Here is a 57,671-nt window from a genome sequence, read left to right on the forward strand (position 1 = left end):
TGAGGCCCCTTCACGAACAGAGCGATGAAGAGTTGACCACTTAGACGACGAAAAGTTTTGTCCCGCGGCCATTTACCCTCTTATAACAAAGCACAGACAATAAAAAACCCCCTGCCCGAGAGCAGAGGGTTGGAATGACGAAACGATGAAGGTTTTATCGGCCGACAATACCGCGCGCGATCACTTCTTTCATGATTTCTGATGACCCGGCGTAGATCGTCTGAATTCGGGCGTCTACGTAAAAACGTGAAATCGGATATTCCATGGTATAACCATAGCCTCCGAACAATTGCAGACACTCATTCACTGCACGTAATTGCATTTCCGTCGTCGCCAATTTCAAAAGCGCGGCATCCGCCACTTCCAGCTTACCGTGACGAAACAGCTCAATATCCTTTTCCAACAGGGCTTTACACAGCTCGATCTCCGTCTTCACTTCTGCCAGCTTGAAACGAGTGTTTTGGAATTTGCTAATGGATTGACCAAACGCCTGACGCTCCTGAGTGTAGGCCGCCGCTAAATCCATCGCACCCACGGCAGAGGCGACAGCCTGTGTGGCACAACCCAGACGCTCGCGGGGTAGTTCTTCCATCATATACACAAAGCCTTTACCCTCTTCACCCAACAAGGCATCAGCCGGAATGCGCATATCACTAAAGAACAACTCCGCCGTATCACTGGAATGCTGCCCGATCTTCTCGATCTTTTTACCGGTGGAATAACCGGGCAAAGCGGTGTCGACCAAAAACAGAGAAATACCTTTTGCGCCGGCTTTGGGGTCCGTTTTGGCGCAGACGATGACCAAATCAGCGTGGATACCGTTGGTTATAAAAACCTTAGAACCATTCAAAATGTAATGATCACCCTCTTTGACCGCTGTAGTGCGCAGCGCTGCCAGGTCGCTGCCGGCATTGGGCTCAGTCATACCGATTGCGGCAACCGCTTCACCGGTGATCATTTTGGGCAGCCACTTGGCTTTCTGTTCCTCGGTACCGATATTGTTGATATAGGGCGCAACAATATTGGCGTGAATGTTATAACCGGTACCTAAGCCACCGTAGCCCAAGCGAGACATTTCCCACTGGATTAGTTGCACGACATCAAAGCTGGCTCCGGCGGAGCCGTATTCTTCCGGCATATCCACACAAAGCAGGCCCGCTTGCCCCATGGTGTTCCACACTTCACGAGGCATGATGTGGTTTTTTTCCCACTCTTCGAAATGGGGCTCGATTTCCTGCTGCAGAAAACGCAGCACCATATCGCGAAACAGTTCTAGTTCATCGTTATCAACAGTCATATTAGGCCTCGGAATTGGAGTGGGTGAAGTGCGGAATTCTGACCCATAGCCACAGCTTTAACAATGATGGATCATGTCATTCAGTTAGCATTTTCGGACACAGTCATTGTAATTGCCGGTAAAACCACGCAAAATAGCCCGATTATAGCGCCTCAAATTACCCATTTCGGACATTCAACCGCCATCAGCAAGCTGCAGGAACAACCATACCCAGGCCCCCACGAGCATACGGGAAATCACACCGTATCTACTTATTTTGCCCGAGCTTATCTGCGCAACGGTGAGCGCATGGGGCTGAATAAAACCGAACTGCTGCTATACGCTGCTATTCCCGAGCAATATTTAGACCAGGGCGAAAACCGTCTTGCCCCGTATCAGTTAGCACGACTGCTGCACAAGGTTATGGTCGACGCCGACGATGAATTTATGGGGCTGGCCAGACAACGATGCCGCTTCGGGGTATTTACTCTGCTGGCGGAACATCTGATCACCTGCGACACCCTGGGCCAGGCTTTGGAAGAAAGTCAGCGCTTTTATCGGCTGGTCACCGGGGCGGTTGAATTCCGCTTGCGGCGGGAGCAGCATTTGACCCATTTTAGCCTGACCCTGACGGCACCGGAAAAGGATCCGGATTCGGTATTGATGGAATTACTGATGCTGGTCTGGCACCGCTTTCCTTCCTGGCTAATCGGGGAAGTCATTCCTTTACAGGCGGTGCACCTCACTCTGCCGGTACCCGTTCACAGCCAGGAATACCGGCTCCTTTTTCCCTGCATCAGTCATTTTGGTCAAAAGCACAACGCCTTGGTTTTACCAAGCGAATATCTGGACTACCCCATTCACCGCAATGAAGAAGATCTGAAGCAATATCTGGCCAAGGTTCCGCTTGTGTGGTTTCGCAAGCAGAATTTTGTGGAACTGCAAACACAGCGGGTACTGCAGATTCTTAAGCAATCAGACGATCTGCAACACCTGAGCCTGGAGGCCATTGCCGCCCAGTTGTATATGACCTCGCGCACTCTGCGCCGCAAACTGGTAGCGGAAGGAGCCCAGTTTCAAGGACTGAAAGACAGTGTGCGGCGTGAGCGGGCGATCTATTGGTTAAGTCAGGATGCGACCATTAAAGAGGTCGCATTAAGAACCGGTTATACCGAAACGGCCTCCTTTATCCGCGCCTTTCGTAACTGGACCGGATTTTCACCGGGGCAATATAAAAAAGGACTTTCACCGGGCCACCATTAGTAACCTATCAGAACGGAACAATACCCGTAAATTGTAAGAATTCATAATATCTGGCCCCGCCCACACCGCGTTAACTGGCCATACGGCAACGGCACATTTAGAATGAGGCCAATTACAACACCCTCCAACAAGAAAAGTTCAAAGGAATTAACATGGTTGTTCAACCCCGGGTTAAAGGTTTCATCTGCACTACTGCGCACCCAGTCGGTTGCGAAGCGAACGTCAAATCCCAGATCGAATTCGTTAAATCCCAAGGTGAGATTGAAGGTGCTGCCAAACGCGTATTGGTGATCGGTTCTTCCACCGGCTATGGACTGGCCTCCCGCATTACCGCAGCTTTTGCCGGCGGCGCCAGCACCATCGGGGTGTTTTTTGAGAAAGCGGCCGCGGGCAAACGAACCGCTTCCGCAGGCTGGTATAACGCAGCCGCGTTCCAATCCGCCGCTGATGCAGCCGGCTTGTATTCCAAAAATATCAACGGCGATGCGTTTTCACACGAAATCAAACGCCAGACCATTGACCTGATCAAACAGGATCTGGGTCAAATCGATCTGCTGGTCTATAGCTTGGCCTCTCCCCGCCGCCAGCACCCTGACACCGGCGTGCTACACGCATCCACATTGAAACCTATTGGCAAACCCGTTTCCCAGACCGGCTTGGATACGGATCGTGAAATTATTAAACCGTTTACCCTGGAGCCCGCCAGCCAGGAAGAAATTGATAACACCATCGCCGTGATGGGTGGCAACGACTGGGAATTATGGATCGACGCATTGAGCAACGCCGGCGTGTTAAGTGAATCCTGCAAAACCACGGCGTACACTTACGTAGGCGAACAGGTGACTCGTGATATCTATTGGGACGGCACCATCGGGGCAGCAAAGAAAGATCTGGACCGTGCCGCAGGGGGCATGCGTGACAAGGGCATTGATTCCAGGGTCTCGGTGCTGAAAGCCGTGGTCACACAATCCAGCTCAGCAATTCCGGTCATGCCGCTGTATCTGGCCCTGCTGTTCAAAATAATGAAGGCCAATGGCACCCATGAGGGCTGCATCGGACAAACCTATCGTTTATTCAATGAGTGCCTGTATAACCCATCCCCAAGGCTGGATGACGACGGGCGCTTTCGAGTGGATGAGAAAGAAGTCATTCCTGAAGTGCAAAAACAAATCGAATCAATCTGGCCCCAGGTCACCACCGAGAATCTGAATGAGGTAAGTGACTTCAAAGGGTTCCGCACTGAGTTTATGCAACTTTTCGGCTTTAATGTTGAAGGCGTGGATTATGATGCCGACATTAATGTTGATGTGCCGATCAACCAGCTCCAACCCGCCTGAATGTGGTTTTAAACAACAGACCCAACTGGGCAGGCAACAGGCCGGTTTGCGATCGCAAACCGGCCTGTTGCTATTTAACCGCCACCAACAAGGTCGAACGCTTGGCTTGGTAGTAATTTTTCAAACGATCCAGCAGTGGCCTACTGGTTACCGAACAGTGATAGAGAAAACAGCTACCATAAATCCGGAAGCGCTCTGCCAGTGAATAACGAATTACCCGACGCCGGTATAAATACAAACTCACGTTGCCCCATATGCGCCACCAGTCTACTGGATGCATGCCCTTGCCCCACTTGGTTGTAAGGTCGGTCATCACTAACACTTTCATATTCAGGTTGCGGTATTTGGGCTGCACAAAATTAAATTCCGTTTCCTGAAAACCAATCGACTTGTACAATTCCGCCAAATACTTATCGCTGCTGATCACAATGTGGTTACGACCGAACATCATTGCATTTTTATATATGTGCTCGAATAAACCATGCAGGATATCGGTGTCACGATAACCTTTATCCAGGCACAGCGCCGCCACCTCAAAGCAATGCTGATAAGAGGGTAATTGCGCAAACTGCTCTTGCGGCAACAACACTTCCAGCTCCATAGGTTGCGAACCACCATTACTGAAAATCATGGTTGCTGTACCAATCGCAGTGCCCTGATGGTAGACCACCAGAATCCGGCTGTAACGATCAAAGAAGTAAGACAGGGATTTCAGCGGAGCGTCCGGTTTCACTTTTCTGACCGCGGCATAGTTACGCCGACGCAATAACAATATATCTTCATATTCCTGTTGCGTTTCTACGAACTTGTATTGCACCAATTCTTTAACGTAATAGGATCGAAATCCGGAACGGCGCAAATCTCTTGGGGTTTTTTTCAAATAATGAAAGCAATACTGGCTGATTTCCTGTTCCGTTTTCTCGGTTAGCCGGTTTAACTTTACAAAACAGCGCAATCGGTTGTTTGATGTGAATGTCACATCCGAAACAACCCCTTCGACAATCTGCGATTTTTCCGACAAACCCAGCCGGCACACCAAACGCATCCCGCTTAACAACACGCAGCCTGCGTCAATATTAGTCAGATAAAAACCCTGGGCTGACAGACTTTCAATATCAAAGTAATGATTCTGTTTGTAAAAAAACGGATGTGTAAACTGGCCGCGAATAACATCACTGCCGACCAGTTCTATCGGTGTCAGCACGCCATGACCTTTCGAACAGGCATGATCAATGACAGCAGAAATTTTTAAGCCGTCATCGCAAACTTGCTGATCAATAATAATGCCACTGATACGGTATTGCACTCCGATCAACGGACTTACTTTCAATGTCACTTGATCGGTGAGTTTAACTCTTGCCAGATTTTCTTTCGAAATCAGCATCGCAAAACCCAGGCTCGAAATATCGAGTAGCGTTATTTTTATGTTAAGCGACCCCGATTCTAGTGTCGCCTTTACCCCATGATTTCCATTCAACTGTTGCCGAACAAGACGGCGCCCTTCCCTAGATGAAAACGATACAGGAGTTTCCATGCAGGCATTCACACTTAGCTAATTAAAAGAATAAATTGATTTCCGATGTTCGAATCCTAAAAACAAAAAAGGATTCCCCTCAAACATTCGGAAAGCACAATCTAATGAAAAACCAGACGAAAACCAAACGTTATTTGGTTAATTAATGAAATCAATTTGACGACCTGGTTATACATTCTTCTATCCCGTTCACAGTTGATTCACATTAACGCTTTTTGTATTTCAATTAGAAATAATTGTACGATCGTTTTAGCATACAAAGGCTAAATCGCTGACATTTGTTGTCGTCAAGGGCGTTAAAATCTGACTTTTTTTGACTCTGTATGCGCTTATAACTGCCAATAAACAACCACCATGAAACGAAGAGCAGGAACGTGACGCTCTGGGTGACTACTACCGCAATCGCAGTCAGCAAATCTCCTGCCAGGAACGGTAACAACACCACTGGACGCCTTTGAGTATACACCGCATATTCAGCTGTACACCCAACTAACCTGTTATCCGTTGCATTGCTTCGGCTATCGATCGGAATTCGGTTCACCTTACGCCCGTAGCGATGAATGGCCAGCGCAACAACAGGTCAGCGGTCAAAAGAACCTCAGGGCAAGGCGCCTATAACCGCTACCGTTGCGCGTCCGGCAGACTATCGCCTCTCGCGTGAGGAGGTTAAGCGAGCGGTCCGGGCCGATCGCGCAATTAGGTGAGATCTACTTGATTAGACCGTCCTTTAACATCTGCTGGAAATGTTCAACGAAGGTCTGCTCTAACGGCCGGTAGCTCAGCCCTAAACGCGTCTGGCTGCGGCTATTGTCGAATTTCAACGGATGACCGACATTTTGCTCAACAAAGCGCGGCGTGACACTGGAATCCAACACACTGCCGAACCATTTCACCACAAACTTCGGCAGCTCCATCACCGGAAACCGATAGCCTTTGGGATAATGTTTTTTTAGTATATTTGCGATTTCCAGCATGGTCGGCTCACCATTGGACACAATATGGCGACCTTGTGCATCACTGCGAAAGGCGGCTTCCACGTGCGCCTGGGCCACATCCCGCACATCGACCCATCCTAAACGCATCTTCGGCACGCCCGGCCAAAGCTTACCTGTGCCCATGCTGCGCAAGGTATCAATGCTGGTGGAGCGACTGGTTTTGTTCAACGCAGGGCCACCCACCATGCTCGGGTTAATCGTCACCAGATGCCAGCGATCCTGCGCGTTGTATATATTCCAGGCTTCCTTTTCCGCCAGAAATTTTGAATACGAATAAGGCTGGTGATGTTCACTGCTGCTTTTATTCCAATCCGTCTCGTCAAACCGGTCGCGGGCAATGTCTTTCAGATCAGCATTGTCGCCGAAAACCGCAGCCACACTGCTGGTTAATACCACCCGTTTCACACTGATTGTACGGTTAACTGCTTCCAGAACGTGACGGGTGCCCTCCACCGCCGGACGGATCAACGCTTCGTTGGCGTCTTTAAAGCCACGCACAACGAAGGGCGATGCGGTGTGCATCACCACTTCACAGCCGGCCATCGCTTCGTCGAAGCTAGCCGGGTCCAACAAATCCGCTTTAAATAGTTTCAGGGTGCCGGCTGGAGCCTGCGCCGCGATATCCCGCAACGGCTGTACTGACTTGGCCTTGTCCGGGTCTCTCACCGTGCCATATACAGTGCATCCCTGATCCAACAGTAATTTGATAATCCAATTAGCAATATAACCTGAGGCTCCGGTTACCAGAATGGGTTTGGTTTTATCAATAATCTGTTCCATAGCGGCTCCTTTATCCATCCTGGATGGATTGAGTAAAAATCTTGGGCTTAACTGAACCGCGCCAACATAAGCCATCGGGCTTTAAGATACAATGGTCCCGCAGCCACCTTGGTTGCCTATACTGTTACGCTTGCTCTCTTCCAGGACTTATTGTTGTGCGCCGATCCACCATTCTGATCACTGCTTTATTCAGCTTCTCATTGATCTTTCACGGGTATATCGGGTTTCGTTTGATACCCGATTTAAGTGCAGTTCCCGTTATCACTTTCCTAGCCGCTGCCACCCTGCTCTCGGCGGCGTTGCTGGTACCACTCGCTTTAATCCGAACACAGGCACCGGATAGCAACTTGAACCGAACCCTTGTCTGGAGCGGATTTATCGCCATGGGCTGGGTCTCAACCCTGTTTGTAGCGACACTGCTGCGGGATTTGTTTCTACTGTTGTTGCTCCTGGTAACGTGGGTGGCCAACCCCCTATGGATATCACCACAACTGCCGCTGTGGAGTGCCTGGCTGGTCATTACAGGCAGCGCTCTGGTCACCCTGATCGGACTGGCCAATGTGCTCTCCGGGCCGACGCTGCAGAAAGTGGATGTAGCGATCGAAAACCTGCCCCCGGCGTTACACGGATTCCGTATCGTCCAGATCACCGATATTCATGTGGGCCCGACCATTAAGAAAACGTTTCTACAAAAAGTAGTGCAGATAGTGAATCTTCAGCAAGCCGACGTCGTCGCGATTACCGGCGACCTGGTAGATGGCCGCGTACAACATCTAGGGGACGAGGTAACACCGTTGCAACAACTGAAGTCGGCTTATGGCACTTATTTTGTCACCGGCAACCATGAATATTATTCCAATGCCAACCAGTGGATTGAGCACTTGCGTGCTTTGGGTATTCGCATTTTATTAAATGAGCATGTGGTCCTGGTGAAAGACGATGCCAAACTGGTTCTCGCTGGAATCACCGATTATTCTGCCCACCAATTTGACGAAAACCAGCGCAGCAATCCCCACGCTGCACTGCTCAATGCCCCGCCCGACGCCGGAGCCCGAATACTGCTGGCTCATCAGCCCCGCAGTATTTTTCAGGCACTCGATGCCGGTTATCATTTGCAACTGTCCGGCCACACGCACGGCGGACAATTCTGGCCCTGGAATCTGTTTGTGCCCTTGCAACAACCGTTTACCGCCGGCCTGCACTGGCATCAAAGCATGTGGATTTACACCAGTCGCGGCACCGGCTATTGGGGGCCGCCAAAACGTTTTGCTGCTCCGGCGGAAATAACGCTGATTCGATTGATAGAGAAGTAATATGCCCGCCGCTCCTGCACCTACCTATGCCCAGATTACGGTATTGGCCATCCCCATTATCATCGCTAATAGCGCGACGCCGCTATTGGGGCTGGCGGACACCGCCGTCATCGGCAACCTTGCCGGCACCGCAGAACTGGGCGCGGTCGCATTAGGCTCGCTGCTATTTAATTTTATCTATTGGGGTTTTGGTTTTCTGCGTATGAGCACCACTGGGTTTGTGGCACAGGCCAGTGGACAAAACGATCCGGGAGAAGTTATAGCCGTTACCAGTCGCGCCTTGTTGTTGGCTGTTTTGATCGGTGCCGTACTGCTCATACTACAATGGCCACTGGTCACTCTTGGATTATCCCTTTTGGGTGCCAGCGACGAAGTCGAACAGATAACCCATTCCTATTTCCAAATCCGCATCTGGGGTGCACCTGCGATCCTGAGTCTGTATGTACTGATGGGATACCTGATTGGCCAGGGCTTGAGTCGGCTGCTGTTGATCGTGCAGTTATTTCTTAACGGCATTAACATCGCCCTGGACATTCTGTTTGCGGGCTATTTGCATTGGGGAGCTGAAGGCATCGCCGCCGGCACCGCTATTGCCGAGTGGTTAACCCTGATCGTGGCCTTGACGTTGGTCTACCGCCACTATCGTCTTCACTTCGGTATACCTTTGCAGAACCTGTCACGCAGTTCACTTTGGAATATGAGCAAAATCCGCAGCACCCTGAGCGCCAACTCTAATTTAATGGTGCGCACCCTGTTTCTGCTATTGAGTTTTGCCGTGTTCGCGGACCAGGGTGCGCGCTTCGGCAATACGACCCTGGCCGCCAACCACATCCTATTGCAATTCATTTCGTTCAGCGCTTTTTTTCTGGATGGTTTTGCCTTTGTCACGGAATCTCTGGTAGGAAAGGCAGCCGGTCGTCGCCAACAAACGGCCTTCGATCTTGCCGTGAAACGTTCAACCCTGCTCGCAGCCGTCACGGCCATGGGATTAGCCGCCGGCATTGCCGTTACCGGGCATGCGTTGATAGACCGGCTTACGGATATTGAATCCATACGGACAACCGCAAAAGCCTATCTGCCCTTTGTTGTCGTTTATGTACTGCTGTCGTTTGCTGCATTTCAACTTGACGGTATCTTTATCGGCACTACCAGCACCACGGCGTTACGTAACGCATCGGTCCTGGCCACCCTTGGCTTTTTGTTGTTGAGTTCTTTGCTGATACCGCCGATGGCCAATCAGGGGTTATGGATTGCCTTCACCGGCTTTGTCGTGCTGAGAGCGCTTTTTCTGGGATGCTATATGCCATCACTACGACGGCAGCTCGCATTAAACGACGGACCCTAATGGGATTTAGCCGACACTGCATCCGCTAACCGGCACGCTTCATTAGCCAGTCATCAAATAGCGTCAGCGACATTGGCTTAGCCAAATAGTAACCTTGCACCCGGTCGCACCCTAATCGAGTCACAGTGCCAAGGGTATTTTCGTTTTCTACCCCTTCGGCAACCGTCTGGATCTGTAACGCACGGGCCAACTTCACTGTATTTTCCACGATCCGATAATCACTGGTATTACGCTGCATTTGTCCGATAAAACTACGGTCTATTTTCAATTCCTGAATCGGCATACGGCTTAAATACGCTAGCGAGGAATAACCGGTACCGTAGTCATCCAAAGCCACCCGACAGCCTGTGGACGCTAATTGGTTCAGGTTACTGATCACCGCCTCCATATCATCACTCATCGACGTTTCGGTCACTTCGAAAATAACGTCGTTCAGACTGATCAACTGGGCTTCTGCACAGGTCACAACAAAAGACACAATCCTGGGGTCCATCAGGTTCTGCACAGACAAATTAATACTGAGGCTGATCATGACGCCTTTTTCGTGCAGCCTGCGCAGTAATGAAAAAGCCTCTTCCACGATGAATTTGGTCAGCTCTGCCATCAGGCCCGCTTCTTCAGCCACCTCTATAAATTCATCGGGAGCCACCACGCCGAACGTTTCACTATTCCAGCGCGCTAACACCTCCGCACCGCAAAGAGCACCGGTGACACACTCAAACTGAGGCTGGATATGAATTTCGAGTTCACGATTCTTTATCGCTTGCGCCAACGCACCCACCAGTGCCAGGCGACGGCGACCAAACGTATCGACTTCCGAACTGTAGATGCTCAAATACTCATAGGCCCGCAATCCGTAGTCCCGTGCAGCGCATGCATGCTGGATTAACAAGTCTGCCCTATCACCGTGCTTGGGGTACAAAGCAATACCACAATAGGCTTTTAACCTGAGGGAAATGCCGCCTACACCGAGCAGGCTTTCATTGATCTGCAATATTCTTTCAGCAAAGTCGTTAATCGAACGAAACTCCTTGCCGGTTTTACTGAGTAACATCAAACTCCCGAACTCCATTACCGCCAGATGGCTACCGCTGGACTCCTCTATCGAAATCGATTGAATGTCGTTACTCAACTCCTCGTTCAGTTTGGTTACAATCTCTCCGAACAGCCCCTCTGCCAAGCGTCGTCCCATGGACGAAGAGATCTCTTTTAGTTGAGGGAAATACAAAACCAGAAGCGCAAACGAATCACAATCACTGTGATGATCGATCAATTGATTAATGCGATTACTGAGCATGGAATCGTTCGGCATTTTGGTTGTCGGATCATGTAACGCTTGTTGCAGGGCGTGGTCCTGAACCTGCACCATGGCGTTTTGCGCCAACTCCATTTTCTCCATCGCGATCAATTTATGCTTACGCTCTTCTTTAATTCTGTGGGCCAGGGCAAATGAAAGCAGTAACGCCTCCAGCATCGAACCCACCTGAACCGCGTGATTGGTAATTCTGGATGGCGGTAAAAAACCGAAGACGTTAACGACATAGAGCACTGCGCCAATGCCGAACACGGTCGTCGCCAAAACGAAATACCGAGCGATTGGTACTCCGGCCATCAGTGCGCTCACCCCCGCCACCAAAATAATTATGATTCCGCTGAACGAAATAATACTGGCCAGTAAGGCTCCCGTATTGGGCGCAAATAACACATAAAATGCCACCAGCAGTGACAGCCCGGCTTGCACCAACATGGCGTTATAGATCATCGGCTTGATATTACTTTTATGCAGAAAGAATATCGAGAAGGCCAACAACCAAAGTCCGGTCAGGCTCGCGGAAACGGGTAAGACATAGCGGGTATACTCCGGATCACGCCACAGGTACTGCTCACCCAAACCCGAGATTGCCAACATGATGACCAAGATGCTACCGAGCGCCATCACGTAAAAGCAATAAGCCAGATCCCGCATCGATAGAAACAAAAAGCAATTGTAAATCATTAGCGCGGCGATCACGCCGAAGTACACACCCCAGAACAGGATTTCAATCGTTTGTCGTTGTATCAGATAGCTTTGGGACCATATCTCCAGTGGAATCTGTAACGACGTAGACGACCACACCTTTATATAGATATTGACACTACCGGATACGTCCTGGGGCAAGGCAAAATTAATATTGTGGGATTGCAGCGAGGCAGCATCATCACGGGCACTATTCAGATCGGAATACCAAAGCAACCGCTGCTTGTCATTTGAAACTATGTAAATTTCCGCATTTTGCAATAAAGGATAAGGTATGACGAGATACCAGCGACTCTTTTGATCCGCAGATAAAGTCAACGGAAAGTGCACCCAAACAGGAGAATTGGTAAAACCAAAATTCAAAACATCGCCATCGGTATTTTTTATCCAGCTCGCGTCAGTCTTAATGCTTTCGATCGACTCGCCCCCCGTTGAATCGAGGTAATAGCCGACATATGAATTAAGGTTGTAGCTGGAATAGTCGCTTTCTATGGTTAAAGCAGACTCGGCACTATAAACGTGCGATGCCCACATGCTGATCAGAGAATAGACAAGCAGCGCGAAAAACGATCTTCTTATGACCAAATAGAATGTAGCTATCAATTTATTCTGCCTATTCTTTTTGACGAATAGAAATTCTGAGCCAGACTTCCTAATACATCTTTATATTATAGGTGCATATCCAAAATGAGCACGCTGCATGGAGAGTATCGTCGGCATGATCGTACAGGAATTAAAACATCCGTGTCTTTAGATCTTGCTGATTCCGAGCTGTCAACTAAAACAAGGGACGTTTCGGTAAGTGGACTATCGCTTCGCAAACCGGCCAATTTTTCGGTTGAACCCGGAAAAGTTGTTAATTTGTCTTTCTCTAACATGCCAAACATTAACGTGCCTGCAAAAATAGTACGCGTGTCCGACAAACAGGTCAGTCTGGAGTTCGACCATTTTCGTTTCAGCACAGGGGATATAGAGGGCATCATCAACACCTCGCCCTGGCATCAAAGACTCCGGGTCAAGCTAAAGCGAACATTTTGGAAAACCACCCGCTACACCGCAACCATGATGACGAATACCATCGCGCGCACGCTACTCATCAAAGCCATCAAACCCAGTTTTCTTTTTGCCGTGTATGGCAATGAAAAGGACACCAGCACTTACTATAGCCCTGCCATGTCCAATTTTATGCCGGATATATTAATCGGTGGCCTCATTAAAAACCGCAACCGCCGCGGCTTGCTGGTTGCTTCCAAGTTTTACGAGCAAGAGCTGGTGGAGAGCCCTGAAAAAGTAAACGCTTATATGCATCAACTGCAGCGTAGTTTTCCGGGCATCAACACCATTGCGCTGGTTGGACGACTGCCCAACTTCGTCATGAAAAGCGGGATAGAAATAGAGCCACCCTATGTGGATGGCTCCATGGGCACCCGCTACATGATCTGGGATGTTGCCTGCCAGATGCGCGGCTTCGCCGAATACCGAAACGAAACGGTCATCGCTGTTCTGGGTGGAGCCGGACGAATCGGTAATCGTGTGTGTGAGGATCTGACCAGAGAGTTCAATACGGTATTGGCTTTTGATCCGCGCTACAGTCACGATGAAGAAATTAATACCCCCATGGGTAAAATAATCAAAACCAGTGACGTAACCCACCTCGCTTCGTGCAAGCTCTATATCGCCCTTATGCATCACGGTGATGTAATCCGGGACTTTCAACATCATATTCCCACCGGAGCCTTGGTGGCGGACGATACTCACCCCTGCATCAGCCTTGAGGTACGTGAGCAAATGTCCGGACTGGGCATTAAGACCCTGAAGATAGTGCTCGCTCATGAAGACTTCTCAATGTGGCCACGCATGCCCGGCTGGAATAACCGGGCCATTCCCGGATGCTTAGTGGAGGCCTTGGTGCTACTGGAACAAGAAGATACCGACGTCACTGACTTTGACGCGTTCAGCAAAACCGCTCTGAAAATCGGTTTCAAGGGGCAATTGATCAAACCGCTGGATGAATAGGCTATTTCAAGTTCAAAGTGATTAATCTACCATGTACTTCCACACGATCAATGAAATGCAGGAAGTTATATGGCCACCAAAAATCGCCTGTCGAATCAAAAAAGTAAAATTACAGTTCGCAACGCAACGCCCCAGGATGCCCTGGAGATCTGCGATTTAAGTACCCGCGTATACAAAAATACCGGTATGTACGGCTATTCGGAGGGGGCCATCACCGGGCAGATCAACCATTTCCCGGATGGCCAGTTCGTTATCACCATTGATAAAAAAATCGTAGGCTACTGCGCTACTTTCCGAATCAGTGAAGAAATCGCCTTAAAGAATCATAATTGGACTGAAATTACCGGAAATGGCTATGCTTCCCGCCATCAACCCGACGGTGACTGGCTGTATGGCATGGAAGTCGCCGTTGATCCGGACTATCGTGGCTACCGTCTGGGACAAAGACTTTACAACGAGCGCAAACAATTGTGCGAGACCCTTGGTCTCAAAGGCATCGTGTTTGGTGGCCGCTTGCCATCCCTTTCCACCCGAATCAAGCGCTTCGGTACGGTCGAAAATTACGTTGAAAGTGTAATTCAGAAAAAACAGCGTGATCAGGTGCTTTCGTTTCAGCTACACAACGGATTCGAAGTCATTGGTATTCTTCCTGAGTATCTCAATGCCGACCATCAGTCTATGGGCTATGCCGTTCATTTAATGTGGCGCAACCCGAAAGTTCCAGCAGAAGATTCCAATAACAACAAGAAAAAATATGGCGGCAGAGTACCGGACTCCATCCGTATCGGAACCGTGCAATATCTTCAGCGCCGGGTTCGCTCATTTGAAGAATTCCTGAAGTTCGTTGAATATTTTGTCGATGTGGTCGCCGATTACAAAGGGGATTTCGTGGTTTTCCCAGAGATGTTCGCCTTACAGCTGCTCTCCATCGAGGATCAGGCCCTTTCCCCAATAGAATCCATTGAAGCACTGACCAAGTACACGCCCCAGTTCAAAGAAGCTCTGCGGGACATGTCCATTCGGTACAACATCAATATTATCGGGGGCTCGCATCCTACCATCATGCCGAACGGCCGGGTGGAGAACATTGCGTATATCTTTTTGCGCGATGGCTCCATTCACGAACAACCTAAAATACACCCGACACCGAACGAAGTGTACTGGTGGAATATTGAAGGAGGGAACACACTCAAAGCCATTGAAACCGATTGCGGGCCTATTGGTGTGCTGGTTTGCTATGATTCCGAGTTTCCTGAACTGACACGCCATTTGACCGATCAGGGCATATCCATTCTTTTTGTACCGTTCTGTACTGACGAACGCCAGAGCTACCTGCGGGTACGGTATTGCTGCCAGGCCAGAGCAGTAGAAAACCAGATATACGTGGTTATGTCAGGCAATGTCGGCAACCTGCCGAACGTGAACAACATGGATATTCAGTACGCCCAAAGCTGTATACTGACGCCCTGCGATTTTCCTTTTGCCCGGGATGGTATTGCTGCTGACACCACCCCCAATGTTGAGATGGTCGCATTTGCCGACTTGAGACCGGAAACACTGATGATGGCTCGCAATAACGGCACTGTTAAAAACCTTATGGACCGGCGTCACGACCTTTACAATATTAACTGGCGTGGCAAATAAGATCCGGCTTTAAATGCCGCTGGAGAAAAGAGCGCAGCCCAAAGCAGCCTGTTATTCAGGTTGCTTTTTTAGCATCACCAGCCGAAACCCTGCGATATCACGAATGTTTTTAAAACGGTTGGCAGAACGGGCAAACGCTTCAGGAAATTTCCAGCTTGATCCCCGCAACACCCGATAGTCACCCTGCGCAGGACCGGCGGGGTCGCGCACATTGGCGAGGTCATATTCCTCGTACCAATCTGAACACATCTCCCACACGTTGCCATGCATATCGTAAACCCCCCAGGGGTTTGGCTTGAAACTGGCAACCGGGCTGGGCCCTTGATGTTTCGCCCCCTGCCTGCAAAAACCAAATGGCATTGACGCATCATAGGCGGCATTGCTTTCCCCCAAACACGAGCCAGTGGAAAACGCGGTGTTGGAGCCCGCCTTTGCAACGTACTCCCACTCAGCCTCAGTGGGCAGCCGATACAAATAGGTGCCATCCCTGGCATTGAGCTTTTCGATAAACTTGTCCACCCAGGCCGGTTTAAGGCGATCTACCGGACAACTGTCACCGCAAGCAGGAAAGCTGGATGGATCACCTTCCATTAACGCCTTCCACTGTTTGCGCGTCACTTCTGTGGTCTGGATATAAAACCCGTTACTGATCTCAACCTGATGGTGCAACTCATCTGCTTCATGCCCCCTTTCCTTTGCTGCGCTTCCCATCCAGAATGAGCCTGGAGGTATGTACACAAATTCCATGTGCAAGGCGTTCACGATATTCGGAGTCGGCTCGGCCTGCGAGTTATGACAAACCCAGCAGACCAAAAATACCATTATATTGAAAGCGAATTTCATAGAATGCGAAAACCGGTAGCAGCATGACGAATGCCGGCCACCGGCAGTCTTTTTACTCTGTTGCGATTATAGCGCTTGCTCGATCAAGTCCGCCAACACACGGGAACCGGCGGCAGTCGGGTGAATCCCGTCTAAGGTGATGTAGCTGCGCTCGTTACCACGGAAAGCGTCTCGCGAATCAATAAATTTAACACCCATCGAAGGATAATTCGCTATTTTATATTCCATGGAAAAATCGTTTAGGGCATTGTTTCCACTGCTGGCGGTTGTGGAGTAATAGCCAAGATACACAATCTCATCGATACCGTCCGCGTGCATGTCCTCAACCAGGCCAGCCATTGTTTCTTCAACTGCGAACAACACTTCCTGACACGCCGGCGTTGGGCCAGTGCCACAATCTGCGCCGTCACCTAACAAGAAGTCATTGCCCCCACCGTTCATGATAACGGTCTCAATACCACTTTTTGACGCTCTGTCGTATTGACTTGGCACTGCATAACGGCTGCTACACAAAATATTGCCGCCGTTCATCTGACAACCACTGCGTGCATGGGTATCAATGTTTTCGTTCAGACTGTCTTCGAGGAAAGAATGTATATCGCCGGACAACGCGAAAATGGAATCACCAACAATCATTTTGGTGGTTGATCCGCCACTGCCGCCGCCAATATCGATAGCGGACGCATTAAACGCAAAGACAGCACTTGCCGATAACACGGCCAATTTACAAAAGTCCATGGAATTTTTTATGCTCATTTCTTTTTTCCTCGTAGCACTTTTCAAAGGTATTTTTTGTCAGGAAGACCAGGCAAAAGAACAGTAATCAATCACTTGATAATTGTCGCAAAATATTGCGACAGTTTACCCGTTAGGCCGACACGAATGACCTGTTAGCCTTACCTGATACAATCACCGAAGAAACAGCTGACACGACGGCTGCAGCGAGTATGAACCCCATAACAACCGAGCACAGATAAGGATGCCGGCTAAACCAGCTGCCGCCGTCCTGTTTGGAATAAGGCATCGACACCAAATACCCTCCACCTTTATGGTATTCGCCTTCATAAAAGAAGCTTCCGTCGGGTAACACTACAGTTGAGGGGCCATTATTGAGGGCATGGATGAGCGGCAGGCGGTTTTCAACCGCACGCAGCGCGCCGGAATGAACATGCTGATAGGGCTGAATAGTTTCACCGAACCACCCATTGCTTGATAGTGTTATCAGGATATAACCCCTGGCATCATCAGGTACGGCGTTCGCGACAAACTCGGGGAACATCACCTCATAACAGATCAGGGGGATCAGGCTGAATTTCTCAGTCTGATATTGCACTCGCCCCGGTCCGGACTCTATTTCCTGGGTAAAATCTCCGAAGAACTGTTCAGCCAGCGCTTTTAATTCAGGGAAATCCCGCGCCAACGGCACGTATTCACCGAACGCCACGCGCTTCATTTTATAGTAGGTTGGCTGGGGTTCACCCGCAGCATTAAGAAACGCCGCGCCATTGCGCAGGATTGACTCTCCTCTCAGATTGGTCTGCTTTTTCTCCATATCCTGAAACAATAGCGGCGTCTTCAATTGCGCGACACTGCCGCGAATCATATCCGCCACACCGGGCTCGTCAAAATAGCGCTTATACCGAGCTTCAGGCCAGACGACCAGCTCTGCACCATTTGCAACCAAGCGTTCTGTCATATCCATTTCCGCCGGGTAAGCCCGGCTATAACCGGGGAACACTTTAGCCCGTCCCGATTCGGGTTTTTCATTCGGCTGCACCAGCCCCACTTGCAGGTGGTCCCATCCGGCGATGGTGTCGCGCCAATAATGCAGCGCCCACGCGCTATACACAAACCAACCCAGAATCAAGCAGCCGGCAGCGCCGTAAATTAGCTTGGTCCTGCCGGTGGAGCGTTGCCCGTCACGCTCAAATAGCGCACTAAACAGCATATAGTTGACCATAGCAATCAGCACATCCAGCCCGCTGACACCCACCACATCTATCGCCTGCAAAGCCAACGTAAAGCGGCTTTGGCTTTCACCCAACTGGCAGGAAAACAGCATCGGGAAATAACCGTAAAAGCACGCAGTAATCACTGAAAACAAAATCAGGGGATGGAATCGGGAATGCAGGCTCAGCCAACGGAACAGCATCGCGATCAGGGCGACCAGCTGCGCACTATAAACCCAAAAAACGATACCCAGTAAAAAGCTCTTGCCGAACGGATAACGCTTAATCAGCACTATAAAATCAACCACCCAGTACGCTGCAAACACATAGCAACTCAGGCCTGCTAAAAAGCCGAACACGTAGCTTTCTTTACATGAGGCATTTTTTAACGCCCACAATAGGGGTACAAAAGCGAACCAGGTCAACATGTAAAGTTGCGAGTCAAAAAATCCGGCACCCAGTAATAAGCCGGATACAATGGACAATACGCATTTAAAGGAAAGTGAAGACGTCATTGCTCGCTAACCGGCTCCGGCGGGTTCCTCGCCGGACTCCTTAAAGCTTTTCTTTAATTTATCGAGCGCCGCTTTTTTCTGCACTTCGGTTAACCCTTCATCGCGCATAATGCGCTGCCGCTCAAAAAGATAATTGGCAAACACCTGCTGACGCCCGAACAATTTACTGGCGTTGGCTTCACCGAAATGCTGTATCCGCAGAGTCTCGGTTTGTGCAAATTTCTCTTTCGATGACAGCTCACTTGCATGCTGAAATTGCTGTTCGTGGAGCGATTTTAAGGCCTCGGTATAATGATAGTATTGCATTAGCAAATCAGGCAGATTCACGGTTTCATTCGGGGGGCAGTTCTTACCCGCAAGAAATTCAATACGCTGTAAAACGTTCTCATCCGGTTGCTGGGGAAAGCGCTCCACAGCCCGACGCAAAACACCCTCAACGTTATCTGAAACCTGTTTCAAACCCGCTGAATCACAATCGAGATGCAGAAGTTCTTTCTCGATTTTTTCGTAATCGAACTGCCAGGCCATGGGATCAATCGCAGGTAGCGGTTCAGCTACGTCCGGTACCGGATCCGACCAGGGTCGAAAGTGCTTTTCACCGCTATTACGATCGGGATCTGAAAACACCCAGGCGACCCCCAGTATCAGCAAAGACCAACCTATACCCTGAGCGAATAAATTCATTTTTTGAATTCTTACCGCAGACGGTGCGAAAGGCTATACCCCACCCAGATTCATATGGGAAATCCGCTCCAGCTCCTGTTGGGTAAAATGGGATCGTGCCAATCGCTGCACCTGTTGTTTAATATCTTGCTGCGACAAACCGGAGTTAATAATTGACTGCTTTTCCTGTTTGAATGTGCTGTAACGGGACGCCCAGTTTTCAATACCATACTGAGCACCTTCGTATTGTTCACGCAGCTCTTCCTGCCGTGCGGCGCGCTCTTCGTCGGATATCGTTTTATCCTTTGCCATAACCATACTTTCCATCATATACCGGGCACTGGCATCCTCCGCGGTGAAAAGTTTATCTGCAACTTCTTTGCCCATATACAATTCCTGCAAAGCGGCTTGCTCGTCCAGCAACGCCCTATGGTCGACCTCGCCTCCGGAAGAGGCCATCAACTCATACATTTCTTTTTTTGCACGCAGATAATCGTTGAAATTCCCGACAATAGTGGCGACCTGCTCCCCCGCTGCACCCGCCAAGCCCATGCGGATTAAACGCTGCAATTCTGTCATTGCGTCGTCATCCAGCAACACACTGCCGGAGCGGAACACTTCATTAAGTGCATTCAGTGCATCCGGGTTAACGACCACATCACCGTACTGGTCAATTTTGACTGTCTTCAATCCGTTTTGAATGCTTTGAATATCGAAAGTCACGTTCAGCTGAGGCTGATCCTCCGCGACTTCACCCACACCTTTTGGGTCCGCCAGGTTTTCCTCAAAGGGTTCCCATTGCCATACATCATCTACGGTTTTGCCGTTATCGGACAGTTTTTCATTATCCCGTTGCGCAACGTCATTCAAAACGACCGTCTCCTCACTGGCCTGACCGGCGGTATCACCTTCAGGTACTAACCAGACAACGGCAATCAATGCCACCAGACAAACAGAAGCAACAAGAATTACGGGTTTTGACGTTAAATTACTCATAGGACAACTCGTGATTTATTTTGTTATTGAGATCATTGTTATGCATTTGTGATCTTAAATGAAAGCGTTTAGTTCCAAACGCAATCCCGAGAAAAAGAATAACGTCCATTTTACGCTCTCCGGTAGCCGTCTGAAACTCCCATTCGCTAAATGAAACAACACCTGCCTGCCAATTGACGGCCAAATACAGTCTAAAAGAGGTCAAACCTAGCCATTTCATAACAATCCTGATTCCCCCACCGTGTAATGATCGGTTCCGAGTTTGCAGTGTTAACTCAGGTTGAAGAGCTGGTAACTGCAATCCGGAACACCCCAATTACCTCCGGTTTTACCCACGGCTCTACCCGCTACTTCCTCCAATAAAAAAGATAATTTCTAAAACAATAAAACTAATATGCTAGAAGGTAGATATATGAAAAAGGTTCGTTTTAACACCGCTGCGGCGGTCTTCACATCAGCACTATTATCATCCCAGGTGTTTGCCATAACCGACGACCCGGTTGATCCCGTTGATCCGGTTGATCCGCCCAGCAGCGGAACCGTACGCGGGCCGGATCCCACGCTAAGTGCACTGGAATCCACCCGTAGTGGCCCCTACTCCGTACGCACTGAAAACGTTTCTAATTTATCGGCCAGCGGATTTGGTGGCGGCACCATCCATTACCCGACGAATGCCGGCGAAAATATGGGCGCGATAGCCGTGATCCCCGGCTACGTTTCCTATGAAAGCTCAATTGAATGGTGGGGACCACGCCTTGCCTCCTGGGGATTTGTGGTCATTACGATTGATACCAACACCATTTATGACCAGCCCGATAGCCGCGCCGATCAACTCAGTGCGGCACTGGATCACCTGATTGACGAAAGCGGAAGCAGCAGCAGCCCTATTTCCGGATTGGTTGATGCAAGCAGGCTGGGCGTCATTGGCTGGTCAATGGGTGGAGGCGGAACTTTGAAGTTGGCCACAGAGCGAAACCTGAAAGCCATTATTCCTCAGGCACCCTGGTACAGTGGTTTCAATTCGTTTGACCGGATTACCACCCCCACCATGATCATCGCCTGCGAATCAGACGCAATTGCACCGGTCGGCCAGCATGCCTCCCCGTTCTATAATGATATTCCAAACTCGACTGCGAAAGCCTTCCTGGAAATCAACGGTGGGTCACACTACTGTGCTAACTCCGGCTATTCGGATGAAGATATTTTGGGTAAATACGGCATTTCGTGGATGAAACGATTTATGGATAACGACACCCGTTACAGCCAGTTTCTGTGCGGTCCAAATCATGAATCTGATCGCAGCATTTCGGAATATCGCGATACCTGTAACTATTAATTGAGTTAGAACTTATAAGTCAGGCTAACCATAAAAGGGCTGCTTTAGCAGTCCTTTTATGTACCTCTATACCGGATTGTGAACCACTTCAATTGACATCAAGGTTTACACCTCCGCGGCCATTTCAAACTGTTTTTCCTAAGTCGATTCTTTTGTATTCCCCTACATTCAGGCGGGCCAAAGTACACAAGGAACAGGACAAACCAAGCTCTTAGCAGACCCGCTGGAGCGGGCTTTCATTCATTATATTGACAGGTGTTGCTGAAAGCATTCACTTCAACTCCGCATTGAGTCAGTCATTTCACCCCTGACGGAGTCATTCCTAAAAAAGTAACAAGCAGAAAAAAAATAAAGGACATCAACATGAAAAAGAAACTGTTAGCCACCACCACTACCCTACTTGCATCTGCGATGCTGTCTGCTTCAGTCTTTGCATTGACGGATCCTCCGGTGGACCCCGTAGACCCGGTTGACCCCACAGACCCGCCAAGTAGCGATAATGTACGCGGACCTGATCCGACTGAAAGCGCACTGGAATCCACCCGAGGCGGTCCCTATTCGGTCCGCACGCAAAATGTATCCAGCTTATCCGCTCGTGGCTTCGGCGGCGGCACCATTCACTATCCGACTAATGCCGGCACGAATATGGGCGCCATTGCAGTAGTTCCCGGCTTCGTATCCTATGAAAACTCGATCGAGTGGTGGGGTTCACGCCTGGCCTCGTGGGGATTCGTGGTGATCACCATCGACACCAATACAACGGTCGATCAGCCCGATAGCCGCGCCGATCAGCTGAGTGCGGCACTGGATCTTCTGGTTTCAGAAAGCAACTCCGGTAGCAGTGCGATTTCCGGCTTGGTGGATCCGAGCCGCCTGGGCGCTATTGGCTGGTCCATGGGTGGTGGTGGCTCTTTGAAGCTGGCCACAGAGCGCAACCTGAAAGCGATCATCCCCCAAGCTCCCTGGTACACCGGGTCCAGCACTTTCCGCCGCCTCACCACACCAACGATGATCATCGCGTGCGAAGCGGACGTCGTTGCACCGGTCGGGCAACACGCATCACCATTCTACAACGCCATTCCAGACTCCACACCAAAAGCGTTTCTGGAAATCAACGGTGGCTCTCACTTCTGTGCTAACTCCGGCTATTCCGACGAAGATCTCTTGGGCAAGTACGGCATTGCCTGGATGAAGCGCTTTATGGATGACGATACCCGTTATAGCCAGTTCCTTTGTGGCCCGAACCATGAATCGAACCGCAACATCTCTGAATACCGGGATACCTGCAACTATTAATTAGTTGCTTGTACTTTCTTTCAGAAGCAAAAAGGGGCTGAATCATCAGCCCCTTTTTTTCATTCGCTTAAATTAACGCGTTCACGTTATTTTTCTACAAATGCCCGCTCGATTACGTAGTGCCCTTGCTCTCCGTGACGGGATTCCTTAAACCCTTTCGCATCCAGAATGCGGCAGGTGTCTTTTAACATACCCGGGCTACCGCAAAGCATAAACCGATCGTGCTGCAGATTGATTTCAGGCAACCCGACATCAGCATAAAGCTGTCCACTTTCCATTAAATCCGTGAGCCGGCCCTGATTACGGAACGCCTCTCGGGTCACAGTAGGATAGTAAATTAGTTTTTCCCGCACCTGATCTCCAAAGAATTCGTTACCCGGTAAATCTTCATTGATAAATTTCTCATACGCCAGATCCTTTTTGTAGCGCACGCCATGGGTCAGAATAATCTTGTCGTAATGCTCATACACTTCCGGATCTTTAATGATACTCATAAATGGAGCCAGTCCGGTGCCGGTACTCAACAAATACAGATTCCGGCCCGGTAATAGGTGATCCACAACCAGCGTACCGGTAGGCTTGGTGCTGACAAACACTTCATCACCGACTTTTAAGTGCTGTAATTTGGAAGTAAGCGGTCCGTCCTGAACTTTTATGCTGAAAAATTCCAGCTCTTCTTCGTAATTAGCACTCGCGATACTGTAAGCCCGCAGCAACGGTCGACCTTCGTTTTCCAGACCAATCATGGTGAAGTGCCCGTTCTTGAAACGGAAACCGGGATCACGACTGGTGGTGAAACTAAATAGACTATCCGTCCAATGGTGTACGCTGGTGACCCGCTCTGTGATTAAGTTTGCCATTGCCTCTACTCCCGATCCTGAACAATTGCGCCTACTATAGACTTAACGCCACATATAGGTAAAATGACTTAATCAGATATAATTAATCGGCATTTCCGATATGAAGTTTACACTGCGTCAACTCCAGGTCTTCTTGGCCACCGCCCATTTTGAGAATATTTCCAAGGCTGCCAATAGCTTATCAATGTCGCAATCCGCTGCCAGCAGTTCGCTAGCTGACCTGGAGAATCAATTCGATATCAAATTATTTGATCGAAAGGGAAAAAAGTTGCAATTAAATGCTCTCGGCTATGCCTTACGGCCTCAGGCCGAAGCCCTGATTCAACGAGCGGAAGAGCTTGACCAGGCCTTGCACCAGCATTCCGCAAGCGGACATTTGAAAGTCGGGGCAACACTTACCATTGGTAACTATCTTGCCATTCACATCATGAGCCGATTTCTGCAGGAAAATCCCCACGCCAAGGTGGAACTCGACGTCGCCAACACCTCCAAAATCGCGCAGAAGGTACGCAACTTCGAACTTGATCTTGGGTTAATAGAAGGCGAATTAGTCGATGACGAGCTTGAGGTCATCCCCTGGATGGAAGACGAGCTGGTGGTGTTCTGCTCTCCCCAACACCCCCTGGCCGGCAGTAGCGCACTGAGCGACAAGCAGATATTGTCAGCCAACTGGATTCTCAGGGAAGCCGGTTCGGGAACCCGGCAAACGTTCGATTGGGCCATGCACGGCATACTGTCTCAGCTCACCATCCAGCTGGAACTGCAACACACGGAAGCGATAAAACGGGCGGTGGAAGCTGGCCTGGGAATCGGCTGCTTATCGAGAGTGGCATTGGAGGACGCCTTCCGGCGCGGCAGCTTGATCCCGCTGCACCTGCCACGACGCAATCTGAAGCGCCATTTCTATTTCATTCTGCACAAACAGAAGTACCGCAATGCCGGTATTCACCAATGGCTGAATCTATGCAAAGCACTGTTTCACTAGGCCCCATTTCCTGCAATCTCTTTACCCCTTTTTAACAGTGCTTTGACCTTATACATTTCCTCATCGGCCAATTTAATCCAGTGATTGGCTCCCTGTACATCACTACCGTCCAGCGAACAGGCACCACAAGCGAAACCGATGGTGACCCACTCCTTCCCATCCATTTCCACCTGCGGCAAGGTAGCCTGCAATTTGGAAATGAAATGTGTGGCTTTGTCCGCGTTGGTTTCGCGCAATAAGACCAGGAATTCGTCGCCGGCGTAACGATAAAATCCATCGGTTTCACGGATGTTAGAGCGCATGAAGCGGGCGAATTCAATTAATAATTGGTCGCCTCCTTCATGGCCAAAGCGATCATTTACTGACTTGAACTCGTTTAGATCGATGAATATCAGTGTAGAGTCGCTGCCATAACGCCGATGTAATGCAATGCACTCTTCAAAATCCGTCAATGCATATTGCCGCCTCACAGCCATGGTCAGCGGATCAAATTTTGCTAATTGCTCCAGGTGTCGATTGGTCTTCTCCAGCTTTTCAATCGCAACCTTTTCGCTGGTGACATCCCGCGCCAGCCCCACAAGATATAAAATCGCACCGTTTGCGCCTCGCACCGGATTGCCTTCGTCGTGAATGTGATGCACTTTGCCGTCAGAAGCCTTAATCCGATATTCTACATCCCAATTGCCATGGCGGTGATTATCGAGTTCTTTGATCACCCTAGGCTTATCTTCTTCCACAATCGCATCAAGAAACGCCGCCGGTTTGCTTTTCAAACTTTCAACCGGGATACCCCATAGCTTTTCAAAATATTCGCTGGCAAATAGGACTTTTTCCATTCCTGGGGTCGCCATCCACACCACACCTTTCACGTGGTTGGCAATCGTTTTGAATTTCGCTTCCGATTCCAGCAGATCCGCTTCAAATTGTTTGCGCTGGGAAATGTCCTCAATAATGCTGATCAGGTACTCCGGCTTACCCAGGCTATCCCGGTACAAAGTGGTGGTCAGGTTCGACCAAATGATCTCTCCATTCTTATGTTGGTAACGTTTTTCCATGCGGAAATGGTCAGAGTCATTGCTCTGAAAACGCCCCATCACATATTTACTCACATCAACATCTTCTTTATAGGTCACATCGGTAATATGCTTCGATTCCAGCTCGTAACGTGAGTAGCCAAAAATCTCCTCCATCTTTTTGTTCACTTTCAGAAATCGGCCTTCCAACGACACCTGAGCAATACCAATGGGGGCCATTTCGAACGTCGCCCGAAAACGTTGTTCGATTTGCTCGGCTTTAAGCCGCAGATGGGTCACGTTAGACACATCGAGCAGATTCGCTACCGCAAACTTCTGACCTTCTACTTCGTATAGACCAACCTGCACTTCAACTTCTTTTTTCACCCCGTTCGGCGTCTGCAGCAATACCGGATTCACCCTGGTCCGGCTAGCCTGAGAGCGGAAAAATGCATCTCGCTTTGAGATATCCGCCAAGTCAATTTCAGGCGGAATAAAGTCGTCAATACTGCGACCGATCAATTGTTCCTTGGCGGTTTCGAATATGCTCTCCGAACCCCGGTTAGCAACCACAATCTCGCCATTTTCTGATACCACCAGTATCGGATTCGGAGCAGCATCCAGCAGTTTCTGCTTCGATGCAAGCTGATCTATTTCTTTACGGGAAATCCAGGAACGGGCTGCGATATACCAGCCGATAAGGCATAACACGATGGCGACCAGCATGGTGGCCATCGCCACCGTCAGAAGCTGGTTACGGACGTCACTTTGATCCCGTTTAATCTGATGGAGCAAGCGGGCAGCATTGGTTTGTAACTGGCTGATCAGTTGAGACAAGGCTTCCGATGCAGCACGATCATCAACCCGAACGCGCTTGTCAATTTCGCTAACCCCCAAGCCCTGACTGCGATACTGCCTCACAAGCTCCAGGTTAGCTTCATATTCGTAAACTGTGTCTTGTATTTGTTCGAAAAACGCCTGCAGAACAGGATCGGTATCGCGGTTTAAACCGGATTTCAGTAACCGGTCCAAACGCTGAAAACTGGCTGCTGTCGCTTGGTAATATTCTTCATCACCACGCAGCAGATAGTTTTTAAAATTATGGATAAAACCGTTGTACCCTAGCTCTCTGATAACATGGGAGATCAGCATCTGGGAATCCAATGCCTGCCCCAAATCATCAGATAGGGCATCATATTCTTCGTCAAGATTGCTCATCAGAGAAATCAAGCCCAGCAAAAGAACACTCAGCACCACAGATATTAATATGTTTCTACCGAAGTTCACGAATCGATTCTTCCATCAGCGCCTGAAGCACGAAACTGCTAAATTGTATCTTAAGGTATGGTAAGAAGCACCTTGATACTACTTGAATTATTGGCCTTCTGCAGCGCAGCAAGTTCAACGTATCCGATCATATTCGGATTGGAGGCGATGAACTCAAGCACTTCCGAATCTCCGGTAACGGCAAACGGTGGTTGCCCTCTTCCGGTAAAAATCAGACGAGACCAATAAGAATTTAATTGCGAAACCGACTTACGCACCACTTTATCGTAGAACTGCTGCCGGACATCCCCGTCACCATCCTGGTCTAACGGCACGACCTTGGTGCCGTCCGGCAAGCGTTGGCTTTTCCCGAGAAATATGTCAGCCACTTCGTTCGACGAGATGCTTTCAACTCCGTTGTTACTATTCACTATGATTACCAGCTCCGGATTTGCAGCGAACGCTGAGCGGACACCAAAAACCACAACTGCAATCAACACCCCTGTTAGATACGTTTTCATACGAATTACCTCAGTTAAGCCTCATTGACCCCACACTGTTTTCTACAACAATTATTAAGCCGAGTTTCCGACTCGCGGACTTGCCGGGGTGTCACCATGGACTACCACACGGTTGCGCCCGCTCTGTTTGGCCTGGAACAAACAGCGATCCGCCCTTTCAAATACATCGAATACCGAATCACTACGCTCAGCTTGTTGTGCCACGCCAATGCTCACAGTGAACGTCAACTCCTGTCCCTGAAAGTCAAAACGCTCTTTACTCCAGGCGCTACAAATACGATCTGCTATGATTTTTCCACACTCCAGTTCTGCCGACACCAGCAAAACACAGAGCTCTTCGCCGCCGATTCGCCCCACAATATCCTCTTCACGCACAGCTAATCTGGTGGTAATTGCCATGCGTTTTAGCAAATTGTCACTGAAGTCATGGCCATATCGATCGTTAATACTGAGGAAGGAATCGATATCCAACATAAGAAGCACGAAGGGTTGTCCATAACGCAAAGCACGCCGGGATTCTTTTTGAGCATTTTCGAAAAAACTGCGTCGATTCAGCAAACCGGTCAAGGAATCCAATGTTGCCAATCGCTCCAACTCCTGTTGAATCAACTTGCGTTCGGAGATGTTCGCGATGGAAAGAAATACAGACTGCGAGCCACCGAAGTCCATTTTGTTCGCTGCAACCAGCGCCCAGAATGAATTACCGGCTCCGTCTTTCATCACCAGCTCGGTTTCCAGCAAATCGTTTTGATGTTCCAGCAATTCCAGTAATTCGGTTCGGCCTTCAGGTTCATTCCATAGCGCTCGCGTATCCAGCTCGGAAAAATCGGTGTACTGTTCTAAACCGAACAAATCACTCGCTCCCTGGTTGGAGTACAAAACAGGATAGTTATTTCCTGATTCTAATATCAAAATCGGATAAGGAACCGCGTCCAGAATCGAATGCAGTTTCTGCTCATTTTTCTGTAACGCCATCTCGATCAACTTGCGATCAGTAATATCCTGTAAAGTGCCGGTCTCCCTAACCGGGCTCTGACCTTTATCCACAAACACCTGCCCGGCCAGGCGCAGGTATTTCTCACGTCCATCCGGACACAACACCCGGTGGTCGCACTGATAACTGCCACCCTTAAAATAAGCCGACGCAATGGTTTCAGTGACGAGATCCACATCATCCGGATGCACCAACCGTTCATAATGTTGCAAAATGTCAGAATTCCGGGGTACACCTAATAGCGCTAGCGCTTCCGCAGACCAGAACGTCTCCCCAGTTTCAAAATCACGCTCCCAACTACCGATACGCGCGATACTTTGCGCTTCTTTCAGACGTACGGTCATTTTCTCGAACTGCCGCTCCCTGGCTTCCAACTGTCGGCGCGCGGCCAGATAAAACCAGACAGCAGCACAGAAACCCAGCAACAATAAACTGCCAACGAGCCAGACCAATAAGGAATAGCTATTGGCCGCGGGCTCCCCATATTCATATAAAATTTCGATATTGCTCTGAGCGCGAACACCAAAACACACCAGCACACTGATGCCGGGGATCAGTGTGTGTAGAATTACGTGCAAAATCGGCTTTAAGCAGCCTGCAACCGCGATCCCGGGGAAAAAACGCAAATAACGCTCCTTGATTGCATCTGGACATGAGTTCCGGTGTTACCTCAGTATAGACAAGGCTGCGGGAGAACGACGGGGAGAACTGCAAAATGCCTTTGTTTCTATTATGCTTATGCCATGCTACCCACTGACCCTATGTACGATTTCGCAATCACGTGACTCTAACCTAGCTCAACGCAACCAATTAAACCGGAACCTGAATGAAGATATCCAACAGTCTGCTGTGTGTACTGCTGTTTATATCAGCCCATATCCAGCCTCTATTCGCGAATGAGATGGATCCTGAGGAACCTGCTCCGTTGCCGGTTGAGGCGCATGTTCCTATCAACAAGACGGAACAAAGCGATCTCACCGTAGACAACACCGACAATAACGGCGCGGGCGAGGAAGACAACGACCAAGACAACACAGTCGATGAGGATATTGCGCAACCCATTAATTTACTCAATAGTACCGTTGCCCCCGGCACCTTCCGGACTTTGCACTGGTCTCCGGGATTATCCATGAGTAGCCTGAATACACCTGTTCCGGTACTGGTGGCTCACGGCGCACATATTGGGCCAGTAATGTGCCTAACCTCCGCCATTCACGGAGATGAGCTCAATGGTATCGAAATTGTCCGCCGTGTCTTGCACAAAATTGAACCAGAAAACCTGAACGGCACAGTCATCGGGATGCCAATTGTTAATCTAGACGGATTCCGCCGCGCTTCCCGATACATGAGTGACCGCCGTGATCTCAACCGCTATTTTCCTGGCAACCCCAACGGCAGCTATGCCTCCCGCGTTGCCCAATCGCTATTTCATAAAGTGATCCTGAACTGCGATTATCTGGTTGATATTCATACTGGCTCATTCTTGCGTACCAACCTGACCCAACTACGAGGCGACTTGAATAATCCGGGCATTCTTGAGTTCAGCAGACACTTTGGAGGCATGAGCGTGCTGCATCACAGCGGTGGCAGCGGCACCTTACGCAGAGCGGCTTCTGATTCAGGCATTCCTGCGGTTACCATGGAAACCGGAGGGCCTCATGCGCTGGATAAAAAAGCCGTGGATGACGGATCGAAAGGCGTCCAAAACATGCTGCACAACTTAGGCATGTACCAAACGGTACGTCTGTGGTTAATTCCACAACCGGTGTTTTACCACTCCACCTGGGTTCGATCACAACAGGGCGGAATTATGTTATCCAAAGTGGATCTGGATCAGAAGGTTTCGAAAGGACAGATTTTAGGCAGAGTGGTTGATCCAATTACCAACACCAGCAGCGATATTGTATCGCCTCTCAATGGCATCGTACTGGGAAAAGCCTTTGACCAGGTCGTCAGCCCCGGTTTCGCGACCTTTCATATCGGCATCATTACCACCGAAGACCAGTTAACTACCCCCATTCCGGTTCAGGTGGATGAACCCGCGCTACAAACGCCACCAGAGCCGAAGGTAGAAGTCCCCATGTCACCGTCGGAAACCGCCGATCAGCTACAGGACATGGGGAGCTAGACCGTGGGTAGCGCCCTACTTATTCAGCAAGAACTCCACCACATCGAACAGTTCTTCATTTGAACCCGCCATTGACACGCTGGTCTGATACTGGCCATTGACCACGATGGCCGGCACACCTTTTACCTGGTGCACGACAAATTCTTCCGATGCTTTGATCAGGTTTTGTTTCACCTGTTCGCTTTTCCAGGCTTTATCAAACGCATTGGTATCGACCCCAAGGTCACCAGCAAACTGCAGCGCTTCTGCCTCCCCGGGTATCGTCTTTTTCTGGGTGTGTAAATAATCGAACACCTTGGGCGTGAGCTCTTTTTCTTTGCCGACTTCGGCAAGAGAATAGTAAAGCTGGGCCAGAACATAAAACGACTTGTTCCAGATCGCGGGCACCCGCTTAAAGGTTATCCCTTCAGGCATATCTGTTAACCAAGCCTCCAACACCGGCTCGAGATGATTACAATGGGGGCAACCGTAACTGAAATATTCCACCACGGTTTTTTCCTGACGCGGCGCTTTTTCAATCTTCTTATAATGCACCCCTTCCACGAAACGCTCCATGCTGAACGCCTGAGCCTGTGACGACAAACTCAACACCATCCCAGCCAGCATGACTAGAGAGAACACCTGTTTTACTAATTTCATTTTTTTATCCCGTTTTAGCCTTGATCCGCTTAAAGTGAATTTTCCGGCACCGAGCCGGCTTGTCGTGTCAGAAGCTAGCATACCAGCCTCATTCGGGGCACCCCCAACAACATGATATCTGTGACATTTTTCCCGCCCTCTCTATCCCTTTGTGCAGCGATTCAATGTTCCGCGGGAAGCAACCTATACTAAAAAGTAGGTTATCAGTGTCTGTTGACGTTATCAGGCGCTTATTTGATACAAGGTGGTCTATGTTCAAGTTGCTTAAATCAACGCAAAAGTTTGTCGGACGCATCCTCCACAACCATCAGCATATCCGCAGCGATCTGGCATTAGCCGTAAAAAATGCCTGGACTCTACCGTATCTCGCCAGCCCCTGGAATGCAGAAGCGCTAACCCAATCCGAGTTGCACCCCGCCAGCTACAACAACTGGGGGGACGTCATCAACCTGAGCCTTCAATCCCTGGTGCCGTTAGAGCGTCGAACCTACAGCCCGGGCACACTGGCCTGTTATCCGGAACACTACGCCGCCAGCGCCAACCGTGAAAAATGGTTTTTTATCAATGGCATATGCACCTCGCCACCGATCGCCATCCTAAATGGGTTGGAATTGGCAAAGGCATTCCACCGCCCGATCCACCTGATACACACTCCCACCTACGGTGCAGTTTGGGACTTATGGGACTCCGTAACCGCCAGAACCCTGCGCAAAGACGGCAAGCTATCCCGCCCTGCCTACGATGTGGTTAAGCAAGCCCTGCTAAGTCATGAAAAAGTGGTTTTGGTCGGGCATTCCCAGGGCACCATTATCAGCAGCTATATTGCTCGCAAATTACTTAAAGATAAGCGTTATCGACACCTGGCTACCAAACTCGAGGTGTATTGTATTGCGGGGGTCGCTGACAGCTTTAAAATCGACGCGGAACTTAGTGAACACTTTGGCCGCGGTGTTCCTTATGTAGAACATTTCGCCAACGGCTTGGATTTCTTCTGCCGAATCGGCGTGTTAGCACACCTGGAGCACACCGCAGGTGAAGTATTCACCCTGCCGGAGCGCAAAGGACATCTACTCAACGACCACTATATTCCCGGTATTTGGCGCGGGGAATACTGTAATCGCAAATCGCGTTTTTTTAAATATATAGATGGCCATACACCGACGTCATCGGATTTTGTGCCCCACAATTATGAGCAATCGTTGGTGTCCCACCCGGATCAACCCTCATTGCGAATAATCAGAGACGCCTGACCTTTCGCGAGCCGTCTAATCATCGCAAATAAATTTTTCCAGTTCCGCCGCTTTCGCCATGCCATCGTGATAACCCAGCGCGATCAGTTCCCGGCAAAAAGCACGCTCGAATAGGAGGTAACTGAGAATACTCGAACCGGAGGTACGGGTCGCACCAATGCCGTGCAGAAAGACACGGATGCTGAGCGGCAAAACATGCAGATACTTAGCAGCAATGCGATCCAGTCCCTGGGAAGGAGAAATAACCAGGTTCTCAATCGGGTTCAATGGAATCGCCGTTTTTTTGCGCACTGATTCCGGCAACACCTTGAGCATGTCGTTGATTCGTTCCAGCCTTTCCACATCGTATTCCAGACTGTCCAGAAACACGCTATTCATTAGATGCCCGGTTATAGTTGCCATGGAAGGGTATTCCGCGCCGGATTTTTTTAGCTGTGGCGCAGAGCGGTTGCCGCTCACTCCAACCACTAACACCTTTCGGGCACCCAAATGCAAGGCAGGGCTAATCGGAGCCAACTGGCGTACAGCTCCATCACCAAAATACTCGCGGTTAATACGCACCGCCGGAAAGACAACAGGGATGGCAGAGGACGCCATCAAGTGCTCTACACCGAGATGGGTGCGCATGCCGACGCGCTGGAAACGCTTCCAGGCACTGATATCGGCCGAGCCTTGAAAGAAAGCGACGGAATGGCCCGAACTGTAGCCGGATGCGGTCACGGCGATCGCGCGCAAATGGCCATCATCAATGGCCTGCTCAATATGTTCAAACTTGATCAGCTGCTTCAGTAACTTGCCGAGGGGCTTATTGTCCAATAAAGACGCTTCGCTTCGGGAACCCAACACCACACTCAATGCCCAGCGCAACCCATGACTGAAAACCCCCACTGGATCCGAACGATAGACCTGGGCCGGGTGAAATGAGCGCCAAACATTTTCGATGTTATAAACCGCATTACGAAAATTATCGGCGCCGGCCGCAAGAGCGGTGGCATTGATTGCGCCGGCAGAGGTACCACAAATGATACCGAACGGGTTGCGGGTGGATTCCGGCATGATGTCTGCGATCGCCTTTAATACCCCAACCTGATACGCTGCCCTCGCGCCCCCGCCGGAGAGCACTAATGCGCTATCCAGATGTGTGGTTGTACTGTTTATTTTGCGCATTACCTTATAATTTCCTGACTGCTTATATTTACTTTAGCACTTTGCCGCCCGCCGATAGACTCTGCTTGGCCCGATTCCAAAATTTAATACGAAGCATTGGCCCCGACTGTTAAACTAAAGCCGTTGAATTATGCAGAACGCATCTGACCGAAGAACCAAAAGCGGAGCAGTTATGAGCAGTATTACCCATCTAATTCTCATCAGACACGGACAAATCCAGGCCAATGTTGATAAACGCTGGCATGGCTGGACCGACAGTGAACTGACCGAGACCGGCCTGCTGCAAGCCGAGCGTGTGGCGCAGCGCATTGCCAGGGAACACCCCGATGTTACCGCTATCTATGCCAGCCCGTTGAAACGAACCTATAAAACCGCCGAAAACATTGCACGACTACTCGATCTGGACATCATCGAAGAGCCGCAAATTAAAGAATACGGAATTGGTGTACTGGAAGGCGAACGTTTTAGCGACCTACATAAAACCCATGCTTTTTTTGAACAAGTGGAAGCCGACCCGCTTTACGCCCCGCAAGCAGGAGAATCCATTTCACAGGTGGGGTGCCGGGTGAGAACGGCGTTGCAAGGGTTCGTGGAACGGCATCCCGGCGAAAAGATTGTGGCCGTCAGCCACGGCGCTGCAATGGCATTAGGACTGGCGGGATTACTGGATGATGGCGATTGGTATGCCTGGAATAAATACCATTTTATGAACACCAGCATTACCGAGCTTACGATAGCGTCTGATGCGAATACGCTGGTGCGGCTGAATTGCACCGAACATCTGGAAGGCTTATAACAAACACAGGCCCTGCTAATACTAATAGCAGGGCCAATTAAGCCTTAGCGTCGGCAAACAGTATCAGCTGGACATATTGCGGCCGTAAAAAATCTCGAGCATTTCACGACGCAACTTATGGCTGATGGCCTCCTGCTCTTTCGCACTCAATTCATCCACACCCAAACCGAACAGATAGTTGTCAAGGTTGAAGTCTTTCAACAACATTTTGGTATGGAAGATATTCTCCTGATACACGTTCACATCGATCATTTCGTACAGTTCGAGGGTTTCATCCAGGAAATAATTCTGGATCGAATTAATCTCATGATCAATATAGTGCTTCATACCATCAACATCCCGGGTGAATCCACGTACCCGGTAATCCACGGTCACGATATCCGAGTCGAATTGATGTATCAGGTAGTTCAACGCTTTCAGAGGTGATATAACACCACAGGTAGAAACATCAATATCCACGCGAAAGGTACTGATACCGTTTTCATTGTCCGGGTGGGTCTCAGGATAGGTATGCACCGTCACGTGGCTTTTATCCAGGTGCGCTACTACGGACTCTTTCAAAGGACCGGGCTCTTCCTTGGAGGGGTCTTCTTCTGGTGCGATCGGATGCTCAGCAATGAGCATGGTGACGCTGGCGCCTTCAGGGTCGTAATCCTGGCGCGCCACATTCAAGATACTGGCACCGATAATTTCCGTCACCATCGTAAGTATCTGAGTCAGACGCTCGGCGTTATACAACTCATCTACGTACTCACGATACTCGCGCCTGTGTTCAGGTGTCTTGGCGTAGCATATATCGTAGATATTAAAACTCAGGGATTTCGTCAGGTTATTGAATCCATGCAGTTTTAATTTATGTGGTATTTCGGAATCGCTCATCTACTCAGTTCTCAAAGGGTAGATCCTAAATAAAAGCCATAGTGTAAACGTTATGGCCTGCCAAAAGTGAAACCGGATATAGGGGGGTGCCATATCATCTGCACCATGGTGCTGTCCGGATCTTCACAATAAAAACTTCTGGCCCCGTCACGGTGAGTGCGCGGCTCGGTCAATATAGTAACGTGATTAGATTTCAAGTACAGGAACCACTGATCCACTGCGGCCTCCTGGTCAATTACGAAACCGATATGATCCAGCTTCTGCCGGCTACCGCGCTCCACCGGAGACGGGGCCCGATGCAGTGCCAGATTGTCACAGCCGGATGTCAGATATAAGTTATTCTGATCCGGCCTCCATTCCACCTGCATACCCAGCAGTGACACATAAAACTGCTCGCATTCGTCGAATCGTTCCACGAACAACGCAACATGCCGCATGCCACCGAACGCTGAAGGCCGCTGCATCAGACTGCCTCGGTTATCTCATAACTGTGGGTAATATTAACACCGGCTTTTGACAACATTATGGACGCTGAGCAGTACTTTTCAGCAGACAATTCCACTGCCCGCTTGACCTGCGCTTCTTTCAATCCGCGACCACTCACTAAAAAATGTAAGTGGATGGATTCAAATACGGCAGGGACTGCGTCAACACGTTCGGCAGAGACCTGAGTCACACAATCAGTCACGTCCTGGCGGGATTTCTTCAGTATATGCATCACATCAAAAGCAGAACAACCGCCCACCCCCAACAACATCAGTTCCATGGGGCGCACCCCCTGATTGTTGCCACCGTATTCCGGTGGCCCGTCTATGGTCACGGTGTGACCGGAGCCGGATTCAGCTTCGAACTTAACGTCACCGGCCCAGCGAATGGTTGCTTTCATCTCGACACTCCCGGGGGCTTGTTTCCAAAATAGTGATAGACCTGCATTTGGCGCGCAAGATAACACAATCCATTCCGCTTGTGTGTAAAATAATTGGCCTGCCACGAACGCTATCTGGCCTGACCAAACCCGGATTTCCATTAATTGCAAAATGCGCAAAAAAACGGCGCAACGGATCACATACCTGATGTCTAACTTGCTCTATAATCTCTTGAAATCAGGTCACATTTAAACAATCTGGGCCTATTTCGCCTAAATTTCAAGCTTAATGACGATCATGCAAAAGTAGCAAGGCTTGGTATTTCAAGCCATAATGAAATACCTTAAGGAAATAAATAGACGATGCCGGATCCTCATCCGCTCGATCACAACGATAACAAGGTCAAACAATGACGTTGAAACCAAACCGACTCATCCCGGATACTGAACAGTTTCTGGCTAACACTCACAGACGCAAATACCCTGCGAAAAGCACACTTATCTATGCCGGCGATGATTCTGATGCCCTTTATTACATCATCAAAGGTACGGTTATGGTGGTCATTGAGGACGATGACGGTCGTGAGATGATCATGGCATACCTGAATGAAGGTGATTTCTTCGGTGAAATGGGCCTGTTCGATGAAGCGGCGGGACGCAGCGCTTGGATCAGGGCAAAGACGGAATGCGAAGTAGCTGAAATCAGTTACAACAAATTCAAGCAACTGGCAAAAGAAGATGCTGATATTCTGTTCGCCGTGAGTGCCCAAATTGCCGGACGGTTACGGGCAACCACCCGTAAAGTAGGCGACCTGGCGTTTCTGGACGTCACCGGACGGGTGGCCCGCACATTGATCGAACTGTGCAAACAACCCGAAGCAATGACGCACCCCGACGGCATGCAGATTAAAATTACGCGCCAGGAAATCGGCCGAATTGTGGGATGCTCCCGGGAAATGGTAGGACGGGTACTTAAAAACCTGGAAGAAGAAGGACTTATTCAGGTAAAAGGTAAAACCATGGTGGTGTACGGAACCCGGTAGCCATCGCAGGCGACGGCACATAACCCTGAATGGCTAACCAGCCATTCGGTTCCGGCTTTTGCCAGCACTGACTACTTGGTATTTTGTAACCTGTCGTTCTGCACCGTAGGCGTTTGCTCCGCAGGAATATCCTGCACCTCCACCACCCCTTCCACCGGCGGCTCATCCCCCACCTTTTCTGATACAACGTATCCGAAGCCAATATTCAATGCGATTAAAACCCCGGAAATCACGAATACATATCCCATAATGAAGCACTCCTTACCACGCAACGACTTTATGTAATCGCGCCTAAGGTACTAAACAAAACGAGGGGTTATAAGGGGAAAAGGCGCCAATATTAAGCGCCTGTTACGCAAAAAACCAAGCAGCCTTATTGACCAGTCAGTCGACTGGTCTGCTCGGCATTGACATCGGATTACTTGGGCTCAGCGTCGGATTTCTCGGTGGTGTCGGATTCCTGAACGGAAGTGTCGGGCTCCTGAGCTTCCACCGTTTCTACCTCAACCACGCCTTCCGCTTGCGGTTGATTTTCTTCGGTCGCTTCAGAACCCACATAGACTATTCCAAGATTAACGGCGACCAATACGCCCAGTATCGCAATCAGTTGCATTCAGTTTCCCCGTATTTATTCGTTCAAATTGCCGTGAAAGTCTACACCGTTAACTGCCACGCGGATATGGTTCTAAAGGCTTATCTAGCTAACGAATAGCTGCCTCAGTGTCTGCCCGGGATCCGGCGACCGCATAAATGCCTCACCAACCAGAAAGCTATTAACACCCTGTTCCCGCATTATCTGTACATCGTCGACAGAGAGTATACCGCTTTCTGTGACCACAATCCTATCTTGCGGAATTTTTTCCAACAGGCTAAACGTGGTTTGCAGGCTGACTTCAAACGTATGCAAATTTCGGTTATTAATTCCCACCAGCGGCTGATTAAACGATAGGGATCGCTCCAGCTCTTCTTCATTATGGACTTCGATCAACACGTCCATGTCCATCTCTATTGCCGTATCGGTCAACTCCTTAATTTGGCTATCGGTCAGGGATGCAGCAATCAACAGAATGCAATCGGCATTGATTGCACGGGCTTCCACTACCTGATAGCTGTCGACAATGAAATCCTTGCGTATAACCGGTAAATCGCAGGCGGCCCTGGCTTGCATCAGATAGTCTTCATGCCCCAGAAAAAAATCCCGATCCGTGAGCACGCTAAGGCACGCGGCGCCGCCAGCCTGATAGGATCGAGCGATGGCAGCAGGATCGAAATCAGAACGGATAACGCCTTTACTTGGAGACGCTTTTTTTGCTTCCGCAATGACTGCGCTTTGGCCATCTTGCAGTCGAGCCTGCATGGAGCGGGTAAAGCCACGTACGGGTTGCGCCTGCTCGGCCAATTTCAGCAACGCTGCTTCGGATTGCAGAGCCTTCCGTTCGGCGATTTCCTGCCATTTTCGCTCGATGATTTTCTTCAGTACCGTGGGTGTTTCGCTCATAGTCATTCTGCCACTCAGCTTATATAGCCGTGTTTTCCTCTTCCAGCACTTTGCTGAGTTGCGCCAGCTCGTTCAGTTTAGCCAAAGCTAATCCACTTCCTATGGCATCCTGTGCACACGCCACCCCGGCAGCAATGGAATCGGCCAGTCCTGCCACATAAATCGCAGCACCGGCATTCAATGCTACGATATCCGCCGCCGGGCCTTCATTCTTACCCAGAACAGACTTGATGGTAGCAAGACTCTGCTCAACACTGTCCACAGACAACGACGACACAGGAGACCGCTGCAAGCCAAAATCTTCTGGCTGAATGCTGTACTCCCTGATTTCGAACGGCGTGGCTTCTGCCACATAGGTAATATCACTGATACTGATTTCATCCATGCCATCAGCTGAATGCACAACCAATACGTGCTCGCACCCCAAGCGTTGCAGAACTTCAGCCACCGGTCGCACCCAGTGCCTGGAATACACACCCAGCACCTGGCGCTTGGCTCCGGCCGGATTGGTCAACGGACCCAGCAAATTGAATAGTGTCCTGACTGCCATTTCTTTACGCGGCCCGACTGCGTGCTTCATCGCACTGTGATGGGAAGGTGCGAACATAAAGCCCACACCTAACACATCCACACACCGGGCGACCTGTTCCGGTGTTAATGCCAGATTTACTCCCGCTGCCTCTAATACATCGGCGCTGCCGCTGACACTGGAGACCGAACGGTTACCGTGCTTTGCGACTTTGCCACCGGCTGCGGCCACAACGAAAGCCACGGACGTGGAGATATTGAATGTTTTTGAGCCGTCCCCACCGGTGCCACAGGTGTCGATCAGATTTTCAGGTTGCGCCATTTTCACCGGAGTCGCCAGAGAGCGCATGACACGCGCAGCCCCGGTTATTTCGTCCACCGTCTCCCCTTTCATGCGCAAGCCGATCAGGAAACCGCCGATTTGAGCAGGCGTGGCGTTGCCCGTCATAATCTGTTCCATCACTTGGGACATATCTTCTTCACTAAGGTCTTCGCGCTCAGTGACTTTCTTCAGTGCGGTTTGAATATCCATCTTACATCCGGAATGTGCTGTTCAATTTTTTAAAGTTGCATCCTACCATAATCCGATAGCCCTCTGGGGCGGTCACAATTGCAGGAAGTTTTTTAGCAGATCGTGGCCCTGACGGGTGAGTATCGATTCCGGGTGAAATTGCACGCCTTCCAGCTTAAACGCCCGATGCCGCATCCCCATAATCTTATCAATGCTCCCGTCTTCCATCTGCGTCCAGGCAGTCACTTCCAGGCAATCAGGCAACGTATCCTGCGCCACCACCAAAGAGTGATAGCGGGTGGCTTCAAAAGGATTATCCAAACCTGCAAACACACCTTGGTTGCGATGATAAATGGGCGACGTTTTGCCATGCATAACCGCATCGGCACGCACCACCTTGCCACCAAAAACCTGCCCGATACACTGGTGGCCCAGGCAGACTCCCAAAATCGGCAGCTTACCCGCAAACTGCCTGATTACATCCATTGAAATGCCGGCTTCGTTCGGAGAACAGGGTCCGGGGGAAATAACCAAACGCTCCGGCGCCAGTTGCTCAATTTCCTGCACGCTGATTTGATCGTTGCGTTTAACCACGATATCAGCACCCAGCTCACCAAAATATTGCACCAGGTTGTAGGTGAACGAGTCGTAATTATCAATCATTAATAACATGCTTCAATCCTCTACCGGAACCAGGCCGTTGGCGGCCATTGCCATCGCCCTGAACACCGCCCGCGCTTTATTTTGCGTTTCTTTCCACTCCAGCCTGGGAACGGAATCTGCCACAACGCCAGCACCGGACTGAATGTGCAGTTGTCCGTCTTTGATCACCGCAGTGCGGATGGCAATAGCGGTGTCCATATCCCCCTGCCAGGACAAATAGCCTACCGCACCCCCATAGATGCCCCGCTTTACCGGTTCCACGTCATGGATGATCTCCATGGCGCGGATTTTTGGTGCACCACTCAGTGTGCCCGCAGGAAAAGTGGCCCGTAACACATCAATACAACTTTGATCCGGTTTCAGCTTCGCCTCTACATTGGACACAATGTGCATGACATGGGAATAATGCTCTATGACCATTTTATCGGTCAGTTCGACACTGCCGATTTCGGCAATCCGGCCAACATCGTTTCGCCCCAGATCAATCAACATCAGATGCTCGGCTATTTCTTTGGGATCGTTCAGCAGATCCTGCTCCATAGCCGCATCTTCTTCCGCTGTTTTGCCTCTGCGACGGGTACCGGCAATGGGACGTACCGTCACCGTGCCGTGATCTACCCGGGCCAGAATTTCAGGCGACGAGCCGGCAATCTGGAACTCGCCCATATCGAGAAAATACATATAAGGAGACGGGTTCAGACACCGCAATGCCCGATACAAATCCAGCGGAGGCAGATCATAAGGAATACTCATACGTTGGGAAATTACGACCTGCATCACATCCCCGGCCAACACGAACTCTTTCATTCCGTCCACGGTTTTTTCGAATTCCGGCTGCGGAAAGCTGGATTTGAAATCCGATTCCGCCACACTGAAGCGTTGGAAATCACTTTGCTTCGGCAACGGCTGCTTGAGCTTCAGAAGGATATCGTCAAGACGGTTTTGGGCGCGCTCGTACGCGTTCTCTTCACTCGGGTCAGCATGAGTAATAACAAACAAAGACCCACGTAGATTGTCGAATACCACAATATCATCGGAGACCATCAGCATGATATCCGGGGTGCCAATAGGGTCAGGCTTTGCGCCTTTGTCCAGCCGTTTTTCGATATAACGTACAATATCGTAGCCGAAATAGCCCACCAAACCACCGTTGAATCGCGGGAGACCCTCAATATCCGGCACCTTGAAACGGGCTTGATATTCTTCCACGAACGCTAAAGGATCTTCTGCTTGCAGCTGCTCCTGTATTTCACCATCCTTCCGAATGACCACATCACGATTATTGACCGTGACGCACGTACGGCAAGGCAGGCCGATGAATGAATAACGGCCCCATTTCTCACCGCCCTGAACCGACTCGAATAGGTAGGTAAAGGGTTGATCTGCCAGTTTTTTATAGGTTGATAACGGCGTTTCCATGTCCGCTAATGCTTCGCGCATCAGCGGTATGCGGTTAAAGCCCTGCTCGGACAGGGTATTGAATTTTTCCAGTGTCATGATCATCGCGTTCGTGTCGGCCACATAGACACACCACACCCGGGTTCGGTGTCGAAGGCCTTTCTCTCTTAATCAGTTGTCGATAAATCGGTTCTTAATGATAGTTTGCCGCACTGATTCAATCAGCATGGGCAGAGATGGGTATCACCAACGCCATCGCCAGCGAAGATCGGTGAAAATTTTGGAAGGATTGTCCGAATAAGTACGATTCACAATATTCTACACAATGGTTCAATTACGAAGAATCCTAACATTACACCAGGTTGACGCCTTGTGCCAACCCTTAATCCTGGCCTGCCATCACTTATAATAACAGTTCTCGAAAATCGTCCATCAGCCAGTCGGGGCCGGACAGGGATACCGGCTCGCCATGGTTGTAACCATAGGTCAACGCTGCGCTGACCCAACCTGCGGCCCGGGCTGCCTTCACATCGTTACTGCTATCACCCACCATCAGGCATTGCTCCGGCAGATAACCAAAATGCTGGTCCACGTGCTGCAATGGCAACGGGTGCGGCTTCCTCTGCGGCAAACATTCGCCCCCAATAACCAATTGAAAATAAACTGCAATTTTTAAGCTCGCGAGCAACGGATCGGCATAGGGTTTGGGTTTGTTGGTTATTACCACCATCGGTATCCCGAGTACGGCAAAGGCTTGCAGCACTTGCTCCACACCCGGATACAATTGGCTGGAGCGACCATTTTCTTGGGCATAAAACCGATAAAACTCCGCCAAAGACGCGTTGAAAACCGCCTCATCCACCTGCGCAACCTGCTGCGGATCCGCACTGCCCGCCAGCGCCCTGCGCACCAACATCGCGGCACCGTTGCCTACCCAACCACGTACGTTTTCTTCGCCCGCCGCTGCATACCCCTGACTTTGCAGCATACGGTCAACCGCAACAGCAAGATCCAGCACGCTGTCCACCAGGGTACCGTCCAGATCAAATGCGATCAGTTTCGGCATTTCACCCCGGAAGTGACGTCGTAAGTCTCCGAGCACCGGCCCCAGGTTATCGCTCATCGCGCTGAAGCCAATTCAGCGCGCATGGCATCGATCACAGATTTATAATCCCGCTGACCGAAAATGGCTGAACCGGCTACAAACGTATCCGCTCCTGCCCGCGCAATATCGCCGATATTCTGAACCCCGACACCGCCGTCAATTTCCAGACGAATATCAAAACCGCTCTGATCTATCAACGCCCTTGCCTGGCGCAACTTGTTCAAGGTGTGGGGAATAAATTTTTGCCCACCAAACCCCGGATTAACAGACATCAGCAACACCATATCCAATTTGTCCATCACGTGCTCCATATGATGCAGCGGTGCCGCTGGGTTGAATACCAGCCCGGCTTTGCAGCCACCCTCCCGAATCATTGCCAGACTGCGATCAATGTGTTCACTGGCTTCCGGATGAAACGTGATATAGGACGCACCGGCATCGATAAAATCCCCAATGATACGATCCACCGGCTTGACCATCAGGTGCACGTCAATTGGCGCCGTGACACCATAAGACCGCAACGCCTTGCACACCATCGGCCCGATCGTGAGGTTAGGTACGTAATGGTTGTCCATCACATCAAAATGCACGACGTCTGCGCCGGCGCTCAGCACATTATCCACTTCCTCACCCAGGCGGGCGAAGTCAGCAGCGAGAATTGAAGGGGCAATCAGATAGTCAGCCATGGGGTTAGATCCCGAAATCATTGGTGAGTACGTAAGGTTGAGCCTGTTAGGGGCGCATTGTACCCCATGCGCCGCCAATTGCTAAAAACCTCGTCAGGTTGTGCCGCTATACTCAGACTCAGACCTACCGAGAGCTAATACACTATGCGGAAAAGCGGATTTTGGAAGATCTTTATTTTAATCGCAGCCTGCAACCCGGTTTTTGCGGCGACTGCGGACAAGAAACCCGACCAGGCCGACATTGCGGATCCTGCCGACGGATTTACCGACACGACGCCAAAGGCGCAACCACCGCAACGCGCCGAAACCAAGCAAGGTCAACAATTACAACGGCAACTGGAGAACACCGACATTCAAACCAACGCATCCTGGCTAGGGGTTAAGCCAGATCACTTTCTGGCTTTGTACCGGGCCGATTCCAGCGGCAAGCCCTACGCCAATCTGATTCTATTGCACGACAATCAACAACACCCTGATTGGCCCGGCCTGGTTCACCAAATCAGAACCCAGCTGACCCGGCATGGCTGGAACACACTTAGCGCTGCGGTACCGATGATTCCGGTGGGGGAAGTGCTGGCCGCACCTGAGCTGCAAAACCCGGCCCCGCCAGCGTCGGACGAGGCAGCGGCGACACCCCCGCCCGGTACAAAGCCGGCCGAATCCCGGCCTGAACCCGACACCGCAGAAGCAACCGCCGCCCCGAACACACCGGTTCCGGATGCCGCCACTACCGCCGGGCCGGTGGAGTATCCCGCAGCCGATGTTCCAAGCATACTGGCACAACGGGTTCAGCATGCGGTTAGGTTTATTCGGGCTCAAAGCCCCCTACCAATTTTCATTGCGGCAATCGGCAGCAGCGCAACCCAGCTGGAACAGCAGGGACAGGTCGTCCTGTCTGAGGGGATATCTGCGGTGGTCATAATCGACCCCACTCCGCTACCGGATAAAGATGGCCTTGATCCCGCTGCCCCCGGCATCCAATCCTTGGCGTTGCCGGTGTTGGATCTGGTACCTGAGTTTAACCCTCACAGCGATCCGCAGCTGCGCAAACAGGAGGCCGCCCAACTGCAACGACGACATTATCAGCAACGTGTTATTCCCGGTGCCACGGCGGGATTCGTCCAATACGAGATGGCGGTGATAAAAGCCATTCGCGGCTGGGGCAAACGCCTGTTAGCCGGTGATTAGAATGACTTACTTTGAGGGCTACCGGTTCAGCAGACTGCCGCTATTGTTGTTTACGGACCGAAACAATCAGTTCGTAAGCAGAACGGATTGCCTGAGTTTTTTCTTTGGCGATTTCCAGCATATCTTTCGGCATGCCTTTGGACATCAACTTATCCGGATGATGCTTGCTCATTAGACGCCGATAAGCCCGCTTTAACTCCGATGCCCCCGCATCCGGATTCACCGCCAGGATTTCATAAGCCCGCGCCAATTCATCCTGAGGCGATAGGGGTTCGCTGCCACTTTGGCGGAATTCCTGGTGAGCCTGTGCACTGCGTACTATTTTTTCCAGGGTAGACAAACGAAAGCGTATGGATTGCGCTATATGGCTCAGCGCAGCCCATTCTTTTTGATCCAGCTTGCCATCCGCCAGCGCCCCCTGCACCAGTATTTCCATGAAAATCTGTAGCAACGTTGGCTGACGGCCACAGGTATTGCGGAGTTCCAACAATTCAGCAGAAATATCCTGACTGGATTTTCCCTGATCAAACAGCTCAATAGCGTTGCGCTTTCGCTCTGGCGATAGCCCCATACGCTCCATTACTGCAGTGGTCCACTGGATTTCTGCATCACACACGGCGCCATCGCATTTGGCTATCTTTCCCAGCGCAACAAATGTAGCCTGAAAAAAAGCTTGCTGAGTAGCGGAATCACGGGCGCTGGGCTTGGGCTGAGCGAATTGGTACAAACTGGAACTGAGCTGGATAATAATATCGAACTGGTGACCCAGCCACCCCCCCAACAACGAACCAACAACGCCGAGAGGGCCTCCCCCGGCGAGAAAGTAACCGCTAAACAGCCCCACCAACGGGCCAATCCATACAAAGGATGTCACTGCCTTACTCCTTTAAATTCTGTTCAACACGCTGAAGTCGTTCGGGCGTACCCACGTCCACCCAATAACCCGCGTAAAATTCACCACTGACCTGATCGCGTTCAATCGCTTGCCGAAGCACTGGCCCCAACGGGAAGCGGCCCGGCGCACAATCCCGAAATAACGCCGGTGCTAACACACTGAGACCACTGAACGTGAGCAAATCGGCGCCCTGATTTTGCACCCGACCTTCGGCAGTCAGCGCGAAGTCACCACCGGTATTATGGTCGGGATTTCCCACCAGGATTAAACGGGCCAGGTCATTAGTTGAGGCAAACTCGCGGCTTTTCTGCACAATGGACGCTAAAGGGTAATCTGTCCAGACATCGCCATTAATAGCCAGAAATGGCTGCTCACCCAGTAAGGTTAGCGCATTATATATACCACCGCCGGTTTCTAATAACTCCGGCTCGGTTACAAGGTGAACCTGCATCCGATCGTCGTGCCAGCCCTGCAAAAAATCCTCGATATCTTCCGCCCGGTAAAACGCATTGACCACAACATCATCAAAGCCCGCGGCAACAAGGCGCTCCAGATGATGCTGCAATAGCGGTTTCCGGGCGATCTTGAGCAACGGTTTCGGACAGTTCCGGGTCAATTCGCCCATCCTTTCCCCCCGCCCTGCGGCCAATACCATGGCCTTCATACAAGGGGCTCCAGCAATTCACCGGAGCCGGGTTGCCTGCTCACTAATTCTGCGGCCACCCGCTGCTGTAGCCACGCTTTGAGACGGACTACCGGCTCAATCTCTGCCTGCGGCCCCTGAACGACAACCACCGACAGCTCTTGCAGCAGGTAACGCAGAGTTTTTGGTGTGTGAATGAGGTAATTGGGCTTGCTATCCCGGTAACACAGGCGGGCAAAAATACCGGCCACTTTTAGGTGTCGTTGCGCCCCCATAACGTTGAAACCGTACCAGAAATCATCATTGGTCAGGTTGCTGAGCCCTCGCTGCCGCAATTGCCCGGCAAATCGCCCTGTCCAGGTTTTGACTTTGGATTCTGGCCAGGTGATGCAGGTTTCATCCCGCAACAATGACAACAGATCGTAGGTGACCGGCCCTGCAACGGCGTCCTGAAAATCAATCACACCCAGGCTGCCGTCTTCCAGCACCATTAAATTACGGGTGTGGTAGTCACGATGCACGGGCACGGTTTCCTGCGTCCGTGTTTGCTGAAATAGACAATGGAACGCTTCACTCAACAGTTGCTGCTCTGCTTCGCTAAGCTCCAGCTGCAGATAACGACCACAGAACCAGTCTCGGAACAATTCCATCTCTCTCATCATCAAGGCTTCATCGTAGGGCGGCAACGGTGACAACCTGAATTCGGCCTGCATTATGCGTAACAGCACATTGCAGGCTTTTTCAAAATAGCCCTCCACACTGGCTTCATTCAGCACCGACATCAACAGGCAATCGCCCAGATCGGATAACATCATAAATCCTTGATCGTAATCCAGCGCCAGCAGATCCGGCACCGGTACGCCGGCTGCTTTCAAGCCCTGTAACACATTCACGAATGCGGGATTGTTCTCTTTATCCGGCGGTGCATCCACACAGATCACCGATTCAGCCTGTCCGGCGGAACTTTGATAACGGCAACGAAAATAACGCCGGAAGCTGGCGTCACCGGACACCACCTCCAGAGAAAGTGAAGGACCTTGATAACGGTGGCTTTGCAACAGCTGCTGATTAATCCAGGTGCTAAGCTGAGATAGACGATGATCCACTAAGAGTTGATCCTTAGAATGGCAAATTTGTGACTCACTACGAGGGTTCGTGTATCATCACACCAGACTTAAAACAGGGTCAAGCTCTCTCATCACTTTCCGAACCCGTAGTTAATGAATTGGAAAAATAATATATCCCCCATCGAGAAGGTGGTGGTGACTTTTTTGCTATTAGCCATAGCCACGGCAACCGGTGCAGCAACAGCTGCGGCTGAACCAGAAACCGTCAATCCCTATCGTTATCTGGACTGGGTTTCCGGCGAAGAGATCGCCGCCATGCCCGAGGACCAACGCCCGGCCCACAGCGGCATGTGCGAAGGTTACTACATTTCTCCGCCGTCTCTGACGACCGCGGCGGACCCGGCCCATTCCGATGTTCAGGCTTCGGCAGATCATTTCGATACCCTGCCTGATGGTACTAATGTGCTTACCGGGGATGTCGTGCTCAAGCAAGGCAGCCGGGAACTGTACAGCGACGAGGTTAAGATGAATCGCGCTACCCGGGCTACGGAGCTTAACGGCAACGTTAAAATCCGTCAGCCGGGCATGCTGATTCTGGGTGAGCGCGCAAAAGTCAATCTGAATGAAAAGCAGCTGGACGTAACGGACACGGAATACGTAATCCACCAGATACACGTTCACGGCAGCGCAGGGCGCATCTATAACCCGGATGACCAAATTCTGATTCTGGATCACAGTTCTTACACCACCTGCGAACCCAACGACAACTCCTGGGTCATCAAAGCCAAACAAATCAAAATAGACCAATCCGAAGGTTGGGGTGAGGTAAAAGGTGCCCAGGTGCAGGTCGGGGGCGTGCCCATTCTTTATTTACCCTGGTGGACGTTTCCCATCGATGATCGCCGCCAGACCGGCTTTTTGTTTCCAACTATCGGCAGCGGCCAGAACGGACTCGACTTTTCGGTACCCTACTATCTGAATCTGGCACCAAATTTGGACGCGACCCTGACCCCCCGCTTTTTGTCGGATCGCGGCAGCATGATGGAATCCGAATTCCGCTATTTGTCCGAAAATACCAAAGGTGATATCGGCGGCGGCTATCTGCCCGATGACCAGGAATTCGGTGACAGCCGCAACCTCATCACCTGGCACCACGTTGGGCACTACGACAAATGGGTTAACAAAGTGGATTACACCCGGGTCAGCGACAGCGACTATTTCCTCGACCTGGACACCACGCTCAACACCAGTTCCACCGCCCACCTGAATCAGAGAACCGACATGCGCTATTACGGGGACACCTGGAATTTCGGCGGCCAGGTGCAAAGTTTTCAAACCATCGACGAACTGATCCCTGACAATGCACTGCCCTATCGCATGCTACCCCAACTGTCTGCCCTGGGCCGGTTTCCCATGGGTGATTCCCCGCTGGAGTTTAAATTAGGCACTGAATATACCTATTTCGAGCACCCGGAAAAGATCGTCACCGGCCCCACTACCGCTGAACGCATTCGCCTGATTCCCAGTGCCAGCTATAACTTCCGCCGCGCCTGGGGGTTTGTTCAGCCCAAGCTGTCGTATTATCAACGGTATTACGACATGAACCAGGTCAATCTGACCGACGATGAACGCAACCTCAGCAACGGTATTTTCAGCGTTGACAGCGGCCTCTACCTTGACCGCCCTTTCGAAATGGCTGGCAGTCGCTACTTGCAAACGCTGGAGCCCCGGCTGTTCTATCTTTATTCACCCTATAAAGATCAGAACGACCTGCCGACCTTCGATACCGCTAAAACCAGTTTCAGCTATGAACAGCTGTTCCGGGAGAACCGCTTTACAGGGGGAGACCGGGTGGGCGATGCCAACCAGATTTCTCTCGGCCTGACCTCCCGCCTGATCAACGAACAGACCGGACAGGAAGAAATAAACGTCAGTATTGGGCAGATTTTCTATTTGCGTGATCGTAAAGTTCAACTGACACAAAATAATCCGCCGGAAGAAACCACGCTCTCCCCCTTCGTCGCCCGCATAAACTGGCTGATTGACAGCGAATGGAGCTGGCGTGCAGAAACCCAGATGGACACCCAGGAAAATAATCTGGACAGTATTGTCACCGGATTCAGGTACCGGGCAGAAAACGGCAACCTAATGAACCTCAGTTATAATTTTTATGATGACGGGGCGGTGGGCGCCGACCCGCTGGCAGAAAAAATCAATCAGACGGACTTTTCTTTTATCTGGTCGGTTTCACAACGCTGGGGGCTGATTGGCCGCTGGGGCTACGACCTGGAAGAACAACGTTCTTACGATACGGTGTTCGGTATAGAATACGAAAGCTGTTGTTGGCGGGCACGGCTGGTGAACCGCCGCTATCTTAGAGAGTCCAATGACCCGAGCCTGGTGGTGGAACCCTCGCAGGGCATCTATGTTCAATTTGAGCTCAAAGGCCTGGGCGGACTGGGTGGCTCGGTCGACACCATGCTTGATGATGCAATCTCCGGGTATCAATTACGGGAAAATTCCCGACCCAGCGGATTTTAATATTCACCCTTACCACCAGAATCGACAGACAAGCCTTACGAAGGAAAACGGATGCGTTTAACACCCATATTCAAGCTAATGGCCACCCTGGCCGTTACTCATCTGCTGGTCGGCACGTTGCAGGCAGCCCCCCGCGAACTCGACCGCATTGTTGCCATCGTCGATGATGACATCATTATGGAATCGGAGCTGGCAGAACGCACCGCTGAAATCGCCACCCGCATGAAAAGTCAGCAAGGGCAATTGCCCCCCAAAGATGCACTCAACGAGCAGGTACTGGAGCGCATGATTGTAGAAAACATCGAGCTTCAGATGGCAGATCGCGCGGGCATCCGTATTGATGATAATCAGCTTAATGAGACCCTCGCCAATATCGCCCGCCAGAACAACATGACCACCGATCAATTCCGCGAAACCATTCTGCAGGAAGGCATGTCCTGGGCTTCCCTGCGCGACCAGATCCGCCGTGAACTGACTATCAATCAAATGCGTCAACGCCGGGTGGGTGCCCGAATCCAGATATCCGACAAAGATGTCGACGCCTTTCTGAATTCAGAGCTGGCGAAAACCAATTTAGCCCCGGATTACCGGCTCGGGCATATTCTGATCCCCACCAAACAGGACACAGACGTCGCAGCAGCCGAGGAAACGGCTCTGATGGTGTACAAAAAGCTCAAGGAAGGCGCCGACTTTTCATCAATGGCACTGCAATACTCTGCCGGAGAAACCGCACTGTCCGGGGGCGACTTGGGCTGGCGCAAGGCGGCTCAACTGCCCACCATCTTTGCTGATGTGGCTCTGGAAATGAAAGCAGGTGAGGTATCTGCACCAATCCGCAGCGCCAGCGGCTTTCATATCATCAAGGTACTGGAGCTGCGCGGCGGCACTGAACAAATGGTGGAGCAAACCAAAACCCGCCACATATTGGTCAAACCCAATGAAATTCGCAGTGAAAGTGAAACCCAGCACCTGATTAACGAAATCCATGATGACGTGGTGGCAGATCCGGAACAATTCCCGATTCTTGCCAAAACCTATTCCGATGATCCCGGCAGTGCCATGCAGGGTGGCGAGCTGGGCTGGGTTAATCCCGGCACCATGGTGCCGGAATTTGAAAAAGTGATGTCGGAAACCCAGCCCGGTGGCATATCGGAACCGTTTCAATCCAATTTTGGCTGGCATATTCTGCAGGTGGAAGAGCGCCGCCGTCAGGATATGAGTGAAGAGTTCCGTCGCAACCGGGCTCGCCAGATGCTGCAGCGTCGGCGCTTTGATGAAGAACTGGACGGCTGGTTACGGGAGATTCGCCAAAACGCCTATGTGGAAATCAAACTCTAAGGTCGTCATTACTCCCGGTGAACCGGCCGGCATCGGTCCTGACCTCGTATTGCAACTGGCCCAGCAGGAAGATACCCGTGGCTGGGTCGTGGTGGCCAATGAAGATCTGTTACAGCAACGGGCGAAACAACTGGGATTACCCGGCGACCCGCTGTCCAGGCTCAATATTCACAATATTAGACTGAAAACACCGGTGCACACGGGGCAGCTCAATCCCCTCAACGCCGGTTACGTGCTGGAAACGCTGGATTACGCAATCGACGGTTGCCTGTCGGGACGTTTTCAGGGCTTGGTTACCGGCCCGGTCCAAAAATCCGTCATCAATGACGCCGGTTTACCTTTCAGCGGGCATACCGAGTATTTGCAACAGCGCTGCGGCGTTGAACAGGTTGTGATGATGCTGGCCTGCCCCGGACTGCGGGTAGCCCTGGTTACCACTCACCTTCCGCTGCGGCGTGTCGCAGATGCGATTACACCCGCAACACTTGAGCAGGTAATCCGGATAACCCACACCAGCTTGCAACGGCAATTCGGAATCCGGCGCCCGCGTTTGCTGGTGTGCGGGCTAAACCCCCATGCCGGCGAATCTGGCCACCTGGGCGACGAAGAAATGGTCGTTATTAATCCGGTGCTGAACGATTTGCGGGCGCAGGGAATGGATCTCTCGGGGCCCCTACCTGCCGACACCCTGTTCACCCCTAAATACCTGCAGCAAGCCGATGCCGTGATTGCCATGTACCACGACCAGGGCCTACCCGTTTTGAAGCATCTGGGTTTCGGGCAGGCTGTCAATATCACCCTGGGTCTACCCATAATACGCACCTCCGTTGACCATGGCACCGCACTGGATCTGGCGGGCACGGGCAATGCGGATACCGGCAGCCTGTTGAGCGCCCTGCACTGCGCCCAGCAAATGGCCTCTCAGAGCGACCCCAACCCGGATTACGTGCTTCAGTCAGACAGTGGTGGATCAGATCATGCCCAAGGGTAGAAAACCCGGTTTCAGCAAACACTTACCGCGTAAGCGCTTCGGACAGAATTTTCTGCATGACCCGAATGTCATCCAGAACATTGTTGACGCTATTGCGCCGTCGCCCAACGATAACATGGTGGAAATCGGCCCTGGTTTAGGGGCTCTGACAGAGCATCTGGTGGATGAGGTTGGTCAACTCGCCGTTGTAGAGCTGGATCGGGATCTGCTGCCCAATTTGAAAATTAACTTTGCCACCCGCAATCACTTCCGTATTTACGAAGGGGATGCTCTCAGATTCGATTATCAGCAGATCGGTAGCGACCTGCAGGCGGACAAAATCCGCATCGTCGGCAACCTACCCTATAATATTTCCACCCCCCTGCTATTCCATCTGGTGCAATATCATTCTAGCATTGCCGACATGCATTTTATGCTGCAGAAGGAAGTGGTTGATCGCATGGTGGCCGGGGTCGGCGACAAGGCCTATGGTCGTCTCGGTATTATGCTGCAATATTACTGCAGGATCGAAGCGCTGTTTCTGGTACCGCCCGCTGCGTTCAATCCTCCCCCCAAAGTGGAGTCCGCTATCGTGCGTCTGACCCCCCACGACACCCTGCCTATCACTACCCGCTGTCCGCACACCCTCGGCAAAATTGTTACAACGGCATTCAATCAACGGCGAAAAACAATTCGAAATGCCTTAAAATCAGTAGCCGATGACGAACTACTAAGCCAGGCCGGAATCAGCCCAGAGCACCGACCGGAGCAAATTTCCCTGGCACAATATGCGCGTTTAACCGATTTGCATCTTGAGCAAGCAGATTCGTCGTCCGACACCCATGACTAACATCAAGGAACCGACCCACCCATGCACGAACAGGATTACGACCAGATTCAGGTACAGGTGAGCACAGAATACGTCCCTGACCAATCCAGCGCAGAGGCAGGTCGCTATGTATTCGCCTATCACGTCACCATAGAAAATCACGGCAAATTACCCGCTCAATTGCTGTCACGACACTGGATCATCACCGACGGCAATCAGCAGGTGCAAGAAGTCAGGGGCGAAGGTGTGATTGGCGAAAAACCCACAATTATGCCCGGTGAGGCCTATCAATACAGCAGTGGAACCGTATTGCAGACCCCGGTCGGCAGCATGCAGGGCAGCTATCAGATGATTGATGCAACGGGACTGAAATTTGATGCCGACATTCCTGTATTCACTTTGGCCACCCCGAGGTCACTGCACTGATGGCGACCTACGCCATCGGCGACCTTCAGGGTTGTTTCAAACCGTTCAAATGCCTGCTGGATGAAGTTAAATTCAACCCCGACCAGGATCAGATCTGGCTCTGCGGGGACCTGGTAAACCGAGGTCCTGAATCACTAAAAACCCTCAAATTTTGCTATGACCGGCGTGACAACCTAATCGCGGTATTGGGCAATCACGATTTACATATGCTGGCGGTACTGGCGGGAATAGGCAGCCCCAAACGCAAGGACACGTTCAATGATGTTTTGGCCAGCAAACACCGCGACAAGCTGACTGATTGGTTGCTAAGCTGCCCGCTGATGCACGAAAACGATGATTGGGTAATGAGCCATGCGGGTATCTATCCGGGTTGGTCTTTGCAACAAGCCCGGAAATGTGCCCGCGAAGTCGAGACCGTACTCCAGAATCCGCAGCTGAGACTACAATACTTCGAGAACATGTACGGCAATACACCTGCCATCTGGGATGAAAGCCTGACCGGACCGGATCGCTGGCGCACCATCACCAATTTCTTCACTCGTATGCGCCTGGTCAATGGCGATGGGGAAATCGATCTGACGCACAAAGAAGCGCTCAGTGACGCACCTGCCGGACTCATACCCTGGTTTCAATGGCCACAACGGACGCCGCTTAAAAAGAAAATTTTGTTTGGCCATTGGGCAGCCCTGCAGGGCGTCAGCAATTACCCCGGTGTGCTGGCACTGGATACCGGATGCGTGTGGGGAAATCGCCTAACTGCTGTTTGTTTGGAAACTGAAGCGCTGACCTCCTGTGACTGCGAAAAGTCCTGAAACGCGCTCATTGGATTGAACACCACCCGCCTCTTCTTTGCCCCCGACCTGCCCCGATTGCAATCGTCACGGCCTGACACCACCCCACCCTCATCCGATGTTTAATCGCATATTCAATGGCGTTCTAAACAGTGGAAAAAAAATGGCTGATTTTAAATAAAAGTTCTAAAAAAACAGGGTTAAAACGGGGTAAACGTGTTGGCTGGAAACAGCGTATAGGCCCAAATAGCCTATAACGTTATTTATGTGCTGTCACTAGCCTGGCAGGCAATTCCAACTATAAATAAAAAAAATCCATAAAAATGAAATAATCCCTTTTCTTTCAACCGTTTTTAATTTTTCATACTAAGATAATAATTAAGCATGATTTTGTTATTGAACAAATCGCACCGAAGCAAAGTCCAAGCTTAGCTAACCGGTTGCAGTGAACACGAGGTAGCTCCATGAGTATATTCAGTCACTACCAGAATCGATACGAAGTCACCCAGGAAGAAGAATACTCCCTGCAAGAGTATCTCGATCTCTGTAAGCAAGACCCGCAATCCTATTCCAGTTCAGCAGAGCGTATGCTCGCCGCCATTGGCGAACCTGAGATGATCGACACATCGATGGACCCGCGCCTGAGCCGCATTTTCTCCAATAAAATTATCCGACGCTATCCAGCCTTTAGTGAATTTTACGGCATGGAAGAGTGCATCGAACAAATTGTTTCTTACTTCCGTCACGCCGCTCAGGGCCTGGAAGAGAAAAAACAAATTCTGTATTTATTGGGCCCGGTTGGTGGTGGTAAATCCAGCCTGGCAGAACGATTAAAACACTTAATCGAAAAAATCCCTTTTTATGCCATCAAAGGTTCACCGGTAAACGAATCACCGCTCAATCTGTTTGCGCCGGAAGAAGACTGCGCGATTCTTGAAGAAGAATACGGTATTCCAAGACGCTACGTGAAAGGCATCATGTCTCCCTGGGCTGTGAAACGTCTGCACGAATTCAACGGTGACATTTCCAAATTCAAAGTGGTAAAACTGTACCCCTCCATACTCGACCAAATCGGTGTGGCCAAAACAGAGCCCGGCGACGAAAACAACCAGGATATTTCCAGCCTGGTAGGTAAAGTGGACATCCGCAAACTGGAAGAATTCGCCCAAAGCGATCCGGATTGTTACGCCTTTTCGGGTGGGCTTTGCAAAGCCAACCAGGGCTTGCTCGAATTCGTCGAGATGTTCAAAGCGCCGATTAAAGTATTACACCCGTTGCTGACCGCAACCCAGGAAGGCAACTACAACAGCACCGAAGGCATGGGAGCAATTCCGTTCGACGGAATCGTACTGGCCCACTCCAACGAATCTGAATGGCAGGCATTCCGAAACAACAAAAATAACGAAGCGTTTATTGACCGGATCTATATCGTAAAAGTGCCCTACTGCCTACGGGTTACTGAAGAAATTAAAATCTACGAAAAACTACTTCAGAACAGCTCGTTGTCGAACGCTCATTGTGCACCGGACACCTTGCGCATGCTGGCCCAGTTTTCTACCTTGTCACGATTGAAAGAACCAGAGAACTCTTCCATCTATTCGAAGATGCGTATCTACGATGGTGAAAACCTGAAAGATACCGATCCGAAAGCGAAATCCTATCAGGAATACCGGGATTCAGCGGGTGTTGATGAAGGTATGGATGGGTTGTCTACCCGCTTTGCTTTCAAGATACTCTCCAAAGTATTCAACTACGATCATTCAGAGATAGCCGCCAACCCGGTGCATCTGTTACATGTTCTGGAAAACTCCATTGAACAGGAACAGTTTCCCGGTGACACTCGCGAACGTTACCTGCGTTTTATCAAGGAATTTCTGGCTCCTCGCTACGTGGAATTCATCGGCAAGGAGATTCAGACGGCCTATCTGGAGTCCTACTCCGAATACGGACAGAATATCTTCGATCGCTACGTTACCTACGCCGACTTCTGGATCCAGGATCAGGAATATCGTGATCCCGACACCGGAGAAATATTTGATCGTAAATCACTGAATGATGAGCTGGAGAAAATAGAGAAACCCGCCGGCATCAGCAATCCCAAAGATTTCCGCAATGAAGTGGTTAATTTTGTACTTCGGGCTCGTGCAAATCACGCCGGGAAAAACCCATCCTGGCTGAGCTACGAAAAACTGCGCACTGTAATCGAGAAGAAAATGTTCTCCAACACCGAAGACCTGCTTCCCGTTATCTCGTTCAACCCCAAAGCATCACAGGGCGATCAGAGAAAACACGAAGACTTTGTTTTGCGCATGGTGGAACGTGGCTATACCGAGAAACAGGTTCGCCTGCTGTCGGAATGGTATTTAAGAGTTCGTAAATCGCAATAAGGCGGGTGAAGCAGTGTCGTATATTGTAGATCGACGCCTAAACGGTAAGAACAAAAGCACGGTAAATCGGCAACGGTTCCTGCGTCGTTATCGCAAGCACATCAAAAAAGCGGTAGATGAAGCAGTGACCAAACGCAGCATTACCGATCTTGAGAGCGGGGAAAGCATATCCATTCCCCGCCGGGATATTTCCGAGCCGTTTTTTCACCACAGCAAAGGTGGCAAAAGGGAAATGGTTCATCCCGGCAATAAAGAGTTTGTTGCCGGCGACCATGTGCAGCGCCCTCAGGGTGGTGCCGGCGGAGGCAGTGGTGAGGGTGATGCCAGTGACTCCGGCGAAGGCATAGACGAGTTCGTATTTCAGATTAGCCAGGATGAATTCCTCGACTTTCTGTTTGAAGATCTGGAGCTGCCTAACCTGGTAAAACGTCAGCTGCAGGGGGTCGAGACCTTCAAATACGTCCGCGCAGGCATCATCAATGATGGTAACCCTGCCAAAATCAACGTGGTGCGCTCTATGCGTCAGGCAACCAGCAGACGTATTGCGCTGGGCGCGTCCAGCCGCCGCCGTTTGCGTGAGTTTGAAGCCGAATTCGCAGCGCTCCAGGAACAAGACCCGATTCTGCGGGATAAGCGTCGGGAGAAAGAGCTCGAAGACGAAATTAATTTACTGCGCCGCCGCA

General features: G+C 50.6%; 51 protein-coding genes (1 of these 51 cut by a window edge). 22 read left to right on the forward strand and 29 right to left on the reverse strand.

What is annotated here, in order from left to right; translation table 11 throughout:
• Positions 1 to 154: 154 nt before the first annotated feature.
• On the reverse strand, positions 155 to 1,297 hold the full coding sequence (locus FT643_RS13005) for an acyl-CoA dehydrogenase family protein (protein ID WP_156871835.1): 1,143 nt from the start codon (positions 1,295 to 1,297) through the stop codon (positions 155 to 157).
• Between the two features lie 63 nt (positions 1,298 to 1,360).
• On the opposite strand from FT643_RS13005, the gene FT643_RS13010 reads away from it, so the two are divergent.
• Both FT643_RS13010 and fabV read left to right on the forward strand, forming a co-directional pair.
• Positions 1,361 to 2,539 (forward strand): AraC family transcriptional regulator, encoded by a 1,179-nt coding sequence (locus FT643_RS13010; RefSeq protein ID WP_156871836.1) that lies wholly within the window; start codon positions 1,361 to 1,363, stop codon positions 2,537 to 2,539.
• 152 nt (positions 2,540 to 2,691) lie between these two features.
• Positions 2,692 to 3,876 (forward strand): enoyl-ACP reductase FabV, encoded by a 1,185-nt coding sequence (fabV, locus tag FT643_RS13015; protein WP_156871837.1) that lies wholly within the window; start codon positions 2,692 to 2,694, stop codon positions 3,874 to 3,876.
• 70 nt (positions 3,877 to 3,946) lie between these two features.
• On the opposite strand, the gene FT643_RS13020 is transcribed toward fabV, so the two are convergent.
• Both FT643_RS13020 and FT643_RS13025 read right to left on the reverse strand, forming a co-directional pair.
• Positions 3,947 to 5,260, reverse strand: a complete 1,314-nt coding sequence (locus FT643_RS13020; protein ID WP_156871838.1) for an N-acyl amino acid synthase FeeM domain-containing protein — start codon at positions 5,258 to 5,260, stop codon at positions 3,947 to 3,949.
• Positions 5,261 to 6,117: 857 nt separating this feature from the next.
• A complete protein-coding gene (locus FT643_RS13025; RefSeq protein WP_156871839.1) occupies positions 6,118 to 7,185 on the reverse strand; it encodes an SDR family oxidoreductase in 1,068 nt (355 codons plus the stop codon).
• A gap of 155 nt (positions 7,186 to 7,340) precedes the next feature.
• Here FT643_RS13025 and FT643_RS13030 point away from each other — a divergent pair, with 155 nt between their 5' ends.
• Together FT643_RS13030 and FT643_RS13035 are read left to right on the forward strand one after the other, a co-directional pair.
• Positions 7,341 to 8,498 (forward strand): metallophosphoesterase, encoded by a 1,158-nt coding sequence (locus tag FT643_RS13030; protein ID WP_198043518.1) that lies wholly within the window; start codon positions 7,341 to 7,343, stop codon positions 8,496 to 8,498.
• Position 8,499: 1 nt separating this feature from the next.
• The gene (locus FT643_RS13035) at positions 8,500 to 9,843 is read left to right on the forward strand and encodes an MATE family efflux transporter (RefSeq protein WP_156871840.1); all 1,344 of its coding nucleotides are present in this window, start codon (positions 8,500 to 8,502) and stop codon (positions 9,841 to 9,843) included.
• 25 nt (positions 9,844 to 9,868) lie between these two features.
• Here FT643_RS13035 and FT643_RS13040 read toward each other — a convergent pair whose 3' ends face one another.
• Positions 9,869 to 12,463 (reverse strand): EAL domain-containing protein, encoded by a 2,595-nt coding sequence (locus tag FT643_RS13040; RefSeq protein WP_198043519.1) that lies wholly within the window; start codon positions 12,461 to 12,463, stop codon positions 9,869 to 9,871.
• 84 nt (positions 12,464 to 12,547) lie between these two features.
• Between FT643_RS13040 and FT643_RS13045 the strand changes: the two genes are divergently transcribed.
• Entirely contained in the window at positions 12,548 to 13,876 is a 1,329-nt protein-coding gene (locus tag FT643_RS13045) for a PilZ domain-containing protein (protein WP_156871842.1), read from the forward strand.
• A gap of 69 nt (positions 13,877 to 13,945) precedes the next feature.
• Positions 13,946 to 15,520 carry a bifunctional GNAT family N-acetyltransferase/carbon-nitrogen hydrolase family protein gene (locus FT643_RS13050; RefSeq protein ID WP_156871843.1) on the forward strand — a complete coding sequence of 525 codons (1,575 nt, stop codon included), beginning with the start codon at positions 13,946 to 13,948 and terminating at the stop codon, positions 15,518 to 15,520.
• Positions 15,521 to 15,571: 51 nt separating this feature from the next.
• Here the strand turns inward: FT643_RS13050 and FT643_RS13055 are convergent, their stop codons facing one another.
• From FT643_RS13055 to FT643_RS13075, 5 genes are all read right to left on the reverse strand, one after another.
• Positions 15,572 to 16,363: a formylglycine-generating enzyme family protein gene (locus tag FT643_RS13055; RefSeq protein WP_156871844.1), complete on the reverse strand. Its 792-nt coding sequence runs from the start codon at positions 16,361 to 16,363 to the stop codon at positions 15,572 to 15,574.
• Positions 16,364 to 16,429: 66 nt separating this feature from the next.
• On the reverse strand, positions 16,430 to 17,119 hold the full coding sequence (locus FT643_RS13060) for an SGNH/GDSL hydrolase family protein (protein WP_156871845.1): 690 nt from the start codon (positions 17,117 to 17,119) through the stop codon (positions 16,430 to 16,432).
• A 112-nt stretch (positions 17,120 to 17,231) separates the two neighbouring features.
• Positions 17,232 to 18,827, reverse strand: a complete 1,596-nt coding sequence (gene lnt, locus FT643_RS13065; protein ID WP_156871846.1) for an apolipoprotein N-acyltransferase — start codon at positions 18,825 to 18,827, stop codon at positions 17,232 to 17,234.
• Positions 18,828 to 18,833: 6 nt separating this feature from the next.
• Complete coding sequence (locus FT643_RS13070) at positions 18,834 to 19,511, reverse strand: lipase secretion chaperone (RefSeq protein WP_156871847.1); 678 nt, start codon at positions 19,509 to 19,511, stop codon at positions 18,834 to 18,836.
• A 33-nt stretch (positions 19,512 to 19,544) separates the two neighbouring features.
• A complete protein-coding gene (locus FT643_RS13075; RefSeq protein ID WP_156871848.1) occupies positions 19,545 to 20,486 on the reverse strand; it encodes a lipase secretion chaperone in 942 nt (313 codons plus the stop codon).
• 412 nt (positions 20,487 to 20,898) lie between these two features.
• On the opposite strand from FT643_RS13075, the gene FT643_RS13080 reads away from it, so the two are divergent.
• Complete coding sequence (locus FT643_RS13080; RefSeq protein ID WP_198043520.1) at positions 20,899 to 21,822, forward strand: alpha/beta hydrolase family protein; 924 nt, start codon at positions 20,899 to 20,901, stop codon at positions 21,820 to 21,822.
• A gap of 363 nt (positions 21,823 to 22,185) precedes the next feature.
• On the forward strand, positions 22,186 to 23,118 hold the full coding sequence (locus FT643_RS13085) for an alpha/beta hydrolase family protein (RefSeq protein WP_156871850.1): 933 nt from the start codon (positions 22,186 to 22,188) through the stop codon (positions 23,116 to 23,118).
• A gap of 86 nt (positions 23,119 to 23,204) precedes the next feature.
• Here the strand turns inward: FT643_RS13085 and FT643_RS13090 are convergent, their stop codons facing one another.
• A complete protein-coding gene (locus FT643_RS13090; RefSeq protein WP_156871851.1) occupies positions 23,205 to 23,978 on the reverse strand; it encodes a ferredoxin--NADP reductase in 774 nt (257 codons plus the stop codon).
• Between the two features lie 100 nt (positions 23,979 to 24,078).
• Here FT643_RS13090 and FT643_RS13095 point away from each other — a divergent pair, with 100 nt between their 5' ends.
• A complete protein-coding gene (locus tag FT643_RS13095; protein ID WP_156871852.1) occupies positions 24,079 to 24,963 on the forward strand; it encodes a LysR family transcriptional regulator in 885 nt (294 codons plus the stop codon).
• Here the strand turns inward: FT643_RS13095 and FT643_RS13100 are convergent.
• Genes FT643_RS13100 through FT643_RS13110 form a run of 3 tightly spaced genes read right to left on the reverse strand, consistent with a single transcriptional unit; the run spans position 24,960 to position 29,383 of the window.
• Positions 24,960 to 27,263, reverse strand: a complete 2,304-nt coding sequence (locus tag FT643_RS13100; protein ID WP_198043521.1) for a PAS domain S-box protein — start codon at positions 27,261 to 27,263, stop codon at positions 24,960 to 24,962. The genes FT643_RS13095 and FT643_RS13100 overlap by 4 nt on opposite strands.
• 50 nt (positions 27,264 to 27,313) lie before the next feature.
• Positions 27,314 to 27,763, reverse strand: coding sequence for a substrate-binding domain-containing protein (locus FT643_RS13105; RefSeq protein WP_156871854.1), 450 nt, complete (start codon positions 27,761 to 27,763; stop codon positions 27,314 to 27,316).
• 54 nt (positions 27,764 to 27,817) lie between these two features.
• The gene (locus FT643_RS13110; RefSeq protein WP_156871855.1) at positions 27,818 to 29,383 is read right to left on the reverse strand and encodes a sensor domain-containing diguanylate cyclase; all 1,566 of its coding nucleotides are present in this window, start codon (positions 29,381 to 29,383) and stop codon (positions 27,818 to 27,820) included.
• 200 nt (positions 29,384 to 29,583) lie between these two features.
• Here FT643_RS13110 and FT643_RS13115 point away from each other — a divergent pair, with 200 nt between their 5' ends.
• Positions 29,584 to 30,885, forward strand: coding sequence for a succinylglutamate desuccinylase/aspartoacylase family protein (locus FT643_RS13115; protein ID WP_232340182.1), 1,302 nt, complete (start codon positions 29,584 to 29,586; stop codon positions 30,883 to 30,885).
• A gap of 15 nt (positions 30,886 to 30,900) precedes the next feature.
• Here the strand turns inward: FT643_RS13115 and FT643_RS13120 are convergent, their stop codons facing one another.
• Positions 30,901 to 31,524: a thiol:disulfide interchange protein DsbA/DsbL gene (locus FT643_RS13120; protein WP_198043522.1), complete on the reverse strand. Its 624-nt coding sequence runs from the start codon at positions 31,522 to 31,524 to the stop codon at positions 30,901 to 30,903.
• Between the two features lie 251 nt (positions 31,525 to 31,775).
• On the opposite strand from FT643_RS13120, the gene FT643_RS13125 reads away from it, so the two are divergent.
• A complete protein-coding gene (locus tag FT643_RS13125) occupies positions 31,776 to 32,774 on the forward strand; it encodes a hypothetical protein (RefSeq protein WP_198043523.1) in 999 nt (332 codons plus the stop codon).
• Between the two features lie 15 nt (positions 32,775 to 32,789).
• Here the strand turns inward: FT643_RS13125 and FT643_RS13130 are convergent, their stop codons facing one another.
• Positions 32,790 to 33,941: a patatin-like phospholipase family protein gene (locus FT643_RS13130; protein WP_156871857.1), complete on the reverse strand. Its 1,152-nt coding sequence runs from the start codon at positions 33,939 to 33,941 to the stop codon at positions 32,790 to 32,792.
• Positions 33,942 to 34,113: 172 nt separating this feature from the next.
• On the opposite strand from FT643_RS13130, the gene FT643_RS13135 reads away from it, so the two are divergent.
• The gene (locus tag FT643_RS13135; protein ID WP_198043524.1) at positions 34,114 to 34,737 is read left to right on the forward strand and encodes a histidine phosphatase family protein; all 624 of its coding nucleotides are present in this window, start codon (positions 34,114 to 34,116) and stop codon (positions 34,735 to 34,737) included.
• Between the two features lie 63 nt (positions 34,738 to 34,800).
• On the opposite strand, the gene speD is transcribed toward FT643_RS13135, so the two are convergent.
• The 3 genes from speD to FT643_RS13150 all read right to left on the reverse strand — a co-directional run bounded on the left by speD (position 34,801) and on the right by FT643_RS13150 (position 36,502).
• Positions 34,801 to 35,601, reverse strand: a complete 801-nt coding sequence (speD, locus tag FT643_RS13140) for an adenosylmethionine decarboxylase (RefSeq protein WP_317622031.1) — start codon at positions 35,599 to 35,601, stop codon at positions 34,801 to 34,803.
• Positions 35,602 to 35,666: 65 nt separating this feature from the next.
• The gene (locus FT643_RS13145) at positions 35,667 to 36,080 is read right to left on the reverse strand and encodes a VOC family protein (protein WP_156871860.1); all 414 of its coding nucleotides are present in this window, start codon (positions 36,078 to 36,080) and stop codon (positions 35,667 to 35,669) included.
• Positions 36,080 to 36,502, reverse strand: a complete 423-nt coding sequence (locus FT643_RS13150; RefSeq protein ID WP_156871861.1) for an OsmC family protein — start codon at positions 36,500 to 36,502, stop codon at positions 36,080 to 36,082. Before FT643_RS13150 ends, FT643_RS13145 begins: the two co-directional genes overlap by 1 nt.
• 389 nt (positions 36,503 to 36,891) lie before the next feature.
• On the opposite strand from FT643_RS13150, the gene crp reads away from it, so the two are divergent.
• The gene (crp, locus tag FT643_RS13155) at positions 36,892 to 37,524 is read left to right on the forward strand and encodes a cAMP-activated global transcriptional regulator CRP (RefSeq protein ID WP_156871862.1); all 633 of its coding nucleotides are present in this window, start codon (positions 36,892 to 36,894) and stop codon (positions 37,522 to 37,524) included.
• Between the two features lie 71 nt (positions 37,525 to 37,595).
• On the opposite strand, the gene FT643_RS13160 is transcribed toward crp, so the two are convergent.
• The 8 genes from FT643_RS13160 to rpe form a co-directional block, all read right to left on the reverse strand.
• Entirely contained in the window at positions 37,596 to 37,772 is a 177-nt protein-coding gene (locus FT643_RS13160; protein WP_156871863.1) for a hypothetical protein, read from the reverse strand.
• Positions 37,773 to 37,942: 170 nt separating this feature from the next.
• Positions 37,943 to 38,137, reverse strand: coding sequence for a hypothetical protein (locus tag FT643_RS13165; protein ID WP_156871864.1), 195 nt, complete (start codon positions 38,135 to 38,137; stop codon positions 37,943 to 37,945).
• Positions 38,138 to 38,221: 84 nt separating this feature from the next.
• Positions 38,222 to 39,022, reverse strand: a complete 801-nt coding sequence (trpC, locus tag FT643_RS13170; protein WP_156871865.1) for an indole-3-glycerol phosphate synthase TrpC — start codon at positions 39,020 to 39,022, stop codon at positions 38,222 to 38,224.
• Between the two features lie 19 nt (positions 39,023 to 39,041).
• A complete protein-coding gene (trpD, locus tag FT643_RS13175; protein WP_156871866.1) occupies positions 39,042 to 40,082 on the reverse strand; it encodes an anthranilate phosphoribosyltransferase in 1,041 nt (346 codons plus the stop codon).
• A gap of 72 nt (positions 40,083 to 40,154) precedes the next feature.
• A complete protein-coding gene (locus FT643_RS13180) occupies positions 40,155 to 40,733 on the reverse strand; it encodes an anthranilate synthase component II (protein WP_156871867.1) in 579 nt (192 codons plus the stop codon).
• Between the two features lie 3 nt (positions 40,734 to 40,736).
• On the reverse strand, positions 40,737 to 42,221 hold the full coding sequence (gene trpE / locus FT643_RS13185; protein ID WP_156871956.1) for an anthranilate synthase component I: 1,485 nt from the start codon (positions 42,219 to 42,221) through the stop codon (positions 40,737 to 40,739).
• A 304-nt stretch (positions 42,222 to 42,525) separates the two neighbouring features.
• Positions 42,526 to 43,245: a phosphoglycolate phosphatase gene (locus tag FT643_RS13190; protein ID WP_156871868.1), complete on the reverse strand. Its 720-nt coding sequence runs from the start codon at positions 43,243 to 43,245 to the stop codon at positions 42,526 to 42,528.
• Positions 43,242 to 43,913, reverse strand: a complete 672-nt coding sequence (gene rpe / locus FT643_RS13195; protein WP_156871869.1) for a ribulose-phosphate 3-epimerase — start codon at positions 43,911 to 43,913, stop codon at positions 43,242 to 43,244. Before rpe ends, FT643_RS13190 begins: the two co-directional genes overlap by 4 nt.
• A gap of 144 nt (positions 43,914 to 44,057) precedes the next feature.
• Here rpe and FT643_RS13200 point away from each other — a divergent pair, with 144 nt between their 5' ends.
• On the forward strand, positions 44,058 to 45,101 hold the full coding sequence (locus FT643_RS13200) for a DUF3530 family protein (protein WP_156871870.1): 1,044 nt from the start codon (positions 44,058 to 44,060) through the stop codon (positions 45,099 to 45,101).
• Between the two features lie 40 nt (positions 45,102 to 45,141).
• Here the strand turns inward: FT643_RS13200 and djlA are convergent, their stop codons facing one another.
• From djlA to FT643_RS13215, 3 genes are read right to left on the reverse strand one after another with little or no spacing between them, the layout of a single operon-like run.
• The gene (gene djlA / locus FT643_RS13205) at positions 45,142 to 45,975 is read right to left on the reverse strand and encodes a co-chaperone DjlA (RefSeq protein ID WP_156871871.1); all 834 of its coding nucleotides are present in this window, start codon (positions 45,973 to 45,975) and stop codon (positions 45,142 to 45,144) included.
• A gap of 4 nt (positions 45,976 to 45,979) precedes the next feature.
• Positions 45,980 to 46,660 carry an N-acetylmuramate alpha-1-phosphate uridylyltransferase MurU gene (gene murU, locus FT643_RS13210; protein ID WP_156871872.1) on the reverse strand — a complete coding sequence of 227 codons (681 nt, stop codon included), beginning with the start codon at positions 46,658 to 46,660 and terminating at the stop codon, positions 45,980 to 45,982.
• Complete coding sequence (locus FT643_RS13215) at positions 46,657 to 47,745, reverse strand: aminoglycoside phosphotransferase family protein (protein WP_156871873.1); 1,089 nt, start codon at positions 47,743 to 47,745, stop codon at positions 46,657 to 46,659. The genes murU and FT643_RS13215 overlap by 4 nt, the downstream gene beginning before the upstream one ends.
• A 114-nt stretch (positions 47,746 to 47,859) precedes the next feature.
• Here FT643_RS13215 and FT643_RS13220 point away from each other — a divergent pair, with 114 nt between their 5' ends.
• From FT643_RS13220 to FT643_RS13255, 8 genes are all read left to right on the forward strand, one after another.
• Entirely contained in the window at positions 47,860 to 50,247 is a 2,388-nt protein-coding gene (locus tag FT643_RS13220; RefSeq protein ID WP_156871874.1) for an LPS-assembly protein LptD, read from the forward strand.
• A gap of 51 nt (positions 50,248 to 50,298) precedes the next feature.
• Positions 50,299 to 51,585, forward strand: coding sequence for a peptidylprolyl isomerase (locus FT643_RS13225; protein ID WP_232340183.1), 1,287 nt, complete (start codon positions 50,299 to 50,301; stop codon positions 51,583 to 51,585).
• Positions 51,566 to 52,576 (forward strand): 4-hydroxythreonine-4-phosphate dehydrogenase PdxA, encoded by a 1,011-nt coding sequence (gene pdxA / locus FT643_RS13230; protein ID WP_156871875.1) that lies wholly within the window; start codon positions 51,566 to 51,568, stop codon positions 52,574 to 52,576. Before FT643_RS13225 ends, pdxA begins: the two co-directional genes overlap by 20 nt.
• Complete coding sequence (gene rsmA, locus FT643_RS13235) at positions 52,563 to 53,405, forward strand: 16S rRNA (adenine(1518)-N(6)/adenine(1519)-N(6))-dimethyltransferase RsmA (protein ID WP_156871876.1); 843 nt, start codon at positions 52,563 to 52,565, stop codon at positions 53,403 to 53,405. Before pdxA ends, rsmA begins: the two co-directional genes overlap by 14 nt.
• Positions 53,406 to 53,426: 21 nt before the next feature.
• Positions 53,427 to 53,810: a Co2+/Mg2+ efflux protein ApaG gene (gene apaG, locus FT643_RS13240; protein WP_156871877.1), complete on the forward strand. Its 384-nt coding sequence runs from the start codon at positions 53,427 to 53,429 to the stop codon at positions 53,808 to 53,810.
• Positions 53,810 to 54,622: a symmetrical bis(5'-nucleosyl)-tetraphosphatase gene (locus tag FT643_RS13245; protein ID WP_156871878.1), complete on the forward strand. Its 813-nt coding sequence runs from the start codon at positions 53,810 to 53,812 to the stop codon at positions 54,620 to 54,622. The genes apaG and FT643_RS13245 overlap by 1 nt, the downstream gene beginning before the upstream one ends.
• Before the next feature lie 443 nt (positions 54,623 to 55,065).
• Entirely contained in the window at positions 55,066 to 56,988 is a 1,923-nt protein-coding gene (locus FT643_RS13250) for a PrkA family serine protein kinase (protein ID WP_156871879.1), read from the forward strand.
• A gap of 13 nt (positions 56,989 to 57,001) precedes the next feature.
• A protein-coding gene (locus FT643_RS13255; RefSeq protein ID WP_317622024.1) for a YeaH/YhbH family protein crosses the window boundary here: on the forward strand, positions 57,002 to 57,671 show its 5' portion. 617 nt of this gene lie beyond the right edge of the window; the window shows 670 of its 1,287 coding nt (coding positions 1-670); its start codon is at positions 57,002 to 57,004; its stop codon lies beyond the right edge, outside the window.

This window comes from Ketobacter sp. MCCC 1A13808, assembly GCF_009746715.1.
Classification (GTDB): domain Bacteria; phylum Pseudomonadota; class Gammaproteobacteria; order Pseudomonadales; family Ketobacteraceae; genus Ketobacter.

What these genes read in the sequence shown, in the direction of transcription:
- FT643_RS13005 (WP_156871835.1), bottom strand. Translation starts at nt 1,297, where the DNA reads ATGACTGTTGATAACGATGAACTAGAACTGTTTCGCGATATGGTGCTG.
- FT643_RS13010 (WP_156871836.1), top strand. Translation starts at nt 1,361, where the DNA reads ATGATGGATCATGTCATTCAGTTAGCATTTTCGGACACAGTCATTGTA.
- fabV (WP_156871837.1), top strand. Translation starts at nt 2,692, where the DNA reads ATGGTTGTTCAACCCCGGGTTAAAGGTTTCATCTGCACTACTGCGCAC.
- FT643_RS13020 (WP_156871838.1), bottom strand. Translation starts at nt 5,260, where the DNA reads ATGCTGATTTCGAAAGAAAATCTGGCAAGAGTTAAACTCACCGATCAA.
- FT643_RS13025 (WP_156871839.1), bottom strand. Translation starts at nt 7,185, where the DNA reads ATGGAACAGATTATTGATAAAACCAAACCCATTCTGGTAACCGGAGCC.
- FT643_RS13035 (WP_156871840.1), top strand. Translation starts at nt 8,500, where the DNA reads ATGCCCGCCGCTCCTGCACCTACCTATGCCCAGATTACGGTATTGGCC.
- FT643_RS13045 (WP_156871842.1), top strand. Translation starts at nt 12,548, where the DNA reads ATGAGCACGCTGCATGGAGAGTATCGTCGGCATGATCGTACAGGAATT.
- FT643_RS13050 (WP_156871843.1), top strand. Translation starts at nt 13,946, where the DNA reads ATGGCCACCAAAAATCGCCTGTCGAATCAAAAAAGTAAAATTACAGTT.
- FT643_RS13055 (WP_156871844.1), bottom strand. Translation starts at nt 16,363, where the DNA reads ATGAAATTCGCTTTCAATATAATGGTATTTTTGGTCTGCTGGGTTTGT.
- FT643_RS13060 (WP_156871845.1), bottom strand. Translation starts at nt 17,119, where the DNA reads ATGAGCATAAAAAATTCCATGGACTTTTGTAAATTGGCCGTGTTATCG.
- lnt (WP_156871846.1), bottom strand. Translation starts at nt 18,827, where the DNA reads ATGACGTCTTCACTTTCCTTTAAATGCGTATTGTCCATTGTATCCGGC.
- FT643_RS13070 (WP_156871847.1), bottom strand. Translation starts at nt 19,511, where the DNA reads ATGAATTTATTCGCTCAGGGTATAGGTTGGTCTTTGCTGATACTGGGG.
- FT643_RS13075 (WP_156871848.1), bottom strand. Translation starts at nt 20,486, where the DNA reads ATGAGTAATTTAACGTCAAAACCCGTAATTCTTGTTGCTTCTGTTTGT.
- FT643_RS13080 (WP_198043520.1), top strand. Translation starts at nt 20,899, where the DNA reads ATGAAAAAGGTTCGTTTTAACACCGCTGCGGCGGTCTTCACATCAGCA.
- FT643_RS13085 (WP_156871850.1), top strand. Translation starts at nt 22,186, where the DNA reads ATGAAAAAGAAACTGTTAGCCACCACCACTACCCTACTTGCATCTGCG.
- FT643_RS13090 (WP_156871851.1), bottom strand. Translation starts at nt 23,978, where the DNA reads ATGGCAAACTTAATCACAGAGCGGGTCACCAGCGTACACCATTGGACG.
- FT643_RS13095 (WP_156871852.1), top strand. Translation starts at nt 24,079, where the DNA reads ATGAAGTTTACACTGCGTCAACTCCAGGTCTTCTTGGCCACCGCCCAT.
- FT643_RS13105 (WP_156871854.1), bottom strand. Translation starts at nt 27,763, where the DNA reads ATGAAAACGTATCTAACAGGGGTGTTGATTGCAGTTGTGGTTTTTGGT.
- FT643_RS13115 (WP_232340182.1), top strand. Translation starts at nt 29,584, where the DNA reads ATGAAGATATCCAACAGTCTGCTGTGTGTACTGCTGTTTATATCAGCC.
- FT643_RS13120 (WP_198043522.1), bottom strand. Translation starts at nt 31,524, where the DNA reads ATGAAATTAGTAAAACAGGTGTTCTCTCTAGTCATGCTGGCTGGGATG.
- FT643_RS13125 (WP_198043523.1), top strand. Translation starts at nt 31,776, where the DNA reads ATGTTCAAGTTGCTTAAATCAACGCAAAAGTTTGTCGGACGCATCCTC.
- FT643_RS13130 (WP_156871857.1), bottom strand. Translation starts at nt 33,941, where the DNA reads ATGCGCAAAATAAACAGTACAACCACACATCTGGATAGCGCATTAGTG.
- FT643_RS13135 (WP_198043524.1), top strand. Translation starts at nt 34,114, where the DNA reads ATGAGCAGTATTACCCATCTAATTCTCATCAGACACGGACAAATCCAG.
- FT643_RS13145 (WP_156871860.1), bottom strand. Translation starts at nt 36,080, where the DNA reads ATGCAGCGGCCTTCAGCGTTCGGTGGCATGCGGCATGTTGCGTTGTTC.
- FT643_RS13150 (WP_156871861.1), bottom strand. Translation starts at nt 36,502, where the DNA reads ATGAAAGCAACCATTCGCTGGGCCGGTGACGTTAAGTTCGAAGCTGAA.
- crp (WP_156871862.1), top strand. Translation starts at nt 36,892, where the DNA reads ATGACGTTGAAACCAAACCGACTCATCCCGGATACTGAACAGTTTCTG.
- FT643_RS13160 (WP_156871863.1), bottom strand. Translation starts at nt 37,772, where the DNA reads ATGGGATATGTATTCGTGATTTCCGGGGTTTTAATCGCATTGAATATT.
- FT643_RS13165 (WP_156871864.1), bottom strand. Translation starts at nt 38,137, where the DNA reads ATGCAACTGATTGCGATACTGGGCGTATTGGTCGCCGTTAATCTTGGA.
- trpC (WP_156871865.1), bottom strand. Translation starts at nt 39,022, where the DNA reads ATGAGCGAAACACCCACGGTACTGAAGAAAATCATCGAGCGAAAATGG.
- trpD (WP_156871866.1), bottom strand. Translation starts at nt 40,082, where the DNA reads ATGGATATTCAAACCGCACTGAAGAAAGTCACTGAGCGCGAAGACCTT.
- FT643_RS13180 (WP_156871867.1), bottom strand. Translation starts at nt 40,733, where the DNA reads ATGTTATTAATGATTGATAATTACGACTCGTTCACCTACAACCTGGTG.
- trpE (WP_156871956.1), bottom strand. Translation starts at nt 42,221, where the DNA reads ATGACACTGGAAAAATTCAATACCCTGTCCGAGCAGGGCTTTAACCGC.
- FT643_RS13190 (WP_156871868.1), bottom strand. Translation starts at nt 43,245, where the DNA reads ATGAGCGATAACCTGGGGCCGGTGCTCGGAGACTTACGACGTCACTTC.
- rpe (WP_156871869.1), bottom strand. Translation starts at nt 43,913, where the DNA reads ATGGCTGACTATCTGATTGCCCCTTCAATTCTCGCTGCTGACTTCGCC.
- FT643_RS13200 (WP_156871870.1), top strand. Translation starts at nt 44,058, where the DNA reads ATGCGGAAAAGCGGATTTTGGAAGATCTTTATTTTAATCGCAGCCTGC.
- murU (WP_156871872.1), bottom strand. Translation starts at nt 46,660, where the DNA reads ATGAAGGCCATGGTATTGGCCGCAGGGCGGGGGGAAAGGATGGGCGAA.
- FT643_RS13220 (WP_156871874.1), top strand. Translation starts at nt 47,860, where the DNA reads ATGAATTGGAAAAATAATATATCCCCCATCGAGAAGGTGGTGGTGACT.
- FT643_RS13225 (WP_232340183.1), top strand. Translation starts at nt 50,299, where the DNA reads ATGCGTTTAACACCCATATTCAAGCTAATGGCCACCCTGGCCGTTACT.
- pdxA (WP_156871875.1), top strand. Translation starts at nt 51,566, where the DNA reads ATGTGGAAATCAAACTCTAAGGTCGTCATTACTCCCGGTGAACCGGCC.
- rsmA (WP_156871876.1), top strand. Translation starts at nt 52,563, where the DNA reads ATGCCCAAGGGTAGAAAACCCGGTTTCAGCAAACACTTACCGCGTAAG.
- apaG (WP_156871877.1), top strand. Translation starts at nt 53,427, where the DNA reads ATGCACGAACAGGATTACGACCAGATTCAGGTACAGGTGAGCACAGAA.
- FT643_RS13245 (WP_156871878.1), top strand. Translation starts at nt 53,810, where the DNA reads ATGGCGACCTACGCCATCGGCGACCTTCAGGGTTGTTTCAAACCGTTC.
- FT643_RS13250 (WP_156871879.1), top strand. Translation starts at nt 55,066, where the DNA reads ATGAGTATATTCAGTCACTACCAGAATCGATACGAAGTCACCCAGGAA.